The organism is Lysobacter sp. A378, assembly GCF_054052125.1.
The window spans coordinates 1-56,098 of record NZ_JBSVRK010000004.1 but is presented as its reverse complement, the minus strand read 5'-3'; the positions used below and the strand labels follow the sequence as shown (position 1 = coordinate 56,098).

53 protein-coding genes, 2 pseudogenes and 1 riboswitch (1 of these 56 cut by a window edge) are annotated in these 56,098 nt (G+C 64.5%); of the genes and pseudogenes, 19 read left to right on the top strand and 36 right to left on the bottom strand.

Annotation, left to right across the window (positions count from 1 at the left end):
- Positions 1-188, top strand: the 3' portion of a protein-coding gene (locus ACW7G1_RS13080) for an HDOD domain-containing protein (RefSeq protein WP_456980202.1). The gene continues 934 nt to the left of window position 1, outside the view; only the last 188 of its 1,122 coding nucleotides appear in the window; the start codon falls outside the window, past its left edge; the stop codon is at positions 186-188.
- Positions 189-201: 13 nt separating this feature from the next.
- Here ACW7G1_RS13080 and ACW7G1_RS13075 read toward each other — a convergent pair whose 3' ends face one another.
- Entirely contained in the window at positions 202-1,149 is a 948-nt protein-coding gene (locus tag ACW7G1_RS13075) for a peptidoglycan DD-metalloendopeptidase family protein (protein ID WP_456980201.1), read from the bottom strand.
- Entirely contained in the window at positions 1,146-2,267 is a 1,122-nt protein-coding gene (locus ACW7G1_RS13070; protein WP_456980200.1) for a phytase, read from the bottom strand. The genes ACW7G1_RS13075 and ACW7G1_RS13070 overlap by 4 nt, the downstream gene beginning before the upstream one ends.
- Before the next feature lie 152 nt (positions 2,268-2,419).
- Positions 2,420-2,544, top strand: a riboswitch (SAM riboswitch).
- 65 nt (positions 2,545-2,609) lie between these two features.
- On the opposite strand from ACW7G1_RS13070, the gene metX reads away from it, so the two are divergent.
- The 3 genes from metX to ACW7G1_RS13055 are packed head-to-tail and all read left to right on the top strand — an operon-like array spanning position 2,610 to position 6,063.
- Positions 2,610-3,680, top strand: a complete 1,071-nt coding sequence (gene metX, locus ACW7G1_RS13065; protein ID WP_456980199.1) for a homoserine O-succinyltransferase MetX — start codon at positions 2,610-2,612, stop codon at positions 3,678-3,680.
- Positions 3,677-4,915, top strand: coding sequence for a cystathionine gamma-synthase (gene metB / locus ACW7G1_RS13060; RefSeq protein WP_456980198.1), 1,239 nt, complete (start codon positions 3,677-3,679; stop codon positions 4,913-4,915). Before metX ends, metB begins: the two co-directional genes overlap by 4 nt.
- Entirely contained in the window at positions 4,912-6,063 is a 1,152-nt protein-coding gene (locus tag ACW7G1_RS13055; protein ID WP_456980197.1) for a homoserine dehydrogenase, read from the top strand. Before metB ends, ACW7G1_RS13055 begins: the two co-directional genes overlap by 4 nt.
- A 25-nt stretch (positions 6,064-6,088) precedes the next feature.
- Here the strand turns inward: ACW7G1_RS13055 and ACW7G1_RS13050 are convergent, their stop codons facing one another.
- Positions 6,089-7,240, bottom strand: coding sequence for a phytase (locus ACW7G1_RS13050; RefSeq protein WP_456980196.1), 1,152 nt, complete (start codon positions 7,238-7,240; stop codon positions 6,089-6,091).
- 154 nt (positions 7,241-7,394) lie between these two features.
- Between ACW7G1_RS13050 and ACW7G1_RS13045 the strand changes: the two genes are divergently transcribed.
- On the top strand, positions 7,395-9,752 hold the full coding sequence (locus tag ACW7G1_RS13045; RefSeq protein ID WP_456980195.1) for a TonB-dependent receptor plug domain-containing protein: 2,358 nt from the start codon (positions 7,395-7,397) through the stop codon (positions 9,750-9,752).
- Positions 9,753-9,910: 158 nt separating this feature from the next.
- Positions 9,911-10,618, top strand: coding sequence for a response regulator transcription factor (locus ACW7G1_RS13040; protein WP_456980194.1), 708 nt, complete (start codon positions 9,911-9,913; stop codon positions 10,616-10,618).
- Here the strand turns inward: ACW7G1_RS13040 and ACW7G1_RS13035 are convergent.
- Complete coding sequence (locus ACW7G1_RS13035) at positions 10,594-11,973, bottom strand: sensor histidine kinase (RefSeq protein ID WP_456980193.1); 1,380 nt, start codon at positions 11,971-11,973, stop codon at positions 10,594-10,596. The genes ACW7G1_RS13040 and ACW7G1_RS13035 overlap by 25 nt on opposite strands.
- A 348-nt stretch (positions 11,974-12,321) precedes the next feature.
- Here ACW7G1_RS13035 and ACW7G1_RS13030 point away from each other — a divergent pair, with 348 nt between their 5' ends.
- Both ACW7G1_RS13030 and ACW7G1_RS13025 read left to right on the top strand, forming a co-directional pair.
- On the top strand, positions 12,322-19,788 hold the full coding sequence (locus ACW7G1_RS13030; RefSeq protein WP_456980192.1) for an ESPR-type extended signal peptide-containing protein: 7,467 nt from the start codon (positions 12,322-12,324) through the stop codon (positions 19,786-19,788).
- A 46-nt stretch (positions 19,789-19,834) separates the two neighbouring features.
- Entirely contained in the window at positions 19,835-21,718 is a 1,884-nt protein-coding gene (locus tag ACW7G1_RS13025) for a S8 family peptidase (RefSeq protein WP_456980191.1), read from the top strand.
- Between the two features lie 107 nt (positions 21,719-21,825).
- Here the strand turns inward: ACW7G1_RS13025 and ACW7G1_RS13020 are convergent, their stop codons facing one another.
- Positions 21,826-23,208, bottom strand: coding sequence for an L-serine ammonia-lyase (locus ACW7G1_RS13020; RefSeq protein WP_456980190.1), 1,383 nt, complete (start codon positions 23,206-23,208; stop codon positions 21,826-21,828).
- Between the two features lie 103 nt (positions 23,209-23,311).
- Between ACW7G1_RS13020 and ACW7G1_RS13015 the strand changes: the two genes are divergently transcribed.
- Positions 23,312-23,533, top strand: coding sequence for a glutaredoxin family protein (locus ACW7G1_RS13015; protein ID WP_456980379.1), 222 nt, complete (start codon positions 23,312-23,314; stop codon positions 23,531-23,533).
- 7 nt (positions 23,534-23,540) lie between these two features.
- Here the strand turns inward: ACW7G1_RS13015 and ACW7G1_RS13010 are convergent, their stop codons facing one another.
- The 3 genes from ACW7G1_RS13010 to ACW7G1_RS13000 are packed head-to-tail and all read right to left on the bottom strand — an operon-like array spanning position 23,541 to position 25,448.
- Positions 23,541-24,101, bottom strand: coding sequence for a YceI family protein (locus ACW7G1_RS13010; RefSeq protein WP_456980189.1), 561 nt, complete (start codon positions 24,099-24,101; stop codon positions 23,541-23,543).
- A complete protein-coding gene (locus tag ACW7G1_RS13005) occupies positions 24,091-24,672 on the bottom strand; it encodes a cytochrome b (RefSeq protein WP_456980188.1) in 582 nt (193 codons plus the stop codon). The genes ACW7G1_RS13010 and ACW7G1_RS13005 overlap by 11 nt, the downstream gene beginning before the upstream one ends.
- Complete coding sequence (locus tag ACW7G1_RS13000; RefSeq protein WP_456980187.1) at positions 24,669-25,448, bottom strand: YceI family protein; 780 nt, start codon at positions 25,446-25,448, stop codon at positions 24,669-24,671. The genes ACW7G1_RS13005 and ACW7G1_RS13000 overlap by 4 nt, the downstream gene beginning before the upstream one ends.
- 169 nt (positions 25,449-25,617) lie before the next feature.
- Here ACW7G1_RS13000 and ACW7G1_RS12995 point away from each other — a divergent pair, with 169 nt between their 5' ends.
- Entirely contained in the window at positions 25,618-29,154 is a 3,537-nt protein-coding gene (locus ACW7G1_RS12995) for a hybrid sensor histidine kinase/response regulator (RefSeq protein ID WP_456980186.1), read from the top strand.
- Positions 29,155-29,179: 25 nt separating this feature from the next.
- Here ACW7G1_RS12995 and hemE read toward each other — a convergent pair whose 3' ends face one another.
- From hemE to ACW7G1_RS12975, 4 genes are all read right to left on the bottom strand, one after another.
- Positions 29,180-30,268, bottom strand: a complete 1,089-nt coding sequence (gene hemE / locus ACW7G1_RS12990) for a uroporphyrinogen decarboxylase (RefSeq protein WP_456980378.1) — start codon at positions 30,266-30,268, stop codon at positions 29,180-29,182.
- A 71-nt stretch (positions 30,269-30,339) separates the two neighbouring features.
- Positions 30,340-30,594 (bottom strand): WGR domain-containing protein, encoded by a 255-nt coding sequence (locus ACW7G1_RS12985; RefSeq protein ID WP_456980185.1) that lies wholly within the window; start codon positions 30,592-30,594, stop codon positions 30,340-30,342.
- A gap of 46 nt (positions 30,595-30,640) precedes the next feature.
- Positions 30,641-31,786, bottom strand: a complete 1,146-nt coding sequence (gene aroB, locus ACW7G1_RS12980; protein WP_456980184.1) for a 3-dehydroquinate synthase — start codon at positions 31,784-31,786, stop codon at positions 30,641-30,643.
- Positions 31,783-32,322, bottom strand: a complete 540-nt coding sequence (locus tag ACW7G1_RS12975; RefSeq protein WP_456980183.1) for a shikimate kinase — start codon at positions 32,320-32,322, stop codon at positions 31,783-31,785. The genes aroB and ACW7G1_RS12975 overlap by 4 nt, the downstream gene beginning before the upstream one ends.
- A gap of 132 nt (positions 32,323-32,454) precedes the next feature.
- Here ACW7G1_RS12975 and ACW7G1_RS12970 point away from each other — a divergent pair, with 132 nt between their 5' ends.
- The 3 genes from ACW7G1_RS12970 to ACW7G1_RS12960 all read left to right on the top strand — a co-directional run bounded on the left by ACW7G1_RS12970 (position 32,455) and on the right by ACW7G1_RS12960 (position 34,223).
- Positions 32,455-32,658: a dodecin family protein gene (locus tag ACW7G1_RS12970; RefSeq protein ID WP_456980182.1), complete on the top strand. Its 204-nt coding sequence runs from the start codon at positions 32,455-32,457 to the stop codon at positions 32,656-32,658.
- A 111-nt stretch (positions 32,659-32,769) separates the two neighbouring features.
- Entirely contained in the window at positions 32,770-33,396 is a 627-nt protein-coding gene (pdxH, locus tag ACW7G1_RS12965; RefSeq protein ID WP_456980181.1) for a pyridoxamine 5'-phosphate oxidase, read from the top strand.
- Positions 33,393-34,223: a cobalamin-binding protein gene (locus ACW7G1_RS12960; RefSeq protein WP_456980180.1), complete on the top strand. Its 831-nt coding sequence runs from the start codon at positions 33,393-33,395 to the stop codon at positions 34,221-34,223. The genes pdxH and ACW7G1_RS12960 overlap by 4 nt, the downstream gene beginning before the upstream one ends.
- 6 nt (positions 34,224-34,229) lie before the next feature.
- Here the strand turns inward: ACW7G1_RS12960 and ACW7G1_RS12955 are convergent, their stop codons facing one another.
- A complete protein-coding gene (locus tag ACW7G1_RS12955) occupies positions 34,230-34,745 on the bottom strand; it encodes a DUF4426 domain-containing protein (RefSeq protein WP_456980179.1) in 516 nt (171 codons plus the stop codon).
- Between the two features lie 4 nt (positions 34,746-34,749).
- On the bottom strand, positions 34,750-35,601 hold the full coding sequence (gene proC, locus ACW7G1_RS12950; protein ID WP_456980178.1) for a pyrroline-5-carboxylate reductase: 852 nt from the start codon (positions 35,599-35,601) through the stop codon (positions 34,750-34,752).
- 236 nt (positions 35,602-35,837) lie between these two features.
- Between proC and ACW7G1_RS12945 the strand changes: the two genes are divergently transcribed.
- A complete protein-coding gene (locus ACW7G1_RS12945) occupies positions 35,838-36,875 on the top strand; it encodes a type IV pilus twitching motility protein PilT (RefSeq protein ID WP_456980177.1) in 1,038 nt (345 codons plus the stop codon).
- Positions 36,876-36,944: 69 nt separating this feature from the next.
- Positions 36,945-38,087 carry a PilT/PilU family type 4a pilus ATPase gene (locus ACW7G1_RS12940; RefSeq protein WP_456980176.1) on the top strand — a complete coding sequence of 381 codons (1,143 nt, stop codon included), beginning with the start codon at positions 36,945-36,947 and terminating at the stop codon, positions 38,085-38,087.
- Positions 38,088-38,134: 47 nt separating this feature from the next.
- On the opposite strand, the gene ACW7G1_RS12935 is transcribed toward ACW7G1_RS12940, so the two are convergent.
- From ACW7G1_RS12935 to ACW7G1_RS12925, 3 genes are read right to left on the bottom strand one after another with little or no spacing between them, the layout of a single operon-like run.
- Positions 38,135-38,956 carry a DUF4377 domain-containing protein gene (locus ACW7G1_RS12935; protein WP_456980175.1) on the bottom strand — a complete coding sequence of 274 codons (822 nt, stop codon included), beginning with the start codon at positions 38,954-38,956 and terminating at the stop codon, positions 38,135-38,137.
- Positions 38,957-38,982: 26 nt separating this feature from the next.
- Entirely contained in the window at positions 38,983-39,420 is a 438-nt protein-coding gene (locus ACW7G1_RS12930; protein ID WP_456960903.1) for a response regulator, read from the bottom strand.
- The gene (locus tag ACW7G1_RS12925; protein WP_456980174.1) at positions 39,417-41,270 is read right to left on the bottom strand and encodes an ATP-binding protein; all 1,854 of its coding nucleotides are present in this window, start codon (positions 41,268-41,270) and stop codon (positions 39,417-39,419) included. The genes ACW7G1_RS12930 and ACW7G1_RS12925 overlap by 4 nt, the downstream gene beginning before the upstream one ends.
- A gap of 175 nt (positions 41,271-41,445) precedes the next feature.
- Between ACW7G1_RS12925 and ACW7G1_RS12920 the strand changes: the two genes are divergently transcribed.
- Genes ACW7G1_RS12920 through ACW7G1_RS12910 form a run of 3 tightly spaced genes read left to right on the top strand, consistent with a single transcriptional unit; the run spans position 41,446 to position 43,474 of the window.
- Positions 41,446-42,012, top strand: a complete 567-nt coding sequence (locus ACW7G1_RS12920; RefSeq protein WP_456980173.1) for a YqgE/AlgH family protein — start codon at positions 41,446-41,448, stop codon at positions 42,010-42,012.
- Positions 42,009-42,521 carry a Holliday junction resolvase RuvX gene (ruvX, locus tag ACW7G1_RS12915; protein ID WP_456980172.1) on the top strand — a complete coding sequence of 171 codons (513 nt, stop codon included), beginning with the start codon at positions 42,009-42,011 and terminating at the stop codon, positions 42,519-42,521. Before ACW7G1_RS12920 ends, ruvX begins: the two co-directional genes overlap by 4 nt.
- Positions 42,518-43,474 (top strand): aspartate carbamoyltransferase catalytic subunit, encoded by a 957-nt coding sequence (locus ACW7G1_RS12910; RefSeq protein ID WP_456980171.1) that lies wholly within the window; start codon positions 42,518-42,520, stop codon positions 43,472-43,474. The genes ruvX and ACW7G1_RS12910 overlap by 4 nt, the downstream gene beginning before the upstream one ends.
- A 32-nt stretch (positions 43,475-43,506) precedes the next feature.
- Here ACW7G1_RS12910 and ACW7G1_RS12905 read toward each other — a convergent pair whose 3' ends face one another.
- The 15 genes and pseudogenes from ACW7G1_RS12905 to ACW7G1_RS12835 form a co-directional block, all read right to left on the bottom strand.
- Positions 43,507-44,370 (bottom strand): DNA ligase, encoded by an 864-nt coding sequence (locus ACW7G1_RS12905; protein ID WP_456980170.1) that lies wholly within the window; start codon positions 44,368-44,370, stop codon positions 43,507-43,509.
- Between the two features lie 328 nt (positions 44,371-44,698).
- Positions 44,699-45,199: a hypothetical protein gene (locus ACW7G1_RS12900; protein WP_456980169.1), complete on the bottom strand. Its 501-nt coding sequence runs from the start codon at positions 45,197-45,199 to the stop codon at positions 44,699-44,701.
- Between the two features lie 80 nt (positions 45,200-45,279).
- Entirely contained in the window at positions 45,280-45,663 is a 384-nt protein-coding gene (crcB, locus tag ACW7G1_RS12895; RefSeq protein WP_456980168.1) for a fluoride efflux transporter CrcB, read from the bottom strand.
- A gap of 186 nt (positions 45,664-45,849) precedes the next feature.
- Positions 45,850-46,245, bottom strand: a complete 396-nt coding sequence (locus tag ACW7G1_RS12890; RefSeq protein WP_456980167.1) for a VOC family protein — start codon at positions 46,243-46,245, stop codon at positions 45,850-45,852.
- A gap of 150 nt (positions 46,246-46,395) precedes the next feature.
- Positions 46,396-46,746 (bottom strand): VOC family protein, encoded by a 351-nt coding sequence (locus tag ACW7G1_RS12885; protein ID WP_456980166.1) that lies wholly within the window; start codon positions 46,744-46,746, stop codon positions 46,396-46,398.
- Between the two features lie 200 nt (positions 46,747-46,946).
- Entirely contained in the window at positions 46,947-47,267 is a 321-nt protein-coding gene (locus ACW7G1_RS12880) for a DUF1330 domain-containing protein (RefSeq protein WP_456980165.1), read from the bottom strand.
- Between the two features lie 296 nt (positions 47,268-47,563).
- A complete protein-coding gene (locus tag ACW7G1_RS12875) occupies positions 47,564-48,130 on the bottom strand; it encodes a DUF7010 family protein (protein ID WP_456980164.1) in 567 nt (188 codons plus the stop codon).
- 88 nt (positions 48,131-48,218) lie between these two features.
- Positions 48,219-49,103, bottom strand: coding sequence for an amidohydrolase family protein (locus ACW7G1_RS12870; RefSeq protein WP_456980163.1), 885 nt, complete (start codon positions 49,101-49,103; stop codon positions 48,219-48,221).
- 95 nt (positions 49,104-49,198) lie between these two features.
- Positions 49,199-49,654, bottom strand: coding sequence for an IS3 family transposase (locus ACW7G1_RS12865; RefSeq protein ID WP_456980162.1), 456 nt, complete (start codon positions 49,652-49,654; stop codon positions 49,199-49,201).
- Entirely contained in the window at positions 49,651-49,911 is a 261-nt protein-coding gene (locus tag ACW7G1_RS12860) for an IS3 family transposase (protein WP_456980161.1), read from the bottom strand. Before ACW7G1_RS12860 ends, ACW7G1_RS12865 begins: the two co-directional genes overlap by 4 nt.
- 92 nt (positions 49,912-50,003) lie before the next feature.
- Positions 50,004-50,360 (bottom strand): transposase, encoded by a 357-nt coding sequence (locus ACW7G1_RS12855; protein WP_456980160.1) that lies wholly within the window; start codon positions 50,358-50,360, stop codon positions 50,004-50,006.
- 636 nt (positions 50,361-50,996) lie between these two features.
- Positions 50,997-51,260: a Txe/YoeB family addiction module toxin gene (locus ACW7G1_RS12850; protein WP_456980159.1), complete on the bottom strand. Its 264-nt coding sequence runs from the start codon at positions 51,258-51,260 to the stop codon at positions 50,997-50,999.
- Entirely contained in the window at positions 51,257-51,505 is a 249-nt protein-coding gene (locus ACW7G1_RS12845; protein WP_456980158.1) for a type II toxin-antitoxin system Phd/YefM family antitoxin, read from the bottom strand. Before ACW7G1_RS12845 ends, ACW7G1_RS12850 begins: the two co-directional genes overlap by 4 nt.
- 184 nt (positions 51,506-51,689) lie before the next feature.
- A pseudogene (locus ACW7G1_RS12840) lies at positions 51,690-51,785 on the bottom strand (IS3 family transposase); the annotation flags it as partial.
- A 318-nt stretch (positions 51,786-52,103) separates the two neighbouring features.
- Entirely contained in the window at positions 52,104-52,595 is a 492-nt protein-coding gene (locus ACW7G1_RS12835; protein ID WP_456980157.1) for a GNAT family N-acetyltransferase, read from the bottom strand.
- A 219-nt stretch (positions 52,596-52,814) separates the two neighbouring features.
- On the opposite strand from ACW7G1_RS12835, the pseudogene ACW7G1_RS12830 reads away from it, so the two are divergent.
- Positions 52,815-53,806: pseudogene (locus ACW7G1_RS12830) on the top strand (IS30 family transposase).
- Position 53,807: 1 nt separating this feature from the next.
- Here the strand turns inward: ACW7G1_RS12830 and ACW7G1_RS12825 are convergent.
- The 4 genes from ACW7G1_RS12825 to ACW7G1_RS12810 form a co-directional block, all read right to left on the bottom strand.
- Positions 53,808-54,128 (bottom strand): type II toxin-antitoxin system RelE/ParE family toxin, encoded by a 321-nt coding sequence (locus ACW7G1_RS12825; RefSeq protein ID WP_456980156.1) that lies wholly within the window; start codon positions 54,126-54,128, stop codon positions 53,808-53,810.
- The gene (locus ACW7G1_RS12820; protein WP_456960923.1) at positions 54,116-54,373 is read right to left on the bottom strand and encodes a type II toxin-antitoxin system prevent-host-death family antitoxin; all 258 of its coding nucleotides are present in this window, start codon (positions 54,371-54,373) and stop codon (positions 54,116-54,118) included. Before ACW7G1_RS12820 ends, ACW7G1_RS12825 begins: the two co-directional genes overlap by 13 nt.
- Positions 54,374-54,437: 64 nt before the next feature.
- On the bottom strand, positions 54,438-54,911 hold the full coding sequence (locus ACW7G1_RS12815; protein WP_456980155.1) for a GNAT family N-acetyltransferase: 474 nt from the start codon (positions 54,909-54,911) through the stop codon (positions 54,438-54,440).
- 110 nt (positions 54,912-55,021) lie between these two features.
- Positions 55,022-55,522, bottom strand: coding sequence for an arsinothricin resistance N-acetyltransferase ArsN1 family B (locus ACW7G1_RS12810; RefSeq protein ID WP_456980154.1), 501 nt, complete (start codon positions 55,520-55,522; stop codon positions 55,022-55,024).
- Between the last annotated feature and the right edge of the window lie 576 nt (positions 55,523-56,098).

Genomic DNA, 56,098 nt, shown 5'->3' with positions numbered 1-56,098 from the left:
CCCATCAATCCCGGCCACGCCGCATGCGTTCCACCGGCTTCTGGGTCACCGGCGCGGTGCATGTCGCCGCCGCGCTGGTGCGCGACACGCCGGTGGACGAAGGCTACCTGCACGCGGTCGGCATGCTCGACAAACTTCCCAGGTGGCGGGCGATGTCCGAAGAGTTGGGCCAGGCGGAAGCGGCCTGATCCGGCATCGCGGTCACCCTCCGGCGACGTCGCTGCTCAACGCAGCGGCGGGACGCGATGGTTCAATCTCGACGCCCTGCATGCGAAATGGCAGTGAGACCAGCCGCATGCCACGGTTCACCTGCACGACGAAGTGCAGGTGTGGACCGGTGGTGAAGCCGGTGTTTCCCGACAGGCCGATTTGCTGGCCGGCGGTGACGCGTTGGCCGGCTTGGACCAGCACCCCATCGACCTGCAGGTGGGCGTACAGGCTCATCGCGCCGTCGTCGTGCAGCAGCCGGATGAAATTGGCGCGGCCGGCGTAGGCATCCCGGTCCAGGCTGGTGCGTTCGAAGCCCTCTTCCAGTTGCATCACCACGCCGCCACGTGCTGCCAGTACCGGTGTCCCGACCGGTACCGCGAAGTCGACCGCATAGCGATTTTCCGGGTCGTCGTGGCTGAAGGTTCCGCCATAGCCCTGGTCGATTTCCGCGGTGTCGCGCGCCACCGGCAGCAGGTAGGTGGTATCGCCAGGTGCCGCGCTCGGGTTGCCCGGCAGGCTGTCCATGCGCAGGTCGAAGTCCACCGGCTGGCCAGGATCGGTTGCTCGCAGTACCGACACCACGGTGCTGCCGCCGGTGTGAACCGTCGCTCGCGCCGGTAGTGCGGGATCGCTGGTGGTGTTGCGGTGGTGCCGGTAATGCAGCATCACCTCGATCGGACCGCTCAGCTGGTTGTCGGCCCAGACGTAGTACTCGCTGCCGCGTGCCTCGATCCGCAGCCGGGCGATCGCCGTGGGTTCGACGAACGCCGGAATCCTGCCGCTCTCCACCGGGGGAGCGGTGTCCCGGAGCTGGCGGTCGCCGTAATGGTTGACGCCGTTGGCATCGGTCCAGCGGTACAGGGTGCCGGCGAGCGCGATCGGAACGATGCCCATCAACGCGATCGCCAGGCCCGGAACCAGTCGCCGGGAGCGCGTCATCGGGCGCCAGTGCAATCCGCGGAAAGGCCAAGGGCATTGGCGATATCCACCAGATCGAATGTGGCCACCGCTTGATCGTCATGTACGGCGACCAGCACGCCATCAGGAAATGCCGGCGTGCTGGCGGCGTGCAAGGCGATGCCGTCGGTACCGGAGGTCAACTGGCCCTGGAAGCTGCCCACCGGACGCAGATTGTTGTGTTCGAACAGGTGGAAGCTCGTCAATGGGTCGTGTTGGTCGACCGCAACCCAGTAACCGGCGCCATTGCGGCACTGCCACAAGGCAATGCCCTCGGCATCGGCCGCGAACGTGCCCGATGGCAGGCTGACGCCGGTGTAGCGGCCGTCGAGGGTGTACTCGCGCAAGGTGGACATGCGGCGACTTTGGTTGCCGGAGGGATACGGGGCTGCGCCGGCTGCGGCAGCGCCATGCTCGTCGGCAATCAGCAGACGGTCGTGGGCGGCATCGCCGGCGATCGACTCGACCACCTGCAACGCCCCGGGCTCCGTGGTCTCGCCAAACGACCCGAGGTAATTAATCTGCAATTCACCGGTTGCATCGGTGTGCGCGTGGAAGCGGCGTACGCGCTGGTCGAGCTCGGGCAGCGGCGGCACGATGTCGTAACGCTCGCCGTACATGAAGCTGTCGGTGACGTAGATATCCATCTCGCCCGGTGCGGTGTCGTTGATCCACAGGCCGTAGGGGCTGCGCAGCACGTCCTCGCCGAAGCTTGCGAGGGGCTGCAGCCCCGGCAGGTCGAACACCTGCAGTCGGTGGTTGTCGCGTTCCACGACAAACAGGCGGTCGCCATGCACGGCCACGCCGTTGGGCCGGTTGAATTGTCCGGAGTTCTTGCCCTTGCCGCCGATGGTGCGCAACAAGGCGCCGCTGTCGACATCGAACACCATCAGCTCGTGGGTGGATTTGGCGCTGGCGATCAACCAGGTGCTGCCGTCGTGTGCGTGCCAGGTCGCCAGCGAATCCAGCTCGGCTTCCGGATACGGCTCGGAGATGTAGCGCTCTGCGACGGTGTGAAGCCCGGTTGTCGGGACGGAGACCGTGGCGCACGCGCTTAGCAGGAGCGCGGTGCAGGCGATGGCAAGCAGGCGACGGATCATGCGGCGGTATCTTCAATGAGGCGGGCGGCGATGGGGCGGCAGTGTAGTGGTTTGTCGGCAGCGCCGAGATCTCAGTAGCTGGAAGATCTTATCAATCGCTCAATCCGGATAAAGCGATTGACACTTCGAAAATACGCTGGCAGACTCTTTCGCATCCATCGAGACCGGCAGAGGGACAGGCCCTTTGAAGCCGGGGCAACCTAGCGCAGCGCAAGCGGCGCGAAGGTGCCAATTCCTGCGGTAACCGGTCCTCTGGCCGGTCACCGGAAGATGGTTGTCCGGCTCGCCCTCGGGGTGGACCGGCCATCCTGCTCGATGGCTCCCGCCACTCCGGAAGCCGCCATGAGCCTGCAACTTGCCCCGTCTGCCACCCCGTTTGCCATCCCGTCGTCCCTGAACGTCTCAGCCGATACCGCTGCGGCTGGCCATGCCCGACGTGGCGAGATCCGGGTCGAGCTTGATTTTCGCCATGCCGGCCGGCGCGCGCTGGTGGTGCGCTATGAGTGGATCGGAGATCCCGGGTTGCCGGTGGTGCTGGTGGCCGGTGGCATCTCCGCCGACCGTCACGTCGCTGCCAGTGCGGCCTTCGGCGATGCCGGCTGGTGGGACGCGCAGTGCGGTTCAGGCCGTGCGCTGGATCCCGGGCAACACGCCGTTTTGTCACTCGACTGGGTCGGCAGCGACGGTGCGCTGGACGCACCGATCGATCCGGCCGACCAGGCCGATGCGATTGCCGCGCTACTGGATGGCTTGGGCGTGGAGCGGCTGGCCGCCTTCATCGGCTGCTCGTACGGCGCCATGGTCGGCCTGCAGTTCGCCGCCTTGTACCCGAGCCGGCTGCACCGGCTGGTGGCGATCAGCGGCTGCCATCGTTCCCATCCCTATGCCAGCGCGTGGCGCGCGTTGCAGCGACGTGCGGTCACGCTGGGTGCGTTGCAATGCGACGATACCCACGGGCTGGTCCTGGCGCGCCAGTTGGCGATCCTGAGTTACCGCACGCCGGAGGAGTTCGACGGCCGTTTCGGCGCCGCCAAGGTGGTCAATGGCCAGGTGCGCGTGGCAGCCGAGGACTATCTGGAGCACTGCGGAAACCACTACGCCAACCGCACCGCCGCGACCGCATTCGTGCGTTTGTCCGAGTCGATCGACCTGCAGGCGCTGTCACCGGAAACGGTGCGGGTGCCGGTGACCGTGGTCGCGGTGGCCGAGGACCGGTTGGTGCCGGTGGCCGACGCTTATGAGCTGGTCGAACGCCTGCGTGGCGAGACCCGCCTGCAGGTGTTGAAATCGCTGTACGGCCACGATGCCTTCCTCAAGGAACCCGAAGCGATCGACCGCATCCTGCGCGAGGCGTTGCTGGATGTCGCCGATGCACAGGCATCCGTCGAAGCCGACGCGCGGGCATCGGCATGAGCCTGCATTCGCTGGACTGTCGTCAAGGTCATCGTTCCACCACCGCGGTGCGTGCCGGCATCGACCGCGACCTCGCGTTTGGTGCGGTGACACCGCCGTTGGTGTTGTCGTCCAATTTCAGTTTTGCCGGCTTCAACGACAAGCGCACCTACGACTACACCCGCAGTGGCAACCCGACCCGCGATCTGCTCGGCGAGGCACTGGCCGAGCTGGAGGGTGGCGCAGGCGGTGTGATCACCGCGACCGGCATGGCCGCGATCACCCTGGTGCTGAACGCATTGCTCAAGCCAGGTGACCGGCTGGTGGTACCGCACGATGCCTATGGCGGCAGCTGGCGCTTGTTCGATGCGCTGGCCACCAAGGGTGCGTTCCAGTTGATCACGGTCGACCTGACCGATGCGCGCGCGCTGAGCGAGGCATTGGCGCAAAGCCCGGCATTGGTATGGATCGAAACGCCATCCAATCCGTTGCTGCGCATCACCGACCTGCGCTTCGTGATCGAGGCCTCGCATGCGGCCGGCGCGCGGGTGGTGGTTGACAACACCTTCCTGTCACCCGCGTTGCAGCAGCCCATCTCGTTTGGCGCCGACGTGGTGGTGCATTCGACCACCAAGTACATCAACGGCCACAGCGACGTGGTGGGCGGGGCGGTGATCGCCAAAGATGCCGAGGTGCACCAGACATTGGCGTGGTGGGCCAATTGCCTGGGTATCACCGGGTCGCCGTTCGACAGTTTCCTGACCTTGCGCGGCCTGCGCACGCTGGATGCGCGCCTGCGCGTGCATCAGGAAAATACCCTCGCCCTGGTCGAGTTGCTGGATGCGCACCCGGCCGTGCGCGTGGTGCATTACCCGGGGTTGGAGAGCCATCCGGGCCATGCCGTTGCCGCGCGCCAGCAAAGCGGATTCGGCGCGATGCTGAGTGTCGAGCTGGAACATGGTGAGACGGAGCATGGCGAGCTGGATGCAGAAACAGCGGTACGCGCATTCCTGGATGGGCTGGAGTACTTCACCCTGGCCGAGTCATTGGGCGGCGTGGAAAGCCTGGTTGCGCACGCGGCGACGATGACCCATGCGGCCATGTCGGCCGAAGCGCGGACGAAAGCGGGCATCGGTGACGGGCTGCTGCGGTTGTCGGTCGGCATCGAGCATGTCGATGACCTGGTCGCCGACATCACCGCCGCGTTGGAGCGCGTGCAGGCGACGCGCGTCGACAACAAACGCGTGGCGAAATGAGCGCCGCGGCGGCGGTGCTCGCGCGGTCACCGGAGGCTGTCGCGGCCTACCGACCGGGACCCGCGCGGCTGGCGTTGCTCGGCACCGGCAATGTCGGCAGCGCCGTGCTGGCCCGGCTGTCGGGTTGGGCCGGCACGCCGCTGGGTGATCGCGTGTCGCTGGTTGTGGTGGCCAACTCACGCATGGGGTTGCATGACGACGGGGGGCTTTGTCCCTGTCCCGATGGATCATTCGGCGCTGCGGCCGTGCAGTCACCGCACACGCCTGCGTCCATGGCGAATGCGTTTGATCTCGACCACGTCGCGCCCGGTCTGGGTAACAGCGGCCCGCGCATCCTGGTTGACGCCACTGCCAGCGAAGCGGTGGCAGAGCGCCATGCCGAATGGCTTACCCGCGGCATCCACGTAGTCACCGCCTGCAAGCTCGGCCAGGGCGGCTCGTTGTCACGCTGGCGCAGGATTCGCACGGCTGCCGCGCACGGTGGTGCCTGCTACGGCGATAGCGCCACGGTGGGCGCGGGCTTGCCGCTACTGCGTTCGATCCGCGAGCTCCAAGCCGGCGGTGACCGTATTCATGCGATCGCCGGGGTGCTGTCGGGTTCGTTGGCATGGCTGTTCAATCATTACGACGGCGAGCGTCCGTTTTCCGGCTTCGTCCGCCAGGCACGACAGGCGGGTTACACCGAGCCCGACCCGCGCGAGGACCTGTCGGGTGACGACGTACGGCGCAAGATCCTGATCCTTGCCCGCAGCGCCGGGGTAGCGCTGGACAGCAATGAGGTGGAGGTCGAGTCGCTGGTGCCTGCAGCGCTTGCCGCGCTGCCCCGCGACCAGGTCGATGCGGCATTGCCCGCACTCGATGCCGCGTTGCGTGAGCGATTCGCTGCCGCACGCAAGGACGGGCGCAAACTGCGTTTCATCGCGCGCCTGGAACATATCCAGAATGGTCGGGGCGAGGCGCGCGTCAGCCTGGAGTCGTTGCCCGAGGATCATCCGCTGGCCGCCGGCACCGGCACCGACAACAAGGTCGCGATCTGGTCCGACCGTTACCGCGAACAGCCGTTGGTAATCCAGGGCCCCGGCGCCGGGGCCGAAGTCACCGCCGCCGCCTTGTTGGACGACGTACTGCGGATCGCGGCCAGCGCGTGACCGGCGCCGGTCGCCGCCGTGCAACTCACTGCGTGCAGCCGGCCTTGAGCTCTAGTGCACGGGCGATATCGCGCCAGTCAAACGCGCCCACGCCCTGGTCGTCGTTGACCGCATAGAACACCCCGGCAGGAAAGCGCGTGGTCGGTGCCTGCTGCAGCCACACGCCATCGGTGTTGGCCACGGTGTTGCCGGCAAACGCGCCCAGGTGCGCCAGGCTGATACGGTCGAACACATGGAACACGCTGCGGTCGGCGAACTGATCGGTGGCGATCCAGTAACCGCTGCCGTCGTCGCATTGCCACAGTGCGATGCCCTCGGCCTGGGCCTGGAACACGTCGCCGCCGATGTTGCGGCCACGGAACCTGCCGTCCAGCCCGTACTCGCGCAACAGGGTGCCGCCGGCCTGGTCCTCTTCCGAAATCAGCAGGCGGTCGTGCGCCGGGTCGCCCACCAGCGACTCGGTGATCCGGATCGCACCCGCGGCGGTGGTGTCGCCGAACATGCCGGCCAGTCGCGCCTGTACCCGGCCATCGGCCAGCGCCGCGGTATCGAGGCGGTAGCGCTTGATCCGCTCGTCCAGCTCGTCCAGTGGCGGCGGCAGGTCCTCGTTGGTTGGCGACATGTAGTTGTCGCTGACCAGCACTTCGATACCGCCGTCAGCCAGGCGGTTGACCCAAAGGCCGTAAGGTTGGCGCAGTTGCTGCTGGCCGAACGCACCCAGCGGCTCGAAACCGGGCAGCGCCAGCACCTGCACGCGGCGGTTGTCGCGCTCGACCACGAACAGCAGAGCCTGCCCCGCCCCAGATGCGGCGTCGTCAAGTACGGCGATGCCGTTGGGCCGGCGAAACTCCCCCAACGCCGCGCCTTCGCCGCCGATATCGCGGACATGCGCGCCGCTGTCGCCGTCGTATACGGCAAGGCGGTGGGTGTCCTTGGCGGTCGCGATCAACCAGGTCTTGCCAGCGTCGTCGGTCCAGCTGGCCGGCGAGTCGATGTTCTCGGCCGGGGTGTTGGCGGTGAGGAAGGCTTCGGCGACCGTGGTGTAGCCGGTGGTGGGTGCAAGGATGTCGTCGCCCTCGTCGGGCTCGCGTTCGCTGCCGCCGGGCACGCTGGCGCAGGCGGCCAGAAGCAGGGTCGAGGCGAGGACGGCGGCGAGCGGGGAGTAACGCAGTTGCATCGGGAAGCTCCGGTAAATGCGGGCGTCGAAATCGCGCGCGCTGGCGGAGGTTTGTATCGCGCCAATGCGTCACGGCGATGACAACCCGCTCGTCATATCGGTGCCATGAAGGGGCCGTAGAACTTACGGTTTCAACCGGCGCAGGCACCCCTGAATGCAGCAGTCTCCCCTTACGGTTGCGCTCTCGCGCGGCATCGCGGTCATGGCGATGGCGGCCGCAAGTGGTGCGTTCGCTCAGGCTGTCCCCGTTGCCGTCCCGGTTGCAGCCATGGCGCCGGCATCCACGCCGGCTGGCGACGCAATCAAGGAACTCGACGCCGTGGTGGTGCAGGGCGAGATCACCTACCGCAACCGCACCCCGGACATCGCGCCGGTGCTGAGTTACGACCTGGAGTACTTCCAGCGCTTCGAGCCGTCCACGGTTGGCGACATGCTCAAGCGCGTGCCCAGCGCGGTGTTCGTCTCCGACGTGCTCGAGTACGACGGCGTGCAGTTGCGCGGACTGGATCCGGGTTACACCCAGATACTGGTCAACGGCAAGAAGGTGCCGGGCGCCGGCGACGACCGCTCGTTCTGGGTCGACCGCATCCCCGCGGAGATGGTCGAGCGCGTGGAGATCCTGCGCAGCAACAGCGCCAACCGCTCCGGCGACGCCGTGGCCGGAGCGATCAACATCGTGCTGCGCGACGCCTACGAGTTCGACGGCAGCTACATCCGTGTCGGCGCGATGCGCTACGACGACGGCGAGATCCAGCCGACCTTTGGCGCGGTGACCTCCGGCGAAGCGCTCGGCGGCCGCCTGCTGGTCGGCATCAACGTCCAGGACCGCTACAACCCGAAGATCAAGCGCAGTGACCGCTACGACAATCCCCAGGACCGCGGGCTGGTCTCGTGGGAAGACCAGACCGACACCCGCGACGGGCAGGACTATTCGGGCAACGTCTCCTACACCGCCGACCTCGGAGAAACCGGCCGCCTGTCGATCGACGGTTTCTACGTCAAGACCGACCGCGAACAGGTCGAGGTCTCGCACGAGGTCGAGTTCGATGGCGATGAAACCATCGTCGCCGACGTCCCCGGGCTGGGCCTCAACGACCAGGAGAACTGGGGTGTCGGACTCGAATACCGGTTCGACATGGCCGGCGGCACGACCGAATTCGACGTCGACCATGCCCGCTTCGAGGACGGCAGCGTCGAAACCGAGGAGTCGCACGCCTACGTCGATGGCGAATGGGACGAGTCCGAAGGCGAGCGGCTGGACATCGACGCCAGCGACACCGAAACCAGCTTCAAGATCGCGCACAAGCGCCCGGTCGGCGCGACCGAGATGGAGTTCGGTGTCGATTACCGCGCCAAGGAGCGCGACATCAACCACAGCTACTACGAGTTCGCCGCCGAAGCGGAAGGCGACCCCGTCGTGTACGGGCCCGATACGGTCATCGGCAGCCTGATCGAGGAAACCCGCGTCGACCCGTACCTGATGTTCTCCGGCGATGCCGGTGCACTGGCATGGGAGGCCGGCCTGCGCTACGAGGACACCCGTTCGGACATCGAATCCAGCCAGGACGGAGAGTCGGTGCGCGTCTCCAGGGACTACGGCGAGCTGTTGCCGTCACTGCACCTGAAGTGGGACATCGGCGAGGCCAACCGTATCAGCTTCTCAGCCGCGCGCAGCCTGCGTCGCCCGAACTTCAACCACGTCATCCCCGCGCTGCTGAGCGAGGAGTACGGCGATAACGACTTCCTCGGCAATCCCGAGCTGGAACCGGAAGCAGCTACCGGCTTCGACCTCGGGTTCGAGCGCCGCCTGGGCAAGCGCGGCGTGGTCGGCGTGAACCTGTTCTACCGCGACATCACCGACCTGATCGAACTGGTCAACACCGGCGAGCCGAACGAGACGGCCTTTGATGACTGGGCCGATGACATCGAGGGGTATATGGACGACAACGGTGTTGGCGAGGCAGAGGCCACCGCCGCCGTGCCGTTCGAGCCCAACAGCTTCGTCTACACCATGGCGAATGTCGGCGACGGCAAGGTCTGGGGCGTCGAACTCGACCTGTCCACGCCGCTGACTGCATTCGGCATGCCCGACACCGGCGTGTTCATGAACTACTCGTGGCTCGACAGCGAGGTCGAGGATTTCCTCGGCGAGCGCCGCTTCAACAACCAGGCCGAGAACGTCTACAACGTCGGTTTCATCCAGGACCTGCCGTCGTGGGCCGCCTCGTTCGGCGCCAGCTATCGCAAGCAGGGCGACGCTTACAGCCGCGTACTCGCAGAGGAGGTTCTGACCACCTATGACGGCGACCTGGAGCTGTTCGTCGAGAAGCGCTTCGGCGACAGCATCTCGGTGCGACTGAGCGGCACCAACCTGCTGGATGCTGACAAGACCGAGGTCTTCGACAAATTCGACAACCTGGCCGACCAGATCGATCGCGATCACGACGAGTACGAGATCGAGGCCGAACACGCGGGTCCACGCTACCAGTTGGTCATGCGTTACGCGTTCTAGGTCGCGCACCGGTCCGGGAGCGCGAGCGCGCCGGCCCGGACCGCTTGTTCCATTTTTTCGTGCTCGCGTTGGTGGAACCGGGATCCACGCATTCATCGACCGCGCCCATTCGCTACTATCGGCAGAGGTTTTGGTTCCGATAGCTGGTGATTGTCCCGATGACCCTGATGACCCCGGATACCAGTGGATTGCACATCGCGCTGCTGGAAGATGACGAGATGCTCCGCGAGCGGATCCTGTTGCCCGGGCTGGCCAATTTCGGATTCGCGGTGCATGGCCTGGCGACGGCGGCCAGCTTGCGCGAACAGATGCAATCGACCGTCTTCGACATCGTCGTGCTTGACGTCGGCCTGCCCGATGCCGATGGCTTCAGCCTTGCCGGTGAGATCCGCGTCGGGCACCCGGACATCGGCATCGTGATGCTCACCGGTCGTGGCGACACCCCCGACCGTGTCCGCGGCCTGAGTCAGGGGGCGGATGCCTATCTGTCCAAGCCCGTCGAGATCGAACTGATGGCCGCCACCCTGCACAGCCTGGCGCGCCGCTTGCGGGGCACGGCGGTGGCTATGGACAAGCGTTGGTGCTTGGGCGCCAACGGCTGGTGCCTGGTCTCGCCCGCGGGGCGCTCGGTGGCGCTTACCCGCGCGGAGCGTCGCGTGGCGGAGCGCCTGCTGGTCGCGCCGGGGCAACTGGTCACCCGCGATGCATTGATTGCGGTGCTGACCGAAAACGTCCACGACTTCGATCCGCACCGACTGGATTCACTGATCCATCGCTTGCGCCGCAAGGTGGTCGACGGCTGCGGCGCAGCCCTGCCGCTGATTGCGGTACATGGCGAAGGTTACGTGCTGAACGACGGGGCCTGATCCGCCCGGTGTCCTTCATGGGCCACCAGCGGCAGCCGGATGCGGAATACAGAGCCTTCGCCGACCACGCTGGCGACATCGATCTCTCCGCCGGCCACCTTCACCAGGTCACGGATCACCGCCAACCCAAGGCCGGTCCCGTCCGCGGCGGCCTTGGTGCTGAAGAATGGTTCGAAAATGCGCTGGCGGACATGCTCGTCCATGCCGTGGCCATTGTCGGCAAGCGTGATCTCGACGGTGTCGTGGGTCAGTCGTGCCGCGCGGACGTGGAAGTGGCCGCCATCGGGCATCGCGTCGCGGGCATTGGCCGCGATGTTGAGGACCATCAGTTCGAACTCGCTGCGGTCCAGTCGGACCGGCGCCGGTTCCGGGCAGGCATGCAGGTCGAAGCGCACCGACGGCGGAAACAGTTGTCGCAGCATCGGCCGCAACTCCGCCAGGGCCTGGCCTGCATTGAATACCTCGATCTTGAGCACGTCGGCGCGGCTGAAGTTGAGTAGCTTGCGGGTGATCGCTGTTCCGCGATGTGCTGCAATCTCGACGCCTTCGAGCGCACCGTCGAGTGCGGCGGCTTGTTCGGCGGCGCGGCCACCATCGCGCAGCGCATGGCGCTGGCGGGCGAAGCCGAGGATCACGTCGAGGATATTGTTGAAGTCATGGGCGACGCCGCTGGCGAGGCGACCGCTGACCTCCATCTTCTGCGAGTGGATCAGCTGCGATTGCGCGCGCTCGCGTTCGGCCATCTCGCGTTGCAGTTCGCGGCCACGCGAATTGGATTTGGCGAGGCTTTCGCGCAATGCATTGATCGAGCGATCGAGGACGATCGTGACGAGTGTGTAACTGATCAGGACCGCGGGGAGGTCGCGTAATGCCAGGCCTACCGGAATGCCGGCTTCGGTGGCGATCCTCACGTTGGTGGCGAAGCCGGTCGCGAATGCAGCCATCAACAAGCCCCAGACGATCCACAAGGCGCGCCGCCCCAGCACCAGGCCACTGATGGCCAAGGTCAGCATCGTGGGCGCCGGATCGATCAGCTGCGGCATCACGCCGACCATGGAAAAGGTGATCTCCAGCGAAATAAGCTGCGGTGCGAGGAACAGCATGATCGCCAGCCTGAACCGGCCATGCCGGATCAGGGCGATGCTGACCAAGGCCAGAGCGGCGATCAGCATGTCAACCGTGAAGACGATCGTCGACGTCCTGGAAATTTCACCAGTCGCGATACGCCACGCCCAGTTTGCGGGCAACAGCAATCCATAGAACAGCAGCAGCAGTTGCATGACCGGCGCGTTGCGACGGTCCACTTCGTCGGTCACCGGTACGTCGCGTAGCCAGTTGAGAACGCCATTCCACATTTCGATGCTCGTGCCTCGTTGATGCACAGAGGCGTCCATGCGGTTCGACCCGTTGAAAACCCCCGTTTTGCGTGCCCGCCTCATTGCCTGGAAGCGTCTGGTGGGCCGCGGTGAGATTTCCGTGAGTATTAAGTGAGAAAGCGAGCGTGACAAGGTCGACGCTGCCCTATTAGGTTCGCAAGTGGCCCGAGGTTGTCATTAGCTGACGTAGTTGGTCAAAAACCAGCGCTCAGACCGAAGTCCAAACCCCGCTGGGTGGGTGGACTCACACGTTGCAATCGGTCAATCCGGCGTGCCTGAACGGGGACGGGAAAGCCAGTTGCGCTTAGAACTGAACACGGGAGATTTATGAACAAGGTCTTTGGTCTGGTATGGAATTCGTCGTTGCAGGCGATGGTGGTGGTGTCCGAGTTGGCGTCGTCGCACGGCGGCAAGGCGGCGCGTCCACGTCGTCTTGGCCATGCCTCGTTGGCGGCGGGGGTCCTGTCGGCGACTCTGATGTTGGCGCCACCGGTGGCGGCCGCCGAAACCGCGTCCACGGCGGTGACCAAGGACTGCCTGGTGGTCTTGCAGGACCAAAGCCGCGTGGCGGTCGACTGCGCGCAACTGCAGGAGCTACCTGCATTGGCCCGCTCCACGTCCCAGCGGCGTCGCGCGACCGAGAACAAGTTCGATCGGGACTACTTCAAGGCCAACGGCGCTGGCGACGGCACCGATGACGCCAGCGCGGAGGGCACGGGTGCGGTTGCGATCGGCAGTGGCGCACAGACCAAGGCGTGGAACAGCGAGGAGTTGGGCGAAACTTTCGAGGCCGTTGGCGCAGTCGCCGTCGGCAACAACGCCATCGCCGAAGGTTGGGAGTCGATGGCGATGGGCGTCAACGCGCACGCCTGGATGAACTCCTCCACCGCGGTCGGCGGCGACAGCAACGCCTTCGGCATCGGCGCCAGCGCCTTCGGCCAGGGCAGCCTGGCGATGGGCGATGCCAGCGTGGCGGTGGGCCAGACGGCCATGAGCCTGGGCTTCGGCAATACCGCGGTCGGCGCGCACGCCTCGGCCAGCGCCGAGCAGGCCGCGACCGCGCTCGGCGCGCTCAGCGAGGCCTGGGCCAACGGCTCCACCGCGATCGGCGGACAGGCGATCGCCGCCGGCGAAGGCAGCCTGGCGGCGGGCTTCGATGCGCAAGCCGGCGGCTACGAGTCGGTCGCGATCGGCGGCCATGCGCGCGTGGGCAACGGAGAGTCCGGCGTCGGTATCGGCGCCAACGCCGCGGCGCTGGGCGATGGCGCCGTCGGCGTCGGCAACAACAGCCTGGCCAACGGAGCCAACACCGTGGCCGCCGGCCGCAATGCCGCGGCCAACAGTGAAGGCGCGATCGCCATCGGCGGCAGCGAGTGGACCGACCTCGACGGCGATGGCATGCCCGACGTGGGCGAGGCGACGCTGGCCGAAGGCCAGAACGCGGTCGCGATCGGCAGCCTGGCTGGTGCCAGCGGCGACAACGCGCAGGCAGTCGGCCATCAGGCGAATGCGCTGGCCGAAAACGCCACGGCCACCGGCACGATGAGCCTGGCCGCGGCCGAAAACAGCACCGCGAATGGCGCCAGCAGCGTCGCCAACGGCGTCGACAGCAGCGCATACGGCGCGCAGAGCCAGGCCGATGCCGATCATTCGACGGCCATCGGCAGTGGCAGCCTGGCCTTGGGCGTGGGCAGTTCGGCGGTCGGCAGTGGCGCCAATGCGTTCGGCGACTACAGCATCGCCAACGGCTACGGCAGCGCGGCCGACGGCGCCGATGCGGTGGCGGTCGGCTCGAACAGCGCGGCCAGCGGCCTCGGCGCGAGTGCCTTGGGAGCAGGCGCCCAGGCAGTCGGTACGCAGTCCACGGCGATGGGCTTCAACAGCCAGGCGCTGGAAATGGCCAGCACGGCGGTGGGCGGTCAGACCGTGGCCAACCAGTGGTTCGCGACGGCGATCGGCTACGGATCGCAGGCCACCGGCTACAGCAGCGTGGCGCTGGGCGAAAACGTCCTGGCCACCGGCGAGATGAGCATCGCCATCGGCAACAGCTGGGCGGGGATGATGCAGACCCAGTCCAACGGCAACATGTCGGTCGCGATCGGCTCGGCGGCCGCGACCTGGGACAACTACGGCGTGGCCGTGGGCTCGCTGGCCGGTGCGAACACCGAGTACGCGACTTCGGTGGGCGCGATGTCGGCCGCGATCGGCCTGCAATCGACGGCGCTGGGCGCCGCAGCGATGAGCGAGGGCGACGAAAGCGTTGCCATCGGCTACTACTCCCATGCAGCGGGAGCGAACAGCGTGGCGCTGGGCAATGAATCGGTGGCCAGTCGTGACAACACGGTGTCGGTGGGCAAGGCCGGCAGCGAGCGCCAGATCACCAATGTCGCCGCCGGTACCGAGGCGACCGACGCGGTCAACAAGGCGCAGCTCGACGAAGTCGCCACGGGCGTCGCCGACGCCAACCACTACTTCGCCGCCAACGGTGCGGGCGACGGCAGTGACGATGCCGTTGCAGCGGGTGAACATGCCGTCGCCATCGGTGCGAACAGTATCGCCAATGGTGCGGAAAGCAGCGCTTACGGATACCAGAGCCAAGCTGACGGCGATTATTCGCAGGCCATCGGCAGCGGCAGCTACGCCGGCGCGATGGGCGCCAATGCGATCGGCACGGGCGCGACTGCGCTGGGTGAAACGTCCAACGCGATCGGCTATGGCAGCGTGGCGACGGGCTTGGACGCGGTGGCCGTAGGCACCTCGTCGAACGCGTCGGGCGTCAACGCCCTGGCCATGGGGGCCGCTTCCAGTGCCACCGCCGACGTGTCGGTCGCGATCAACACCGGATCGGTAGCCGGGCTCTGGGGCGCGACTCCGGGCGTCAGCGCCGCGGGTGGCGTGGGGATAGGCGCTGCCGCCGCCGTCGGCGCCAATGCCGACGCCGGTGTGGCGCTGGGCTTGAGCGCCACGGTCGCCGCCGATGCCTATCAAGGCGTTGCGATCGGCATGGCCAGCTATGTCGGCGACGCGCAGGGCATTGCGATCGGCGGGTTCGGCGCGAGGGTCATCGATGGCGCAATCGAGTTGCGTCCAACGGTCGCCATCGGCACCGCCGCAGTCGCCATCGGCCTGGGCTCTGAAACCTTCAACGACTACGCCACGGCACTGGGCGCCTTCAGCACGGTCATGGCGGAAAACGCCGTCGCGATCGGCGCCAATTCGCTGGCTGACCGCGACAACACGCTGTCGGTCGGTTCGGCCGGTGATGAGCGCCAGATCACCCACGTCGCCGCCGGTACCGAAGCGACCGATGCGGTGAACAAGGACCAGCTCGACAACGCCACGCGTTACCTGGCTGCCGACGGTGCCGGCGACGGCAGCGATGATGCCGTCGCGGCCGGTGAACATGCCACCGCCACCGGCGCCAGCAGCGTCGCCAATGGCGTCGAGAGCAGCGCCTACGGTTCGCAAAGCTACGCCGACGCCGACTACTCGACCGCGCTCGGTAGCAACAGCTTGGCGGTGGGCATCGGTTCGTCCGCGATTGGCTCCGGCGCCAATGCGCTGGGCGACTACAGCGTCGCCAACGGCTACGGTAGCGTCGCCAGCGGCCAATGGGCCATTGCGCAGGGCAACGACAGCTCGGCGACTGGCGAGGCATCGATCGCCATCGGCGCGCAAAGCAACGCCTATGGCACCGACAGCGCCAGCGTCGGCGCAGGCAGCTACGCGAGCGATTTCGGCACCGCCACTGGCGCGCTGAGCAACGCGTCCGGCACCGGCGCCAGCGCGTACGGTCACGGCGCGCAGGCACAGGGCAGCTATGCCTTGGCACTGGGCGCCAATGCCTGGTCGCTTGCGACGGGCTCCATTGCGATGGGTACCGACAGCTACGCCAATGCCGACCATGCCATCGCCATTGGCAGCATCGCGACGGCCTCGGGCAAGAACTCGATCGCAATGGGCTCGTTGTGGACCACCGCAGGCGCCGACAGTGCGATCGCGATCGGAGGCACCATGGCCTGCACCGGCTTCATGTGCATCGAGCAGAACACCGGCGCCTGGGGCATCAACAGCGTCGCGCTCGGTGCGGGTGCGCAGACCCAGGCGGATGGCGCAACCGCGGTAGGTGGTGGTGCCTTGGCCGGGGGTATCGATTCGATCGCGGTGGGCCAGTATGCGCAGGCGTGGACCGACGACTCGGTCGCCATTGGCTCGAACACCTTGGCGATGAGCAACAACTCGGTCGCGCTCGGCGCCGAATCGATCACCACGCGCGACAACACGGTATCGGTGGGCAACGAGTGGACGGGTAGCACACGTCAGATCACCAACGTTGCCGCCGGCACCGAGGCCACCGATGCGGTCAACAAGGGCCAGCTCGACGAACTTTCCGATAGCGTTGGCGATGCCAACCATTACTTCGCGGCCGATGGGGCCGGCGACGGCAGCGACGATGCCGTTGCATCGGGTGTCGGCAGCGTCGCCGCCGGTGCGAACAGCGTGGCCAGCGGTGTTGGCGCCGTCGTGTACGGCCGCGGTGCGCATGCGTCGGGTGAGCAGGCGATGGCGCTGGGCGATGGCGCGCAGGCGGACTACTACTACGCGATGGCGATCGGTGCCGGCGCCGTCTCCAGCAGTTGGGCCTCGATGGCCATCGGCCGGAACGCGATCGCGAGCGGCCCCCGCGCCGTGGCGATCGGCGAGAACGCGCAGGCCGCGGACAATGGCAACGTTGCCCTGGGCTGGGGCAGCCAGTCCCTCGGCATGTTCTCCGCCGCGCTCGGCGGCGCGGCGTCGGCGTTCGGCTGGAATACGCTGGCCGCAGGCTTTGGTGCATACGTGCTCGGCGACAATTCCACCGCGGTGGGCGCGGGCGCGGGTAGCTACTATGAAGCCGACGAGATCACGGCGGTCGGCTCCAATGCGCAGGCCAACAGTTTCCGCGGCACGGTGGTCGGCGCGGGTTCTGTTGCGGCCGAATGGGCGCCCAAGAGCACGATCGTCGGCGCCAATGCCTTCAGCTTCGACAGCAACGGCACCGCGATCGGTGAAAGCAGCGAGGTCGCTTATGGCGCGACCAACTCGGTCGCGCTGGGCTCGGGCTCGTATGCCGATCGTGCCGGTACCGTCTCGGTGGGTGCTTCGGGCCCATGGACTGACGGCTTCGGCGTCGAACATCCGGGATTGCAGCGCCAGATCACCAACGTGGCAGCCGGCACGGAAGCCACCGACGCGGTGAACCTGGCACAGCTCAATGCCGTCGACGACTACGTCGACGTCAACGGCCTCGGTGATGGCAGCGATGCCGCGTTGGCGATTGGTGACAATGCGAGTGCGATCGGGCCGAACGCGGTGGCGGGCGGCATCGAAAGCAGTGCATTCGGCTTCCAGAGCGATGCCGAAGGCGATTATTCGATCGCCGTGGGCAGCAGCAGCCTGGCGCTGGGCACCGGCAGTTCGGCCGTCGGCAATGGTGCCACTGCCCTCGGTGACTACAGTTCCGCCAATGGTTACGGTGCGGTCGCCACGGGCGAGAACAGCATCGCGCAGGGCAGCAGCAGTAATGCCGTGGGGATGAATTCGATCGCCATCGGCCAGGACAGCGGCACGCAGCACGGCGGTGGCATCGCGATTGGTGCGGGCAGTTTGTCGCAAGGCATCGGCGCCACTGCCATCGGTCTGCAAGCGCAGGCTTCCGGTCTTGCAGCGACGGCTGTCGGTTACGGCGCATGGGCCATCGGCCGCGAAACCACTGCGCTCGGTACGTTTGCGACTGCCGAAGGCTGGCAGGCGACCGCACTTGGCATCCGGTCGATCGCTGGTTCGTTTTCAACCGCCGTCGGCAGTTCCAGCCAGGCCGCCGAGGTTGCCACTGCCGTGGGCCAGGGTGCTATCGCCGATAGCGCCGGCGCTGCCTTGGGTGTGCAGGCACGGGCGGCGATGTACGGCGTCTCGCTGGGCAACAACGCAAACACCAGCGAAGGCGGCACTGCGGTCGGCTTCAACGCCATGGCGGGTATCGACGCTTACAGCGAGACCGAGGGCAAGTACGCCACCGCTGTCGGCAACGAGGCCTGGGCCACTGAGGATGGTGCCAGCGTGCTGGGCTACAACAGCTACGCGCAGGCGGTGAACTCGACCGTGCTTGGTTCCAACGCCTGGACCACCAAGGACGCCACCAACAGTGTGTCGCTGGGTGCGGGTTCGCTGGCCGACCGCGCCGACAGCGTCTCGGTGGGTGCCGCGCAGGAATGGACCGACGCGGCGGGCGTCGTGCACGCGGCGATCGATCGCCAAGTCACCAACGTCGCTGCCGGCACCGAGGCGACCGATGCGGTGAACAAGTCGCAGCTGGACGAAGTGGCGGCCGGGGCCGGCGAGGCCAGCCACTACTTCGCCGCCAGCGGCGCGCAGGATGGTAGTGACGATGCGGCGGTCAATGGGCAGGGCGCACTGGCCACTGGCAGCAAGGCGGTTGCGGGCGCCAACGGCACCACGGCCGTGGGCGCCAACAGCCAGGCGGCGAAGGTCAGCGGTTCGGCCTTCGGCAGCAATGCGAAGGCCGCCGACAGCAACGCCACCGCTCTGGGGGCCAACAGCCAGGCGCTGGCGGTGACATCGTCGGCGATCGGCTCCAACGCGCAGGCCCGTGCGGCGGGGTCGAGTGCGTTTGGCTACGACGCCCGCGTGCTGGATGCCGCGAGCGACGGTACCGCGATCGGCGCGCGTGCTCAGGTCATGACCGCCAACAGCGTCGCGCTGGGTGCCGGATCGGTGGCTGATCGCGCCGACAGTGTCTCGGTAGGTACGGCGGGGGCCGAACGGCAGATCACCAACGTGGCCGCTGGCAGCCTGTCCGCGACCAGCACCGATGCGGTCAACGGCTCGCAGGTGTTCGGCATGGGCGATGCAATGGCGCAATCGCTCGGCGGCGGCGCGTCGATGGGGCCGGGTGGCTTTGTCGGTCCGATGTTCTCGATCCAGGGCGGCAGCTACTACAACGTCGGCGATGCGTTCAGCGCGGTCGACGGTGCCATCAGCGGGCTCGACGATCGTCTCTCGGTGGTCGAGGGCGGAACGGCCGCGTCAACCTCCTCAACCGCTTCGGCAGTCTCGACCACCGGCGTCGATGGCGACGTCACGCCCCTGGAAAATGGCGAGGCCGTTGCCAGCCAGTCCGCGAAGGAGGCCTCGGCCGCGACGGCGTCGGTGGAAGCAGGGATTGCCGGTGAGGAAGAGACCGCGCTTGCGGAGGTTCCGGATGCCGGGGAGAGCCAGGGCAGCATTACTGCGGCCGCCGTCGATGCTCCCCGTCAGGTCGCCAATGTAGCCGCCGATACCAACGCCAACGGGGCTGGCGCCGCCAATGCCAAAGCCAACGCTCCGGTACAGCCGGCCGATGCGGCAACGTTGGCGTCGGCCAACGCCTACACCGATACCACTGCGACCAAGACGCTGAGTTCGGCCAAGACCTACACCGACAGCCAGATAACGCTGATGGACGACAAGTTCACCCAGCTGAGCGACGACGTCGGCCTGCGCCTGGGCCAGCAGGACGAGCGCATCGACCGTCAGGGTGCGATGAACGCGGCAATGATGAACATGGCGATCAATGCGGCGAACAGCCGCAGTCCGCGCGGCCGCCTGGGTGTCGGTGCCGGCTGGCAGAACGGTGAGAGTGCGCTGTCGGTGGGCTACTCCAAGCAGGTCGGCGAAAGCGCGTCGTTCAGCATCGGCGGTGCCTTCAGCAGCGATGACCAGTCCGCCGGTATCGGCTTCGGCTTCGACCTGTAAGTCAGGCAACCAACCCCTTCGCACCTTTTCCCTGGAGAGAGAAAGAATGAAAAAGAGCACTCGCATTATCTGTAGCGGCACTTTGGCCGCTGCCGTTTCAGTTGCCTTGGCGGCATTTGCATCCGGCGTACCGGCAAGTGGGGTTGGACACGGCGGCCCATCGTCGTCGAACAAGATGATGCCCACCAGCGCGCCCCCACCGCAGGCCAGTTTCGACCGCTTCATCGTCAAGTATCGCGATGGTGCCGCCACGCGCAGCACGGCGGCGATCTTGAGTGCGGTGAATGCCGCGGCCAGCCACGCCGGGGTCGCGGGTATGAAGACCACCACCAATGGCAGCCGCGCCGTGCTGACCGCACAACACCTGCGCACGTTGGCGGTGGGCGGCGAGGTGATCAAGCTGTCGCGTGCCCTGGCTCGCACCGAAGCCGATACGCTACTGGCACAACTGCGCGCCGACCCGGCGGTCGAGTACGCGCAGCCCGACTACATCAAGCACCGTTTCGACGTCACCCCCGACGATCCGAACTTCAACCTGCAGTGGCATTACACCCATCCCACCGCCGGCATCCATGCGCCGGCAGCTTGGGACACCACCGCTGGCGAAGGTGTGGTGGTAGCGGTGCTCGATACCGGCTATCTGGACCACAGTGACCTCAACGACAACATCATCGACGGTTACGACTTCATCAGCGCCTACGGACAGGACCCGCAGAACCCGGATATTGCCGGTGACGGCGATGGTCGCGACGCCGACGCGCACGATACCGGTGACTGGACCGACGAGAGCATGATGGCGTGGTGCGGCCGGATCACCGACAGCTCGTTCCACGGCACCCACGTCGCCGGCACGGTCGCGGCGGTCACCAACAACGGCATCGGCCTTGCGGGCGTCGCCTACAACGCCAAGGTGCAACCGGTACGCGTGCTTGGCCACTGCGGCGGCTTCACCTCAGACATCGCCGACGCCATCGTCTGGGCCTCCGGCGGCACGGTCGACGGCGTGCCGGACAACACCACACCAGCCGAGGTGCTGAACCTGAGTCTGGGTGGCACCGGCAGTTGCAGCAGCGACCCGGTGACCCAGGCGGCAGTCGACGGCGCGATCGGGCGTGGCACCACCGTGGTGGTGGCCGCCGGCAACGACAACGCCAACGCCGCAAACTATTCGCCGGCCAGTTGCGAAGGCGTGATCACGGTTGGCGCCACGGGAATCGACGGTGCCAAGTCATGGTTCTCCAACTATGGCCCGGCCGTCAGTATCAGCGCTCCCGGCGGCAGCGCCACCAGCGGCTCGGACCCGGACGATGCCTGGATCTGGTCGCTCGGCAACAAGGGCACCACCACGCCGATTACCGGGCCTGATGGCGAAGCCCTGATGGGCATGATCGGCACTTCGATGGCCAGCCCGCACGTGGCCGCGGTGGTCGCCTTGATGCAGAGCGCGGCGGTGGCCGCGGGCAATCCGGTGCTGACTCCGGGCAAGGTGCGTACCTTGCTGCGCAATACCGCGCAACCGTTCGTGGTGGCGCCGCCGATGAGCACGCCGATCGGCGCCGGCATCCTCGACGCCGCTGCAGCGGTGGCCGCCGCGACCCAGCCGATTGGCGACGAGTTGGCCACCGTGCTGGTCAACCTGCAGCCGCTGAAAGCACAAACCGGCGTCGCCGGCGAAGGCCTGCTGTACGAGATCAGTGTCCCGGCGGGCACGCGCAGCCTCAACCTGCGCAGCTACGGTGGCAACGGTGACGTGTCGTTGTACGTCTCGTTTGACTCGATCCCGACGGTCGAACTGTACGACCGCAAGTCGGCCAAGCCCGGCAACAGCGAGGCGGTGGTGATCACCAACCCGGCCGCGGGCACTTACTACGTGCGTATGGTTGGCGAGAAGGCGTTCGCCAATGTCACGGTGCTGGGGTTGTATCGCTGAAGCGACATGCCTTGGTGCTGAAAGTGGGCATGCCGGTGTGAACATGTTGATGTGAACCAGGAGGCGGGGAAACCCGCCTCCTTCCATTTCAGCTCAGCACTTTCAGCTCAGCACTCGATGACGTTCACTGCCAGCCCGCCGCGGCTGGTCTCCTTGTACTTGTCCTGCATGTCGCGGCCGGTGTCGCGCATGGTTTTGATGACCTTGTCCAGGCTGACCTTGTGCTGGCCGTCGCCGCGCATCGCCAGGCGCGAGGCGTTGATCGCTTTCACCGAGCCCATCGCGTTGCGCTCGATGCAGGGGATCTGCACCAGCCCGCCAATCGGGTCGCATGTCAGGCCGAGGTTATGCTCCATGCCAATCTCGGCAGCGTTCTCGATCTGGCTGGAGTTGCCACCGATCGCCGCGGTCAATCCGGCAGCGGCCATCGAGCAGGCCACGCCCACCTCGCCCTGGCAGCCGACTTCGGCACCGGAGATGCTGGCGTTTTCCTTGTACAAAATACCCACCGCAGCGGCGGTCAACAGGAAGGTGCGCACGCCTTCGATGTTGGCGCCGGGAATGAAACGCTCGTAGTAATGCAACACCGCCGGGATGATGCCCGCCGCGCCATTGGTCGGTGCGGTTACCACGCGGCCGCCGGCGGCGTTTTCCTCGTTGACCGCCAGTGCGAACAGGTTGACCCAGTCGAGCATGGTCAGCGGATCGTCGTGTTCGGACGGCGGACGCTCGGTCAGGTCGGCATGCAGTCGCGGTGCGCGGCGGCCCACGCGCAGGCCGCCGGGCAGGGTGCCGGGTGAGCGGATGCCGCGCTCGACGCAGGACTGCATCGCCGCCCACAACTCGTCCAGCCCGGCGTCGATCTCGGCCGGCGTGCGCCAGACCTGCTCGTTGGCGTACATCATCTGGGCGATGGTCAGGCCGGTTTCTTCCGCCCGCGCCAGCAGCTCGTCGCCGGAGGAAAACGGGTAGGGCACGGCGCTGGTGTCGGCGACGATACGGTCTTCGGCCGCCTCGTCCTGATTGACCACGAAACCGCCCCCGACCGAGTAGTAATCGCGCGTGGCGATGACCTCGCCGTCCGCATCGAAGGCGGTGAAGCGCATGCCGTTGGTGTGGAACGGCAGCTTCTGCCGCTTGTTCATGATCAGGTCGTGCTTCTCGTCAAAGCCGATCTCGTGGCGGCCGGACAGGCGCAGGCGCTTCTCGCTGCGGATGCGTTCCAGCGTGGCGGGAATGATGTCCGGGTCGATCTGGTTCGGCCAATGGCCTTCCAGCCCCATCATCAGTGCCTTGTCGGTGCCATGGCCGCGGCCGGTCATCGCCAGCGAGCCGAACACCTCGGCCCGCACGCGCGCGGTGCGCTCAAGATCGCCGTTGTCGACGATCCAACGCTCGATGAAGCGGGCGGCCGCTCGCATCGGCCCAACGGTATGGGAGGAGCTCGGCCCGATGCCGATCTTGAACAGGTCGAAACAGCTGACGGACATGGCGTATCCAGTGGAATGGGCGGGGCGCGTGGTACGGCCTATCATAGCCCGCAGCGTCACCCGCCTCTTGCCCTCCGCCGCCGTGGTTCATGCCTTGATCCCAGTGCTCACCTTGTTCCAACGCGACGATTGCCACCTGTGCGACCTGGCGTTGGCGGTGCTGGCCGGCGCGGGTACGCCGGATTTCGAGAGCGTGTTCATCGACGGCGACGAGGCACTGGAAGGTCGCTATGGCGCACGCGTGCCGGTATTGCGCGACGAGGCGCGATGCCTGGAGCTGAACTGGCCGTTTGATGAGGCTCGGCTGGCGGGGTTTCTGCGTTGAGCCCGGCTCAGGGCGCGGGCTGCAGATTGACGCGGGTGCTTACGGCGACGGCGTTGGGAATCATCGACACGTCGGCCCAATCGCCGCCGCCTATGCCAAACGCCAGGCGCTGGATGCCCGTCTTGCCCGTCAATACCGGGTTGGCACCCTCGGTCCAGGTGAACTCCAGCGTGACCGGCAGGGTGATCTGACGCAGGGTCAGCTCGCCCTCGGCGGCATACCGGTTGCCACCCAGGTGACGGAACTGACTGGCGTGGTAACGGGCCTGCGGGAATGCCGCGGCATTGAAGAACTGGCTGCCCAGCAAGGTCTCGTCGCGCTCGGGGTTGGCGGTGGTCGCGCTGTCCAGTGGAATCACCACGTCCAGCTCGGCATCTTCCAGTTGCTGTGGATCGAAGCGCAGCGTGGTCGTGAATTGCTGGAAGTGACCGCTGAAAACCTCGCCCTGGAATCCTGACGCGAAGGTCAGGGTCGAGCCGGGTGCCTGCACGTAGTTGGCGGCCAGCACCGGTGCACTGGCCACCGCCAGCGCGACGGCGAGCAGGCTGACGCGGCAATCAAATGTCATCAGAGGACTCCCGGTGGGTAGTGCGTGGTTTGGGCAACATGCGTCGCAGGGTCGCATCGCCTTCGAAAAAATGATGATAGAAGGCCGCGCCCGCGTGCACGGCGACCAACGCCACCAATACCCAGAACAGCCATTCGTGGGCGCCGTGGGCAAACTCGCGCAGCGCCGGGTTGGGGCCGGTGAGCTTGGGCACTTCGAACAGGGTGTACCAGTGCAACGGACGCAAGCCACTGGCGGAGTCGTATAACCAGCCCGACAGCGGCATCGCGAAGATCAACGCATACAGCAGGCCGTGGGTGACCGAGGCAATGCGCGATTGCCAGCTTGGCAGGCCCGGGAGCCGGTCCGGGGCTCCCGCGTACACGCGCCAGGCCAGCCGCAGCACGGTCAGGGCGAGCACGGTCAGGCCGGTGGATTTGTGCAGGTCGTAGACCCAGAAATACTTCGGGGATCTGGGCAGGCTGTCCAATGAAAGGCCGATCACCGCCAGACACAGCAACAAGGCCACGATGACCCAGTGCAGCCACTGGCTGACGGCACCCCAGCGGTCCACGGGATTCTTGAGGCTCATGGTTGCAACTCGACTTGGGTCCGGGTCGGCTCGCCCAGCTCGGTGACCGGCGGGATGGTGGGCAGTATGGGCATCGGTGTCTCGGGCATCAGTGTCTCGGGGATGGTTTCTGGCGGTGGTGGTTGCAACAGCTCGGCGGCTGTCGAGCGACGCGCGTGGACCGCTTCGGCTTCGATTCGCAAACCTACTTCATCGCCGATCATCGACGGCCATGCGTCGATGCCGAAGTCGCTACGGCTCAGGGTGGCGGTCGCGGAGAAGCCCACGGTGCGTCGGAACGGAGGCATCGGGTGGCGCTTGATGGCATTGAGGACGACGTCCAGGCACAGCGGCCTGGTCACCGCGTGCAACGTCAGCTCACCACAAACCCGGGCGTGCGTGGCGTCATGACCGGTGACCGTGGTTGAGCGGAAATATGCGCTTGGGTAAGTCCTGGCATCCAGCAGTCCGGAGGCCAGCACCGCCTCGTTCCAGTCGGCGTCGCCAAGCTCCAGCTGCGCCAGCGGTACGGTGACCTGCAGCTGCGCGCTGCTCCAGTCGTCAGGGTCGAACAACAACACACCCTCGCTGCCCGATACCGTTCCCAGCGCCTTGGAAAAGCCGGCGTGGGAAACGGCGAACATCACCCGGGTATGCACCGGATCCAGCGACCACGCATCGGGCTCGGCGGCACCGGCTACCGCGCAGGGCAACGCCAGTACTGCCAGCAACACGACCTCGCGGCAGCGAGCGAGCTTCGACGCGGGACAGGGCAACGGCGCGTGGGGAGTCGGCATCCATTGGATTCTAGGCGGTACCGGCCGTTTTTGCCGACGCTGACGCGTACGCCGATCCAGCGCAGCAGTACTCGTCGATCCCCGCCGACTTGCCTGCCGGAGCGCAATCAACCACTCTGGGCCGGCCCGAGGGGAAGGCTGGAACGCAATGAGCACCAAGGAAGGATCAATGCGCGCAACGATCGCGGCGATGGCGTTAGCGCTATCAATGCTCCTGACCAGCATGGCAGCGACGGCCGCGGTCCCGGAAACGCCCAACTTGCGTCATGTCGACGTCGCCGACGGACTGCCTTCCAGCAATATCAACAGCCTGGCGTTGGATGCCGATGGCTATTTGTGGCTGGCCACCACCGACGGATTGGCGCGCTACGACGGGGTCGGAATGCGGGTCTGGCGGCACGTCCCGGGCGACCCGAAATCATTGCCGGTGAACTATCTCACGGCGGTCCATGTTGATCCGCAGGGGCACATCTGGGTCGCGCCGGAGGGCAGTGGACTGAGCGTCCTGGAGGCCGGTCACGCCGGCTTCCGTCATTACCGCACAACCACTCACCCTTGGATGGGCAGTGATGACATCTGGGCGATTACCAGTCACCACGATGCCCTGTGGTTTGGCGGTTTTGGCGGTGGGCTGCATCGCCTCGCTGCCGACGGCACGATCACCCGTTATCAGCACAGCGAGGGCGACCCGCGCAGCTTGCCGTCAGGCATCGTGTTGTCGTTGGCAGTGGACGCGATGGACCGGCTGTGGGTGGGCACGACCAAAGGACTCGCGCGCTGGACGGGAACCGATTTCGAGCGGGTCGCGCTCCCGGGTGCCGATCAGGCGCCAATGATTTTCTCGGTGACGCCGGTTGGCAGCGGCCTGTGGGTTGGTGCCGGTAGTGGCGCGTTCCGGCTTTCCGGCGATGGCAGCTGGCAGCAGCCGGCGTGGTCGGCCATGTTCGAGTACCCCAATGCGGTGTTCAGCGTGCTCGCCGATCCGGGCGGCGAGTTGTGGCTGGGCAGCCATCGACAGTTGTGGCGGGTTCCGGTCGGCGGCGTGCCGGTGCCGGTGCCGATCGGCGCGAAGGGCCCGGTATCGCCGATCTATCAGATGATCAAGCAGGCCGATGGAGCGATGTGGTTTCCGGTGCCGGGTGTCGGCCTGGGTTACCTGCCGTCGGACTGGCGTCGGATTGCCCAGTTCAACCGTGAGCCCGACGGACTCACCGCAGAATTGTATCCAGGGGTCGCAGCAGCACGCGACGGTGGACTTTGGCTGGCCGGTGAGCGTGCCGAACTGGAGCGGCTGGACCCGCAAGGTCGCGTGTTGCCGGTCGACGAAGCGATACAGGCGCAGCTGGAGGGCGCGCGGGCGATGTCGGTAGTGGAAGATCCGGCCGGCCGGCTGTGGGTGGGGCAGACCCGCGGGCTGGTGCGCATCGACACCGATGATGGTGAGGTGCGTCGTTGGAGTCGTCACACGGCTGAGGATGCAACTCTTGGCGGCCCGCTGGACCTGCTCGCGTTCGCACCCGATGGCAGCTTGTGGTTGTCGTTTGCCGGCGCCGGCCTGCAGCAACGCGATCCGGCGTCCGGCCGGGTTTTGGCGACGGTACTGGCAGGTCCCGAACAGGGGCTCGGGGTGGGGGATACCCAGTCGCTGGGCTTCGACGCACAAGGGCAGTTATGGATTGCCGGTGGCCGTGGACTGCAACGCTGGGACCCGGCTACCGCGAAACTGGAACCGGTGGCCGGCATCGATGGCGACACAAAAACGGTATTCGCGTTCCAGTTTGATGGTGACAACGCACTGTGGTTGCAACGCCTGTCCGGCCTGGAACAGTACCGGCGCGACGGCGACCGCTGGCGCCGTGTTGCCACGGTCGGCCCGGAACAGGGCATTCCCGCCGTCGAGGCGGCCGGGCTGCGCATCGACCCGCGTGGCCGGGTCTGGATGTCGAGCTTGCGCGGCCTGTTCCGCTGGGATCCGGACACCGGCCATGCCCGCAGTTTCGGTGTTGCAGATGGCCTGGGCAGCCAGGAATTCGTCGACCGTACCCTGGTGTTGACCGATGCCGGGGTGCTGGCCTCGGCGCTTGCCGACGGTGGTGTGGTCCTTGTCGACACGCTTGCTCCCGATCCTGCACCGATCCGGCCAGCGCTGCGCTGGAGCCAGGTGGAGGTACGTCGTGACGGACGCTGGGTGGCGCTGGATGACAATCAGCCACTGGTGCTGTCACCACACGAGCGGGAGTTGCGGGTGCAGTTGCGGTTGCTGGCCTATGACAATCCGGCCGCAAACCGCTATTACACGCGGCTGGAGGGCTATGACACGGACTGGATCCAACATGGTTCCCAGGGCGAGCGGGTACTGGCGGGATTGCCGGCGGGCAGCTACCGCTTGCGCGCGCGCGCGGTGGATGCTGCCGGCAACGCCGCCGTGGAGCAGGTACTGGCCTTCCAGGTGCAGCCGCCGTGGTGGCGCACGTCGTGGGCGATGGCCGGGTTTGCCGGCTTGCTGGTGTTGTTGCTGTGGTCGGTCGCAGACCAGTATCGAGCGCGATTGAAGCGGCGCCACGACTGGCAACGCGCGGAGCACGAGCGTGAGGTCACGCACCAGGCGTCGCTGGCCAAGACGCGATTCCTGGCCACCTTGGGACACGAGGTGCGTACCCCGATGACCGGCGTGTTGGGGATGAGCGAGTTGTTGCTGGGCACCGCGCTGGATCCACAGCAACGCAGCTATACCCGGTCAATCCATGGGGCCGGCGAACATCTGCTGCGACTGGTCAACGACGCCCTGGACCTGGCCAGGATCGAGGCCGGGAAACTCCATCTGGGTGACGAGCCGTTTGACCTGCATGTGCTGTTCAAAGAGGTCGTTGACATGACCGCGCCGCTGGCGCGGGCCGATGCCCTGGAGTTTGTCGACTGCTGTGATGACAGCGCGCCGGTTGGTGTTCGTGGTGACCCGGTGCGGGTGCGGCAGATCCTGCTGAACCTGCTGGGTAACGCGATCAAGTTCACCGAATCGGGCACGATCCGGTTTGGGGTTTCCGGCCATGATGGTGGCGTCGAGTTCCACGTCGTCGACACAGGTCCGGGCCTCGACGAGGAGCAGTTGTCCCGGCTGTTCCAGCGCTTTGAACAGGCCGATGGCGTCCGCACTGCCGCACGGTACGGGGGCAGCGGACTGGGCCTGGCCATTTGCCAGGAGCTGGCGATCGCGATGGGAGGTGTGATCACCGCCCACAGCGTGCTGGGCGAAGGCGCGCGTTTCGACGTGCGATTGCCGCTGCGCGAAACCGGCATCCCGGTGGCGACCGAAGTGGTCGCGCTGGCGCCGGCGTCAGCCGGTTGCGACCTGATGGTGTTGCTGGTGGAGGATGACCCCACCATCGCGGAGGTCATTACCGGTTTGCTGCGTACCCAGGGCCATCAGGTCGTTCACGCCAGCCATGGCCTGGCAGCGTTGGTGGCGACCAGCGTCACCCGTTTCGATGCGGCGTTGCTGGACCTGGACCTGCCTGGCCTGGGCGGGTTGTCGCTGGCACGGCAACTTCGCGCCCAGGGGTTCGACCGGCCTTTGATCGCCATCACCGCGCAAGGCGACGTGGATGCGGAGTCGCAGGCGCTGGCGGCCGGCTTCGATCGCTTTGTGCGCAAGCCGGTTACCGGGACGATCCTGCGTGAATTGTTCCAGGCCGAAGAGGCGCGATGAGCCCGGTTGTCCGGGCCTTCCCTGATCAGCGTGCGCTGAGCTGGTGCACCGCATCCACCATGACCGCCACATGCTCGGGCTTCATGTCGGGCGACATCCCATGGCCTAGGTTGAATACGTGGCCTTCGCGGGAGCCGTCGTTGCCATCGCGGTAGCTGTCCAGCGCGCGGCCGACGTGGGCGCGGATGGTGTCCGGCTCGGCATACAAGGTGACCGGGTCCAGGTTGCCCTGCAACGCGACCTTGCCACCGGTTCGCCGGGCCGCGTCGGCCAGGTCGATGGTCCAGTCCACGCCGATACCCTCGGCGCCGGTGTCGGCCAGTTCGCCGACATAGGCGCCATTGCCCTTGCCGAAGAGGATAAGCGGGGTGCGCTCGGCGCCTTCGCCGCGCGGAAGTTCAGCGGCGATGCGCTGCATGTAGCGCAGCGAGAACTCGCGGTACATCGACGGCGACAGCACGCCGCCCCAGGTATCGAACAACTGCAGCGCCTGTGCGCCGGCCGCCCGCTGCGCCGAGAGGTAGGCGATCACCGCGTCGGTGGTCACGTCCAGCAACCGGTGCATCGCGGCGGGGTCGTTCATCGCCAATGCCTTCACCCGCGCGAAGTCCTTGCTGCCGCTGCCCTCGACCATGTAGCAGGCCAGCGTCCACGGACTGCCGGAGAAGCCGATCAGCGGCACGCGGCTTCGACCGGTGCCGTCGTCCAGCTCGCGGCGGATGGTGCTGACCGCGTCCATCACGTAGCGCAGGTCGGTCGCCATATCGGGCACGCCGAGCTTGGCGATGTCGGCGGCGGTGCGCACCGGGCGCTCGAACTTTGGACCTTCGCCATCGACGAAATACAGCCCCAACCCCATTGCATCGGGGATGGTCAGGATGTCGGAGAACAGGATTGCCGCGTCCAGCGGGAACCGCCGCAACGGTTGCAAGGTGACCTCGCAAGCCAGTTCGGGGTTCTTCGCCAGCGCCAGGAAGCTGCCGGCGGCGGCCCGGGTCGCGCGATACTCGGGCAGGTAACGCCCGGCCTGACGCATCAGCCAGACCGGCGTGCAATCCACGGGTTCGCGGCGCAGGGCACGCAGGAAACGGTCGTTGCGGGGCGGGGTGGACAAGGCCTGGTCGGACAAGGCGGGACTCCTGGTAAGTGGATGTGGTTCATCGGCGCACGGGCGTCGCCGTCGATCTATCGTGGTGCGTTGGCGCCTTGGCTGAACATCAGCTGGAAGCCGCGCTTGAGCTGATGGTCGCGTGCCTGTTCCAGCGCGGCAATCGCGCTGGCATGGTCCAGGAACTGCTCGCGACGCACCTGGCTGCGACCGCCGATCAGGCCAGACTCGCGCACCAGTGTCCAGCCACCCAGCAGGTCGGGCTGGAGCATCAGCTGGACGAAGCGGGGCGCTTCAGCGTGGTCGGGGCGTTGTTGCAGTAGCAGGCGCATGGCTGGATTGTACGGGGTTCCCAAGCGCGGCTATCGGAAGCTGGCGTCACCGGCCAGCGGGGACGGGCGTGGCGTCGGCGAGCACCGCCAATACCGCTGGATCGTCCACCCCGGCGACCAGCCGTCCATGGCCGATGCCGTCCCACAGCACGAAGCGGATACCGTCGGCGTTGGCCTTCTTGTCCAGCCGCATGCGCGCCAGCAGTGCGGTGGGATCGAGCCCGGAGGGCAGCCCGGTCGGCAGGCCAAAACGATGCAGCAGGGCGCACAGACGCTCGGCATCGGCCGTCGGCGCCAGCCCCAGCCGGGCCGACAGGCGCGTTGCCAGCACCATGCCGACCGCGACCGCTTCGCCATGGTTGAGACCATCGGCGGTGGTGCCGGCATAGCCCTGCTGGGTCTCGATGGCATGGCCAAAGGTATGGCCGAAGTTGAGCAGCGCGCGCTGGCCACGCTCGAACGGGTCGCGCGCGACCACCGCGGCCTTGAGCGCGCAGCAGCGGGCGATGGTTTCGGTCAATACCGCATCGTCGCGGGCCAGCAGGGCATCGACATGGCTTTCCAGCCAGCCCAGGAAGCCGGCATCGTCGGAGTCCAGGGACGAGGCGATCGCGCCGTACTTGACCACTTCGGCCAGCCCGGCGCGCAATTCGCGGTCGGGCAGGGTGCGCAACGTCGTGGTGTCGGCGATCACCGCGCGGGGGGAATGGAATGCGCCGACCAGGTTCTTGCCCGAGGGCAGGTCGACAGCGGTTTTGCCGCCTACCGAGGAGTCGACCATCGCCAGCAACGTGGTGGGCAGCTGGATCACGTCGATGCCACGCATCCAGCAGGCAGCGGCGAACCCGGCCAGGTCACCGATGACGCCACCTCCCAGTGCAAGCACGACGGCATCCCGGGTCGCGCCCAGGGCGGCCAGTGCATCCAGTGCCCCGGTGAACCGGGTCATGGTCTTTTCGTGTTCGCCGGCGGGGATCACGAACCGCGCGCAGGCCAGGCCCGGCAGCACCACGCGCAGGCTGTCCTCTACACCGTCGGCATACAACGGCGCGACGTTGGCATCGCTTGCCAGCAGTGCGTGGCGTCCCCGGATCGCAGCGGCGATGCAGGCACCGTCGGCCAGCAAGCCCGGGCCGATGCTGATGGTGTAGGGCGCGGCTGCGTCTACCTTGACGGTGCGGATGGCACTCATGGAGAGGCGGCGCGTCGCCAGTGTTGTTCCAGCTGTTCCACCAGCGCGGTGGTCGCCTGATCGATCGACAAACTGCCGGTGTCGAAGCGCAGGTCCGCGACCTGCGCGTACAGCGGTGTGCGCAGCAGGGCGAGCTGGTGCAACGCGACGTCGCGGTCCTCACGTTGCAGCAATGGGCGGGTCTTGTCGTCGGCCAGGCGGGCCAGTTGCTGGGCGACGCTGACGTGCAAATGCACCACGAAGCCCCGCTCACGCAACAGTTGGCGATTGCCGCTGTCCAGTACCGTGCCGCCACCGGTGGCCAGCACGATGCCGTCGCCGTTCAATACCTCCGCCAGCGTCGTGCGCTCGCGACTGCGGAAGCCGGGCTCGCCTTCGGAGCGGAAGATCGCATCGACACTGGCACCCGCGCGTTGTTCGACTTGCTGGTCGTTGTCGACCAGCGGCAGCCGGAAATGGGTCGCCAGGCGTGCGCCGATGCAGGATTTGCCGGCACCCATTGGGCCGACCAGGATTAAGTTTGCAGCAGGATTCATGCGGCGATTGTAGAGGTTGCCAGCGGTCGATGGCGGCGCTGCCGGACCGTTTGCGCGTCTTTAACACGGTCCCGGCTAGGTTCATTGCTCCGGGTCGCATATCGCGACGCGCAGATTCTTCTGGAGATCATCATGGCAGTTGCAAAAATCATTGAACTCAATGCCTCGTCTACGAAAGGCCTGGAAGACGCGATCCAGGTCGGCCTGCACAAGGCCGCCACCTCGGTAAAGGGCCTGCAGGGTGCCTGGATCAAGGAGATCAAGGTGGTTACCGATGCAGAGGGCAACATCACCGAGTGGCGGGCGGACATGAAAGTGAGCTTCATGGTCCAGTAGCGTTGGTCAAGTACCGTTGACCCAGTAGCGTCGGCCCGGCCGGCGGGCTGTCACGGCGTGCTGTCGTCGGCAACGGGTGCAGCCAGCGCCGCGCCGGCCCACAATGGCCGCATGACCATTGACGCGACCGCGCTGGAACCAGCGCTTCCCGAGCTGCTGCGCGAGGCGCTCGTGACCTTTGACGAGCTGTTTGCGCAAGCAGGCATTGCCGGTGAACCGGACCCGACGGCGATGGCGGTAGCGACCGCCAGCCGCGATGCCTGCCCGTCGCTGCGAACCGTGTTGTTGAAGGCGCACGACGGGCGTGGGTTTGTTTTCTACACCCATCTGGATGGCCGCAAGGGTCGCGAGTTGCAGGACAACCCGCGCGCGGCGTTGATGTTCCATTGGCCGCGGGTACGCGAGGGCGTGCAGATACGGATCGCCGGGCCGGTGGAGATGGTCAGCGACGAGGAGGCGGACGCCTATTTTGCCACGCGTGCGCGCGGCAGCCAGGTCGGCGCCTGGGCATCCAAGCAGTCCGAGACCCTGGACCGCGAGCGCTTCCATGAGCGGATAGCCCAGGTCGAGCAGGAGTTCGAGGGCCGCGACATTCCGCGTCCGCCGCGCTGGACCGGGCTGCGTGTGCGACCGATGGCGATCGAGTTCTGGTACGGCGCACAGTTTCGCCTGCACGAGCGACAGATGTACGAGTGCGATGCGGCCGGCGAATGGTCGAAGCGGAATCTGTACCCGTGAGCGTGCCGGCGGCGGCGGGGACGGCGACCACGAAGGGCCCGAGGCGGATCGTCTGCCTGACCGAAGAGCCCACCGAGACCTTGTACGCGCTTGGCGAGCAGGACCGCATCGTCGGCATCAGCGGGTTTACCGTGCGGCCGCCGATCGCGCGCAAGACCAAACCCAAGGTCAGCGCGTTCACCAGTGCGAAGATCGGCGAGATCCTGAAACTCAAGCCCGACTTCGTGGTGGGCTTTTCCGATATCCAGGCGGATATTGCCGCCGAGTTGATCCGCAGCGGGGTCGAGGTGTGGATCAGCAACCATCGCAGTGTCGACGGCATCGTGGACTATGTCCGTCGTTTGGGGGCGCTGGTGGGCGCGTCCGACAAGGCCAATGCTTACGCCGATGAACTGCAGCGCGGGCTGGACCGCATTGCCGAGACCGCCGCGCGTTTGCCACGACGGCCGAGGGTGTATTTCGAAGAGTGGGATGAGCCACTGATCAGCGGGATCCAGTGGGTTGCCGAACTGGTACGCATCGCCGGCGGCGACGACATCTTCCCGGAACGCGCCGCCGAGTCGCTGGCCAGGCAGCGCATCCTGGAAGATCCCGACGAGGTGATCCGGCGTGCGCCGGACATCATCCTGGGGTCGTGGTGCGGCAAGAAGTTCCGCCCGGAAAAGGTCGCCGCCCGCGATGGCTGGGATGCCATCGCGGCGGTGCGTGACGGCGAGCTGCACGAGATCAAGTCGGTGATGATCCTGCAGCCCGGCCCGGCCGCGTTGACCGATGGCGTCAACGCGATTGCCGCGATCATCAACGATTGGGCCGCGCGCCACGGCTGAGCGGGCTCAGTGCGGGGCGAACTGGCGACTGAAGCGCATGGTCGAGCGCGCGCCGTCGTCCAACTGGATGTCGACCTGGAACCTCAGCGTGTCGGGCAAGGTGACCTGGACGAAACCCACGTAATCGACCAGCTCGCCGCTGACCAGCGGGCGCAACTCGATGCTCTCGCGTTGTCCACGCAGGTCGGTTGTGGTGGCACTGACCTGCGCCGGGACCGACGCCGCCTGTCCGGACTCGCCCCGGCGCAAACCGACCAGCAGCATGACGCGGTTGTCGCTGCGTTCGATGCCGTACTTGCTGGCGACCAACTCACCCAGCGTCGAGGTCTGCAGCACCGTGGCGCGCACCGTGGTGTCGCCGATCCGGATCGTGGTGTCCTGGGACGCCGCGGCGGTCGCGGCCGGCGCGGTGCCGGCGGTGTCGGTCGAGGGCGCGTCGGCCGAGCACCCCGACAACAAGGCGGTGCACAGCAGTCCGGCCAGGGCCATGCGCATGGCCGTGCGCGTAATGGAGGGAGTCATCGTCTCAATCCTCGTTCGCTGCTGACAGCTGGCGCCCGCGCACGGTGGCGGCGGTGATTGCGCGGTCGACCAGCTCACGCAAGCCGCCGGTCTCGAAGGCCTGGATCGCGGCGTGGGTGGTCCCGCCGGGTGAGGTGACTTTCTTGCGCAGGCCGTCGGCGGACTCGTCCAGCTCCGTCAGCATGCGGGCGGCACCGAGCAGGGTCTGGTTGGCGAGCACGCGCGCCGTATCGGCGGACAGGCCCTGCTTCACGCCGGCGGCCTGCATCGCCTCCGAGAGCAGGAAGACATAGGCGGGACCGCTGCCCGATACGGCGGTGACCGCGTCCATTTGGCGCTCATCATCGATCCAGGCCGTGGTGCCGACCGCATCCAGCAACCGGGTTGCCTGCTCGCGCTGTATGGCATCCACATGGGGGTTGGCAAACAGCCCGGTCATGCCCGCCCCGAGCAGTGCCGGCGTGTTGGGCATCGCACGCACCACCGGAACGTCGCCGCCCAGCCAGCCCGACAGCTGGCCGGAGGTGATGCCAGCCGCAACCGAGATGGCCACCGGTCGGGTGGACTGCGCGATGGCGGCGACCTCGTTGCAGACCGCCCGCATGGCCTGCGGCTTGACCGCCAGCAACCAGACCGCCGCGCCCTGGACGGCCTCGCTGGCCGTGGCGAAGGCCGACACGCCAAAATCGGCCTGCAGCGACTGTCGCAATGCTTCGACCGGCTCGGCCACGCGCACGCGGCCGGGCTCGGCACCGCGCGCAATCATGCCGCCGATCAGGCTGCGGGCCATGTTGCCGCCACCGATGAAGGCAACGACCGGGAACTGCACGGAGGCAGGGCTGGATGCGGAACTCATGTGGGAAACCTTGTTGCGGACAGGCGGCCAGTGTAAGAGGGCCGGCGCCGGCTTGCCTGGCTGGGCGATGACAGTCGCCGATCCTGTGATGAAAGACAGGGTTGACGACGCGGGTCCGGGGCTATACTGCTGGCCAAGGGGCTTTCAAGTGCCAGCCAACAAACGACTGCCGGCGTTCCGGGCGGGGGTCGTTGATATGCGGCGGGACAAACCATCCACGGTGTTGGGGAACATATATGGATATCGCCGAACTATTGGCATTTTCGGTCAAGAACAAGGCATCCGACCTGCATCTGTCCGCGGGCATGCCGCCGATGATCCGGGTTGACGGTGACGTCCGCCGGATCAATATCCCGGCGCTGGACCACAAGTCTGTGCACGCGTTGATCTACGACATCATGTCGGACAAGCAGCGGCGCGACTTCGAGGAGTTCCTCGAGGTCGATTTCTCGTTCGAGATTCCCGGCCTTGCCCGCTTCCGTGTCAATGCGTTCAACCAGAACCGCGGCGCCGGTGCCGTGTTCCGCACGATTCCCTCCGAAGTTTTGACGCTGGAGGACCTCGGGACCCCGCGCATCTTCAAGGAGCTGATCGACCAGCCGCAGGGCCTGATCCTGGTCACCGGCCCGACCGGCTCGGGCAAGTCGACCACGCTGGCGGCGATGATCGACCACATCAACAAGAACGAGTACGCGCACATATTGTCGGTTGAAGACCCGATCGAGTTCGTGCACACCTCGCAGAAATGCCTGATCAACCAGCGCGAAGTCCACCGCGATACCCATGGCTTCAGCGAAGCATTGCGCTCGGCGCTGCGTGAGGATCCCGACTACATCCTGGTGGGCGAGTTGCGCGACCTGGAGACGATCCGCCTGGCGCTGACGGCCGCGGAAACCGGCCATCTGGTATTTGGCACCTTGCATACCAGCTCGGCGGCCAAGACGGTCGACCGCATCATCGATGTGTTTCCCGCCGGCGAGAAGCCGATGGTGCGCTCGATGCTGTCGGAATCCCTGCGTGCGGTGATCAGCCAGGCGCTGCTGAAGAAGGTGGGCGGCGGGCGTACCGCCGCATGGGAAATCATGGTCGGCACCCCGGCCATCCGCAACCTGATCCGCGAGGACAAGGTCGCGCAGATGTACTCGTCGATCCAGACCGGCCAGAACGCCGGAATGATGACCCTCGACCAGCACCTGCAAGACCTGGTGAAGCGTGGCCTGATCCTGCGTCCGCAAGCCCGCGAGTACGCCAAGGACAAGCGCCTGTTCGACTGATCGAGTGATTGACCGACCTACCGAAATACGTCGCCGGGCATTGAGCCTTGCGACCCAGGGGATACCGCAATGAGCAGCACCGCCGAAAGCATCGACTTCACCTCGTTCCTCAAGTTGATGGCGCACGAGAAAGCGTCCGACTTGTTCATCACTGCCGGCATGGCGCCGCAGATGAAGGTCAACGGCACCCTGCAGCCGATCACCCAGAATCCGTTGACGCCACAGCAGAGTCGCGACCTGGTGCTCAACGTGATGAACCCGATGCAACGCGAGGAGTTCGAGAAGACCCACGAGGCCAACTTCGCGATCGGCCTGGCCAACGTCGGCCGCTTCCGGGTGAGCTGCTTCTACCAGCGCAACCAGGTCGGCATGGTGTTGCGGCGGATCGAGACCAAGATCCCGACCATCGAGGAACTCGGCCTGCCGCCGGTGATCAAGACCCTGGCGATGACCAAGCGCGGCATCATCCTGTTCGTCGGCGCGACCGGCACCGGCAAGTCGACGTCACTGGCGGCGATGATCGGCTATCGCAACCAGAACTCGACCGGCCACATCATCACCATCGAAGACCCAATCGAATTCGTGCACAAGCACGAGGGCTGCATCATCACCCAGCGCGAAGTCGGCATCGACACCGACAGCTGGGAGAACGCGCTCAAGAACACCCTGCGCCAGGCACCGGACGTGATCATGATCGGTGAGGTGCGCACCCGGGAGGGCATGGACCACGCGATCGCCTTCGCCGAGACCGGCCACCTGGTGCTGTGCACGTTACACGCCAACAACGCCAACCAGGCGATGGACCGGATGATCAACTTCTTCCCTGAGGATCGTCGCAACCAGTTGTTGATGGATCTGTCGCTGAACCTCAAGGGTGTCGTGGCGCAGCAGCTGATCCCTACCCCGGACGGCAAATCGCGTCGCGTCGCGATGGAGATCTTGCTCGGCACTCCGCTGGTCCAGGACTACATCCGCGACGGCGAGATCCACAAGCTCAAGGAAGTGATGAAGGAGTCCATCCAGTTGGGCATGCGCACCTTCGACCAGGCCTTGTTCGAGCTCTACCAGGCCGGCGAGATCAGCTACGACGATGCGCTGCGGTATGCCGACTCGCAGAACGAGGTGCGGCTGCGCATCAAGCTGGCCCAGAGTGGCGATGCCCGAACCCTGTCAGCGGGCATGGAAGGCGTTGAGATCGCCGAGACGCGCTGAGAGTTGCGGCGTGGTCTGGCCGGCGTTGAATGCCGGTCACTCATTTATCAGGGCGTGACGCGTTCGGACTCGACCACCATGTCCAGCACGTACGCGATTGACGAGCCATCGGCAGGTGGATTGGCGATGGTGAACTGCTTCAACCGCAGCACATTGCGGATGCCCGGCTCGTGCGTGTAGCCCTCGATATCCTGGTATAGCGGCTCCCATTCTCCGGGCGTACCGACGACCAGCCCGTTCTCGTCATACGTCCGCTCGCGCACCTGCAGGCAGGACTTGTCGGGAATCAGGGGGTGGTTGCAAGGTTTGGTCTGCGCAGCGACTTCCAGAAACACCTGCTCGCCTTCGCTGCCGTAGCGCGTTTCCGCCGTGGGCTTGCCGACGAATACCAGGACGTCGCCGCTGGTGGTGGTCAGGGTCAGTTGGGCGCTGTCGCCATCTTGTTGCGATGCAATGGTTGCCGGATCGGCCAGGCGGTCACCGACGGCATCGTCAAGTGCGGCCAGTGCGGGGTCGGCGCACGCCATCATGGTTTGCGCCAATCGGTCGACCTGCAGCTGTCCGCCGTCAATGCTGAAACCGCCGCTCATCGAGTTGCAGGTGTTGCTGATCTGGATGCGGCTGTCCGCGAAGTCCAGTTGCACCGGATGCTCAGGACGGACGAGCAGCGCATCGATACGCTGGCCGTCGGCGTCGGTGGCTTGATCAAGCTGCCAGTGGTAACGCCCAAGCAACGCGGAATCCACGGCTTGCCCGGCCGTGGCGTCCGCGATTGCCGCGTTGGTGACCGGTGGCGGGGCGGCGTCGGGTGGGGTTGGCGCGGAACACGCAGCGAGCATCAGCGGGAACAGCAACACCAATGGTTTCATGGTCACTCCTTTCGGGCAGAACGCGGTTATTCCGACGGTACTTCGTTGAATATCGCCCAGAACTGACCAAGCGTCTTCACCGCCGTGAAAAACTGATCGATATCCACCGGCTTGACCACGTACGCGTTGACGCCCAGGTCCCAACTGCGCGCCAGGTCACTCTCCTCGCTGGAGGAGGTCAGCATCACCACCGGTATACGCCGTAGCGACTCGTCGTCGCGCATCTTCTGCAGCACTTCCAGACCATCCATCCGCGGCATCTTGATATCGAGCAGCAGCACGGCCGGGTCGCCGTCCTTGCGGTCGGCCCAGCGGCCGCGGCGCAGGAGGTAGTCCAGCGTCTCGACGCCGTCCTCTACATGGACGACGTGGTTGATGAGGTTGGCCTCGCGCAGGGCGTCCATCGCCATTTCGGCATCGGCGGGACTGTCTTCTGCCAACAAGATGGTGCGGATCGGATTCATGCGTTGCGCTCTCGGTCAGGGGTGTTGTCAAGGGTGGAAGGAAGCACGAAATGGAAGACCGCGCCAACGTCTGGCGTGGCGTCCGCCCAGACCCGGCCAGTATGGCGCGTTATCACCCGGCGAACGCTCGCCAGGCCGATGCCGGTGCCGGGGAATTCGGAGGCCTTGTGCATGCGCTGGAATACCCCGAACAGCTTCCCTGCATATTGCATGTCGAAGCCGGTGCCATTGTCGCGCACGCTGAAGTGATGACTGCCATCTTGCAGGCGTTCGTGGTCGACTTCGATCACGGAAGGTTCGCGTCCGGAGCTGTACTTGACCGCGTTGCCCAGCAGGTTGAGCCAGACTTGGCGGAGCATGTTCTCGTCCCCGATGAGGATGGGCAGCGGGGCGATGCGCCAGGTGATCTGGCGATCGGGCGCGTCGATGGCCGTGTTGGCTTCGAGCATTGCCCGGGTTTCGGACACCATGGACTGCATGTCCACCGCCTGCAGTCGCAAAGCACTGCGCCCCAGGCGGGAGTAAACCAGCAGGTCGTCAATCAGCGAAGCCATGCGCTTGGCCGAGCTGCCGATGACATCGAGGTAGTGGCGACCCTTGTCGTCGAGTTCATCACCCAGGTGCTGGCCGAGCTTGTCGGCAAAGCCGGCGACATGCCGCAACGGGGCGCGCAAGTCATGCGATACCGAATAGCTGAATGCCTCCAGCTCCCGGTTGACTTCCGATACCTGCTCGATCTTGCCTTCCAGCTGACTGTTGAGTTCGCGGATGTGGTTCTCGGTGGCCTTCCGCGCGGTGATGTCACTGACGGTGATCAACACCACCCGGTCCTCGCTGTCCGGTAGCGGCATGCGCCGGGCGTTGATGAGCATCACCCGGTCGCTGCCATCGCTGGTGCGCTGGCGCTGCTCGTAATCCCACAACTCCCGGTTGCGCTTGAGTACGTCGGTCAGGCGTTGCAGGAATACCGGGTCTTGCCAGGCGCCTCCGCCAATCTCTGCCAATGGGCGGCCGTGGAAAACCTCCGCATTCGCCAACGCGGGGTCAGCGTCCTTACGGCCCTCGGTTTCGGGATGGCCATACAGCTCGGTGAACGCCGTGTTGTGCATCACCACGCGTTGGCCGGCGTCAATCGCCACGATCGGTTCACGCACCGTCTGCAAAGCCGATTCTGCACGGGCGTTGGCACCTTGCAACGCACGCTCGGTGTGCAGACTGCGAACGCTCTGGGCTTGCGACAAGTACGTCAGCAGGCCCAGCAGCGCGAGCTGCGCGATCATGGCCACCCAGATCAGGCCGTAGCCTTGGCCACGCAGGCGTTGCGCAATGTCGATGTGGTGGTCGAGACGTTCCTGTTCCCGGTCCAGGATCTGCGCGGTAATCGACTGGATCGGATAGCGGGTGATGATCTCCTCGGCCCTGGTGAACTGCTCATCCCGGCCGGTACTGCGCGTGGTCTCATCGGCCAGACGGCGACGTTGCTCCAGGATGCTTTTCAGCTGGCCCATGGCCAGTTGCTGCTGCGGATCTTCGCGCGTGAGTTGAACCAGCTTGGCGAACTTCTCGGGGATCTGCGCGGTACTGTCCTGCAGGCGGCTGCGGACCAGCGGCGTGTCGATACCGGCGGCGAGTGCCAGTGTGGCGGCCTCGGTATTGCGCACGTCATACGTCAACGAGTGGATCATCGACTCCACGTTGCGGATGTGGTTGACCCGGTCGGCGGCTTCGAAGTTTCCACGCATCACCGAGTACAGCAGGATCATGGGCAGCACGACAATCAGCAGGATGGCAGCCGCCAGCGCCGGCAGTCGCCACCGCTTCCATCGTTCGCTGCGCGCGGTCATCGGCATGTTGTTGTTGCTCCCCTGTCGGTGTGGTCGTCCCCGTCACCGCCATTGCGTGGGCCGGGCCCAAGACCCGGGCATCATCGCGTCTGGTTTCGAGCAAATCAACAATGGGTGATCGCGGATCAGTCCCGTGTGAATACCCGTTGGCTTGGTGGATGCGCAGGCTAGAATGCTGGCCATGAGTTCTGTCGCCACCCTACTTGCCAATCAGCTGCTGATCGCCTTGCCGTCCCTGGGCGACAGTCCGTTCTCGCGCAGCGTCGCCTTGATCTGCCAGCACGACGCTGATGGGGCGATGGGCATCGTGGTCAACCGTACCTCCGAGTATTGCCTGGGCGACGTGCTGGGGCAGATGGATGTTGACGGTGGTGATGACGGCATGCGCGCCCAGCCCGTGCTGGCAGGCGGCCCGGTCCACCCCGAGCGCGGCTTCGTCCTGCACGATGGCGGTGGCCAATGGGACTCGACGCTGGCAATCAGCCCGTCATTGTTCCTGAGCACCTCGCGCGACATCCTGGAAGCGATGGCGCGCGGTGAGGGGCCGGCCAACGCGCTGGTCGCGCTGGGTTGCGCTGGATGGGGGGCCGGTCAGCTTGAGCAGGAGTTGGCCGAAAATGACTGGTTGACCGCTCCCGCCGACACCGAGTTGCTGTTTTCCCTGCCATTGGACGTCCGCTGGGAAGCCGCCGCCGGCCGCATCGGTGTGGATTTTGCCCACCTGGCTTCCTATTCCGGGCGCGCATGAGTGCCGGCACGCCGACGCCGGTTGCGGAAGCGGCGGAGATCCGCCGCGACGGCACCGTGTTTGGTTTCGATGTGGGCTCCCGCCGGATCGGCGTCGCCGTGGGCAACAGCTTCGGTCACCACGCCCGTCCGTTGGCGGTTATCGGCGTACATGATCACGGCCCGGACTGGGTCACACTGGACCGGTTGCGCAGTCAATGGCTCCCCGACGGCATGGTCGTTGGTGACCCGCTGACCCTGGACGGTGGCAGCCAGCCGGCCAGGGTCCGGGCGCACGCCTTTGCGCGTCAGCTGCAGGCGCGTTACCGGCTGCCCGTGGTGCTGGTCGACGAGCGCTCCAGCTCGATCGAGGCAGCACAACGTTTTGCCGATGATCGGGCCCAGGGCCGCAAGCGGCGCAAGGATGCGCAAACGCTGGATGCGGTTGCCGCCGCGGTCATTGTCGAGCGCTGGTTGGCAGCACCCGATGACGCCATATCCATCTGCCGGGTTAGCGAAGAGAACACATGACTGTCACCACGCATTATCCAGAGGTCTCCGGGCCGGCCAGTCGGCATTTGCTGACCTTGGAGGACATGCCGCGCAAGCAGCTTGTCGCGCTGCTCGACCACGCCCAGCGTTATGCCGATGGCCAGGACAACCGCCATTCACTTGCCGGTGTTGCTGTTTGCACCTTGTTTTTCGAGGCGTCCACCCGCACCCGGCTGAGCTTCCAGCTCGCGGCCCAAAGGCTCGGCGCCGACGTACTCAATTTCGATGTGTCCACGTCCTCCACCCGCAAAGGTGAAACGGCCAGTGACACCCTCAGGACCATCGAGGCGATGGGCGTGCGCGGGTTCGTGGTGCGTCATCAGGACAATGGCGCGGTGGCGGCGCTTGCCGCCCACGCGGGCGCACAGACCTCGCTGGTGAACGCTGGCGATGGCCGCAACGCCCATCCCACCCAGGGTTTGCTCGACATGCTGACGCTGCGGCAAGCCAAGGGTGGGGACTTTTCCGGGCTCAATGTACTGATCGTCGGTGACGTCAAGCACTCGCGCGTGGCCCGTTCCGATCTGGATGCCTTGCGCACTCTCGGAACCGGCGAGATCCGCGTCTGTGGGCCCGAGGGGTTGTTGCCGGATCCATCCAGCCTCCCGGGCTGCCGCGTCCTCCACGACCTGGACGCCGCTCTGGATGGCGTCGACGTCGTGATGATGCTGCGCCTGCAGCGCGAACGGATGGCGGATGGCCTGGTCAACTCGCTGGATGATTACCACCGCGATTACGGACTCACTGCCGCGCGTCTGCGCCGGGCCGCGCCGGACGCGGTGGTGACGCACCCGGGCCCGATCAATCGTGGCGTCGAGATTACCGACGAGGTAGCCGATGGAGCGCAGTCCCTGGTCCTGCAACAAGTCCGCAACGGGGTCGCCGTGCGGATGGCGGTATTGGAAAGCCTGTTGAAGGCGTCAGCGGCGTAGTGCCCGCACGAGACGCGGTTACCGGGTGATCATCACTCGGGGTCGGGAGGCGGCAGCAAATGGCGGATGTGCAGGAACCGCGCAAAACGCGGCACGCCGTTGGATGTCAATCCGTTGTATCTATAGGTGACATGGCTCCCCACCGGTGGCGGTTCCGCCCGCTGCACATCGGTGAAGCCGCTGCCGATGCGGAACCGGAGCCCGTCGGGTCGCTCCACGATCAGCGCGCCAAGCAGGCCCGTGTATTTTCCGCGCCCGTCCGTATGGCCGACCACTCGTGCCTCGGCATCCTGGTATGGCTTGTACTTGAGCAGGTCATCACTTCGACCAAATGCATATTTCGCCAGCCGATGATGCAGCATCAGCCCTTCGCCACCGGCCGCGACTACCGCATCAAACCGCTCGTCGAGGTCCCCGGCATTGGCGACCCGGACCTGGGCCACCGGTTGCAGCCAGTCGATATCCGCCTGGGCAAGCACGGAGCGCATCTGCATCACTCGCGTTCCGAACGGCTCGGTGGAGGCGGGCAGGTCGAACACCATGAACTTCACCTGCCGCCAAGCCTGCTCATCCGGATCGACGGAGCGCACCACACCGCTGACGTCGGAGAACCGCCCGCGCCCCATCCACAATTCGCCATCCATCGCCACCGCCGGCCAGTCAGCGGTGAACCAGTCCGGGGGTTCAACCCGGTATCCCCCCCGGGTACGCAGCACCGTGCCATCCCAACGGCCGCGCACCCCATCCAGCTTTTCGCTGACCCAATAGTCGGACACATCAATGCCGACCTCGTAGGTCGTCGCGAGCATCAAGGCGGGGGGCGTGGGCTCGGCTGCGAAAGACGATGGGCAGCACGGAAAAAACAGCAGGCATGACAGCAGGGCGCGCAAAAGCATGGTCTCATCCTTGAGTTGATGGCTGGATATCGGATCCTTGATCCCCGAGCGGAGCTCGACGTCAGTGTGACGCATCCGCCGGACTTGCGTTGGGAGGGGTCAATCAGTACGGGCTTGCCGTCGGCCGCACGATTCTGGTCGCACAGTACCAAGTACGCCTTCCTCACCGATGGCGTTCGCGTTGGCTGGGGCAGCATGCCTCGTCACATGGTGGAGTCCGACACCGCCGCGGGGAGCCTGGTACTCCTTGATACACGCGAGGACTCCGCATTGATCATGTCTGCTTGTCACCGGGCGTCGGCGCCGCCCCGGCCCGCAGGACGATGGTTCATCGACCACTTGAAGGGTTTGGTCGAGCGGCGTCAGGCCGTCGAGCCCTGATTGCACGGCTGACGATCAGGGCGATGGGGATGCCGAACAAGAGCATATGTGAGAGCAGATCCAAGACCGTGGACAGCGGCTTGAAAGTGACGGGGTGAGGATAGGCCGACAGCGGCAAAACAAGCAGCCGCATGCATAGAAAGACAATCAGCCCGAAGGCCAGCCCAGCCACGAAGGGCCGACGTGCCAGGACCGGTAGTTGCCGGGCAGCGATTGCAAACACAACCGCCCAAAGGACGGATAACGCGAAATGGCAACCGACGCCCAGGACGGCAACGCTGCTACCACCTGCAAAGGCAGCGTCACCTAGGAGGCCGCTGGCGATGGTTTGGAAGACACGGCTCGGCGCCGCACCGTTATAGCCGGCGAACGAGATTGCGAAGAGAAGATCAAGAGCGCCACCGATGAGACCAGCGCCCAAGATCGCCTTTAGCAGTGGTCGCTGCATCATGATTCCTCTCCCGAGGCTTACACGCCTGAATCAATCCGACACGCCAAGCGGGTTCGGCTTGAATGAATTGTCCGGCCTCATCGCGGGAACATCGAGATGACCTTGAGCCCCAGCCAGACTGCGGCGATGCCAAGGACCACGCTGGCAACAGCATACAAGGCAGCCACCAACAGCTCCCCGCGGCGCAAGAGCAACATTGCGTCAAGGCCGAACGCGGAAAAGGTTGTGAACCCTCCGAGCAGACCGGTGAAGAGAAACAGCCTCGTGCCGGGGCCGAACAACTCATACCGCTCGGCCAGACCGGCAAGAACACCGATGACCAGACAGCCCAGAATATTGACCGCGAACGTACTGTAAGGAAGACGTTCCTGCGCTGTCATGTGCAGTACCAGACCGCCAAGCTTGTAGCGTGCGACAGAGCCGATGAATCCTCCGAGGCCGACTAGCAGGATGCTTTTCATGTTTGAGACTGATCGTGGTTGGGACTGAGGCCTGATGCGATGGGGGGCAAAGCCGATGATTTGTGTCGCACTGGGCGATGTGAGTTGGCCTTGACCAGTTGGGTCATTGGATGTCAACCGCCTAACGCAGAAAATCAGCGGCGCGGGAACCGCGTCCGCTGCGGCGATATGTTGGAGGCCGCCTGTTCATGCTGAGTACGGGGCCTGAACCAAACGCTGAGAAACCCACCAGATATTACCGTGCGGGTCTTTGACGCCACCTTGCCGATCGCCGTAGGGCATGTCGCTGACCTCCATTTCCTGCGTAGCACCTGCCGCAAGCGCCTGTGCCATAGTCTTATCAGCGTTCTCCACATAGATGTAACAGGCGGTTGGCATTGGCGTGTAACGATCAGTGGCCTCGCTTGCCATGACGGTGGTAGTGCCGATACGAACCTGCGCATTGGCGATACGGCCGTCTGGGCGCAGACTGCGAAGCACCTCTATACCACCGAGTCCTTTGACCAGGAATGAAACAAACGACTCCGCTTCCTTGACGAAGAAATATGGTGTAACAGTGCCAAAGCCGGACGGGATGTACATGAATACTCTCAGTTTCGCGCGGGCGTTAACGCCTGAGTTAAGCCGACCTGCGTAGCCGACAACGTGGCAAGCTTAACCTGCCAGCTCGTTGGTGTAACCAAGCGGTTTCGGCCTGAATGAATTTTTGGGCCGCAGCTTACCGGCAGCCCGTCATAGATGCTCAAGAATATTGAGGAGTCTGCCAAATGGGTCGCGCACATAGAAGCGACGAACACCCCACGGCTCCTCCACAGGTCCGTACTCGATCGCGATATCAGCTTGCCTGGCCCTACTCAATGCACTATTTAGATCATCAACTTCTATCGACAAATCAGGAACCGGCGTGCCGGAGCCACCCTGCGACGCAACACTGACTTGCACAGTCATCTTGTGGCTTGACCCGAAAGTCTTGATCCAGCCGTGATCCATCAAAAGTTCAAGGCCTAGTAGATCCTGATAGAAGGCCTGAGCCTCAGCTGGGTCTGGAGCTTCAATGTTGGCGACGATGCGGAGGACTTTCATGAACTCTCCGTTTGCGACTGCGGCTTAACTAAGACGTTAGGCGCTTGCTGACTGCCCAAAAAGTACCTTGCCGAACCGATCCAACCCTTTGTTGTGGCCTGGTGGGTCAAGAAATGACTCATCCGGCGGCAGGGGCAGATGCCAGGAACTCAACCTCAAACTGAGGCTTGGGGTGAGGGCCGACACCCCACCCTGGGCTGCTAGCCAAGGATGTCTGCGCCTCTGTGGCCCCCTGGTACGCCTTGAACCAAAAGCACGTCACCCTCTGTGTGCTCGGTACGCAGGGGGCGAATTGCCTTGTAAGCATCGGACTCGTACCAACCTTGGGCTTGCTCCATGGAGGGGAACTCAATGACAACCAAGTCACCGGACCATGCACCCTCAAGCGGTTGATAGGGACCGCCATGTACACGGTACTCGCCAGAGAAGGGAGCCAGTGTGTCGTCGATGCGTTGCAAGTACTCCTTGATCTCGTCACCAAACCGGGTTTCGCGTATCACGGCAACAGCATAAGCAGTCATAGATTGCTCCAAAATGTCGTAAATGTATCAGTACGCGCCCGCGAAGTAGCCGAAGCCGGCCGTCCGAAGCCGATGACAACTGACCGACGCAAGAGGCTGTGCCCCATCCGTGCCTGCTGGACGAAGCGAAGCGTCCCCTGGAGCCCCTCGCCGTGTGATCAGTGCTCATTTATGCAGTTGGGACAACCTGTATTCAACCATCCGGATGACCAGCGCCTTGGGAATTGCCTTGCCCAACGGAAACTGGATCGAACCCTTGGCGAATTTGTACTCGGCAAGCTGATCAGCGAAGGCTTTTACCACGTCCGGATGAGGATAGAAGCCAGCACCCAGCGATGGTGCTGTACGAGGAAGATGACCGCGAAGACCGCCTCGAGTGCTGCGCCAGTGAGGGCGGCGGCAAGCGCAGGAGCCGCCAGATAGCCCAGCGCGGAGCCTGCGGCGGCAAGGGCCAGGCCCAGCGCCCAGTACAGGCGCATACCGTACAGAGTTGCGAACACCAAGTAGCGACCGCCGATGATCAGCAGCATGGCCGGGAAGAACCAGTCCAGCTCTTGCAGGCTCAGCGCATAGGCAAGTGGCAGGCAGAAGATGAGCCAAAAAGTGCTGGCCCCTGCCAGTTGGCCCAATGGATTGCCCTTGGCGTGGCTTCCGCGAGAACCCAACACCTTGCAGATGAGCACCGCCACCGGATGGATCAACATGCCCCCGATGAGGAGTGCCCAGACCGCGTTCTGAGCGGAGCCGAAAACAGCAACGCCCGTGGCCACTGACCAGGCGAGTGCCGAAGCTAGAATGCCGGCGCCACCACTGCAATAGCCCTGCCGCATGTCCACCTGTGCTTCCGAAATCACCATATCCATGTTTCCGGATCTCCTTGTAGTGGCTGTGCGGCGTAGCGCCTGAGTTAAGCCGACATGCGTAGCGGAGCCAACAACATGATCTCAGTCCCTATGGACCAAACAGGGTGCGGGCGTTCTCGTAACGTATCTTCGCCTTCTCGCTCTCGCTGAGATCTAAGCGGCTAAGCGCACTCACGTTCTGCTCTAGCGAATATTGAGGATAGTCCGAGCCCAGTAAGATGTGATCAATCCCGACATTACGCATTGTCCAAACGAATTCTTCCTCTATGGGCGAATCGGCGACAAGCACGACGGTGGCAGAGATGTCGAAATAGATGTTGTCGCCAAACAGACCTTCGGCTGTCCGTGCAGCTTTAAGGATATTCCAGAAGCGAAAGTTCATTCCGCCCATATGTGCAAAGATGAACTTTGTTCTGGGAGCTTGGAGCGCAAGGTTGAACAGATCCTGGTTGTCGCCAGGCAGAATATTTGCATTGTCGATCAGCACGATCACGTCGAGCTCGCCGGCGCGCTTGACGAGTGTCAGCACACGCGGATCATCGGACTCGAACTTCTGGGTGTGCGGGTGGAGCTTGAGGACCTTGACGCCCCTAGCCGCCACGCGCTCCAGCTCTGCCACCGCGGTCGGGCTGTCATAGGGATGGACGGTAACGATCGGTATCATCTTAGGGTGATTGGCCGCCAACGCGATGATGTCGTCGTTGCGCACCTGAATCTGCTCAGGGTGCCCGACGAGTGCTTGGTTCGGGCCGCCGAACCACATGGCACCGATGCCCGCCACCTCCGGCCGCCTCTCTTTCAGCTGCTCCTCATAGGCTTGAAGCGACTTCTCGCCGTTCGAAAGATGGACGTGCGAGTCGAAGAGCGGCGATTGAGCGGCTGCAGCCTGCGCGACCAAAGCCAACGCAACGGCAACGATAACGCGACCGCCCACTGGCAGAACTAGTCGACCAAATTCGTAGCTGAACGTCATAGCGTTTCCCCGAAATTGTGTGGTGCGCCTAACGCCTGAGTTAAGCCGAGCCGCGAAGCGGCTGAGAGTTCCTACGAAAAAGTGGACACCTTCGATCAGACACATAGTGCCTCAAACTCGTTTGGTGAGCGATAGCCCAGCGCCGAATGCAAGCGGTGCTGGTTGTAGAAATCGATGTAACTGCGCAGGGCAGAACGTAACGTCTGGTCGTCGGTGAAAATCTGGCGGTGGTACATGTCCGACTTCATGGATTTGTTCCACGACTCCATGTGCGCGTTGTCGGTCATCCGGCGAGGGCGGTTTACGCTCTGCACCAAACCGGCCTTGGCCAAGGCGCGCTTGAAGGTGCCCGCAAGAAATTCAACGCCGCGATCGCTGTGCACCAGGGTGCCGGGCTGTAGTTGCCGGTGCCGCACGGCCGCTACCAGCGCTCGACGGGTCAACTCGGCTGACTTCTCCCGACCCAGCGACCAGCCCAGCAGGCGGCGTGAATACCGATCCATTACCGTCGCCAGGTAACGCCATGTGCCGGCGACTTTCAGGTAAGTCACATCGGTAACCCATACCGGTCGGTGCGTTCAACTGAAATGGCGTGAATTTCATTGCCGACACTGGCGAAGAATCGGCCCATTCCCGGCAGGCGCCTATAGAGCGTGGCCGAACAGGCTTTGATCGCGTGATCACGCATCAGCCGCTCAACCCGGCGACGCCCGACGGGCTCGCCTTGCTTGCGCAGCTCGGCATGCACGCGCGGGCTGCCATAGGTTTCCCGGCTTGCTTGATGCACCCGCCGCACGTGATCGATCAACCGAGCATCGTCCAAGGCGCGTGCGCTGGCCGGTCGACCCCGCCAAGCGTAGAAGCCGCTGGGACTGACGCCGAACAGACGACACATCCGCTTCACGGGGTAGTTTTCTTGCTGCTGCTCGATGAAGGCAAAACGTTCGCTTTTCGAGCGGAAGTGAACGCGATCGCTTTTTTTAAAAGGTCATGCTCGACCTTCAGCTGTTCGTACGCCTTCTTCACCCGGCGCAGCTCCTTAAGCTCGGCCGACACCGCCTGATCCACGGCAACTCCTTTGGTCATGATCTTGCCCTCACGCGCCCATTTGCGCCAACAAGACAGCATGAAGGGGTGGATGTAAAGCGATGCGGCGACGTCCTGCACGAGCACGCCGGGAAGCTCACTGAGGCGCACGGCAGTGGATTTGAATTCGTCGCTGTAGCGGGTAATGGTTCGTGGGCCTGGCTTAGGCATGGAGCACTCCTGAAAGTTAGTTCAAGGTGTCCACTAAACCGTAGGAACTATCGCTTCGGCTTGAATGAATTGTTAGCTGCCTCAGCGCGACCCTGCAGGACATACACAAGAGCCGCAAGGGGTACAGCCACCGCTGCCGATGTGGAGGCGATGTCTGCAACTGTGTGGTACTGCTGATAGAGCATGAGAAGGAAGTACGCCAGTAAAGTCGCAGCCACAGGAAGCCGCAGTCTAGGGGAGCTGGTGCCAATAGCCGCTGCTAGAGCGAGTGCAACCGCAGAGTGAGTGCTGTAATCGAGTCCGACGGAGGGCCACCACAGGAACGCGTTGTCAGCCCACATGAAGGAATAGGCGATAACAAGCGCGAACAAGCCGAGGACAAGTCGCCAGAACGCCTGACGCCATTGCCGAAAAAATGCCGACTGGCTAACGAGCGCGAGCCAGATGACACCGAGCAACGGTGTGTATGAATCAGCCACTTTGTCTAGAAGTTCAAATGAAGTCACAGGGAACTCTCGAGGCAGCTAACGCCTGAGTTAAGCCGACTTGCGTAGCGTAGCCGACTAACGTGGCAAGCTTTACCTGCCACGTTGTTGGTGTAGTGAAGCAAGTTCGGCTTGAACGAATTGTTAGCTGCTACTCGTAGTGCGACCACATCCGCAAGACTTTGACTGTGTGCTCAGTCGCCAGGACTTGGTATACGAGCCGATGCTGGATGTTGATACGCCGAGAGTACGCGCCGGCCAGATCTCCAACCAGCTTCTCGTAGGGTGGAGGTGTCTGAAAAGGGTTCTCCGCGAGCACGGCTAAGAGCGACTGAGCCTTGGCCTTGAGGCCGGCAGAACTGAGATTGCGTGCGTCTTTCTGGGCTTGTTTGGTAAAGACGAGGCGCCAACTCACCAGTCAAGCTTCTCAGAGCAAGACTCAATGGGCTCGGCCATGCCGGTCTTGATGGACTCGCGCATGCCGGGAACAGACAGCAGGAACAGGGTTTCCTGGATGGCAGTCCAGTCTTCCGCCGCGAGAAGCACGGAATTGTGGCGTTTGCCGGAGATGAGGATAGGCTGATGGGACTCGGCCGCCTCATCCATCAAACGATAGAGGTTGGCGCGGGCTTCGCTGGCGGTAAGGGTAGTGGCAGTCATGGCAGGCTCCGATTTGAAGCTGATCGTACGTTAAAGCGTACGCAAACGCAAGTGGCCTGTAGCGGCTAACGCTTGAGTTAAGCCGACTTGCGTAGTGGAGCCAACAGCATGGCAAGCTTTATCTGCCATGTTGTTGGTGTAGCGAAGCAGGTGAGAGTTCCTACGAAAAAGTGGACACCTTCGGTCAGACACACAGTGCCTCAAACTCGTTTGGTGAGCGATAGCCCAACGCCGAGTGCAAGCGGTGCTGGTTGTAGAAATCGATGTAACTGCGCAGGGCAGAACGTAACGTCTGGTCGTCGGTGAAAGTCTGGCGGTGGCACATGTCCGACTTCATGCTGCACCAAACCGGCCTTGGCCAAAGCGCGCTTGAAGGTGCCCGCAAGAAATTCAACGCCGCGATCGCTGTGCACCAGGGTGCCGGGCTGCGGTTGCCGGTGCCGCACGGCGACGTCCTGCACGAGCACGCCGGGAAGCTCACTGAGGCGCACGGCTGTGGCTTTGAATTTGTCGCTGTAACGGGTAACGGTTCGCGGGCCTGGCTTAGGCATGGAGCACTCCTGAAAGTTAGTTCAGGGTGTCCACTAAACCGTAGGAACTATCGGTTCGGCTTGAATGAATTGTTAGGCAGCAGCTCCTTGACCATGTGTGCGTTGGACAGCGCTACGCCCATTACTGCTACGGACTGACGAGTGTTCACCACGAAGCCATGCCAAGTGAAAAATTCTTCTGCAGCAAGGCTGACGTCCGCAATAAGCTTGGGCAAGCCACGCTCTTCCGCAACGTCATGGATATGCCGCATAAGCCCAGATCCGACGCCACGATGAGAAAACTCCCCTGACACAAAGAAGTGGTCTATGTAGCCGGAGGCTTGGAGGTCAGCGTAACCAGCAACCCGACTGCCAACAACCGCTACAAATGGGCGAATCGTGGCAATCTTCTCGCGCCATTTATTCCTGTCGTAGGTGGCGGGCGCCCATGCGTTGATCTGCTCGGGTGTGTAGTAGGTCCGGGCCAGTTGATGTACAGATGACAGGAATACCTCTCGAAGAATTGCTTCTTCTCCCGGTATGTACTCGCGGATGAGCATGTTTGCTGCCTAACGCCTGAGTTAAGCCGACCTGCGCAGTGGAGGCAACGGCGTGGCGAGCTTTTTCTGCCACGCCGGTGCTGTAACGAAGCAGTTTCGGCTTGAACGAATTGTTAGGCATCGCAGGTTAACAAAGTAAGTGCAACACCCGCGCCGCCCGGAAAAGAAGAGGTGAGCTGGCAGACTGGAAGGGATTTCTCCGGCAAGAGACGATCCCGCATGTACCACCAACTCACCGAGCCAGAACGATACACCCTGTCTGTGTTGAGGCGGGAAGGGCGAACGTTCCGCGCCATTGCCCAAGCACTGGGGCGCAGCCCCAGCACCATCAGTCGCGAGGTTCGTCGTAACGCGACGCTGAATGCTGCGAAGGGACGCTCGTTCTATGTGCCGAGCAACGCCCAGGAGCATGCGAACGGTCGGCGCAGCCGCAGTCGACGGGTGAAGACCACGGCCCTGAGGTGTATGCGCACATCGAGGCTCGGCTGATCGAAGTGCAATGGAGCCCGGAACAGATCGCCAGGGAATTGCCCCAAGGGCTGGGCGTGACGCTCAGTCATATGACGATCTACCGGCACGTTCGGCGGGATCAGCGCGCTGGCGGCCGCTTGTTCAAGCAGCTCCGGCAGGGCGGTAAACGCCGACGCAAGCGCACCTATGGTGTTGAAAAACGGGGGAAATTAAGCGGTAAGGCGATGATCGACAGCCGCCCTGGTGTGATCGAGCTTCGGCAGGAAGTCGGGCATTGGGAAGGCGACACGGTGATGGGTGCCAGCGGCGAGCGCACCTGCCTTTTGACCCTGGTCGAGCGTGCGACAGGCCTGGCGTTGGTGATTCGGCTACCGCACCGCACGGTGCGCGCGGTGAACCGAGCGGTGATCGGCGCGATCAAGAACAGCGGTCTGCCGTTCAAGACGATCACCTGGGACAACGGCACGGAATTCCACGGCTATCGCCAGATCGAGGAAGCCACCGGCGTCCGCAGCTACTTCGCCTACCCGCACCGCCCGTGGGAGCGGGGCAGCAACGAAAACTTCAACGGCTTGCTCCGGCAATACTTTCGGAAAGGGCGAAGCCTGTCCGGGAAACGACAGGCCGACTGCGACCAAGCGGTCGTTAAACTGAACACACGACCGAGGAAACGCTATGGCTTCCAGACCCCCGCCGACCGCATGCACAAACTCTCAGGAGTGTTGCACTTGGAGTGTTAATTCACCCCTTTGTCTGCTTTGCACGAGATGCAAGCCGTCCTTTACGGAGTAGACGCTCTGACCGCATGACGTGCAGGATAAAAACCTTGTGTCCGTCATAGCGATAGAAGATGCGGCAGGGCGGTTCAACAACTTGGCGATACCGTGACCGCTTGAGTTCCGGTGGGCGGCTGCCACTCTCCGGATGATCCGCAAGATGCTCAACGTGGGCGACTACGCGCTTGACTAGCACTGCAGCTGCAGCCGTATTCTCCAGGGCGATGTAGTCGGCAATAGCGTCCAAGTCGCTCAACGCCGGCTCCGACCAGATTATTTCAACCATCGGGCCAAGCGCTTCTTGGCTTGGGCGTGGGTGGCCACGCGTCCTTCAGCGACTGCCTGCTCCCCGCGGGCGATGCCCTCCAGCACGGTCATGCGCTGTTGCATGAGTTGGTAGGTCTCAACGTCCACGAGATAGGCGCTGGGCAGTCCATGCTGGGTGATGAGGATGGGCTCTTTGTCTCGCTCGATGTCCGAGAGTAGGTCAGTAGCTTGGCGCTTAAGGGTGGTGACGAGTTCTGTACGCATGAAGTGACACTACAGTGCTACTTTGAGACGCGCAAGTGCTTGGTGCAAAGGTCTAACACTTGAATTAAGCCGACCCGCGAAGCGGGTTTGGCTTGAATGAATTGTTAGGCGGCACCGCCCACGCCATGTGGACCGTGCCACCAGCGACCGACTCTGTCTTGAACCCCAAACGATCATACAACGCTCTAGCTGGGTTCTCCTCGTACACCCGAAGCTGCAGCCGAAGGATGTTACGGCTGACCGCAATAGCCTGCGCTTGCTGCACCGCCCACGTGCCGATGCTCTGGCCTTGACGCTGTGGAAGCACCTGAAGGTCTCTAAGACCCAGTGCATCTTGTTCCGGCACGAGCCTTAACAGACCGACGACGTCGGAGTCCGCCAGGATCACCAAGTTCTCGAACTCCAACCAGCTAGCGAGGAAGCGATCTGGATCCCACGCGATGCCTCTCGTGACGAGGTAGCCACCCATGTTGCGGCGATTGAGCGACATACAGAAGGCACGCTCTTCATCAACTGCGGGTCGGAGCGAAAGTTTCATTGCCGCCTAACGCCAGAGTTAAGCCGACCTGCGCAGTGGAGGCAACGGCGTGGCAAGCTTTTTCTGCCACGACGGTGCTGTAACGAAGCAGGTTCGGCTTGAACGACTTGTTAGGCCTCAAGCAATAGCTGCCAGTAGCCCACGTCTACCCAACGGTCTTGCTTGTAGCCCACTTGCTTAAAGTGAGCAACCTTTATGAAGCCTAGGCGCTCGTGAAGGCCGATGCTTGAATCGTTGGGAAGGGCTATGCCTCCTATTACTGCGTGCATCGAACATGCGCGAATTGCGTCGATGAGCGCGGCATAAAGACGTAGCCCAAAGCCCTTGCCGGTATGGACTGGATCCAGGTACACAGTGGACTCGACCGAGTAGCGGTACGCGCAGCGGCCCTTCCATCTTGAGGTATACGCGTAGCCGATGACTTGGCCTGAAGCCTCAGCCACTAACCAAGGGAGAGATGATGCCAATGCTTCCGCGATCCTATGCGCCATCTCCGGCGCATGGACTGGGTCAGTCTCGAAGGTGATGCATGTTTCAGACACATAAGTGTTGTAGATGGCAGCGATGTCGGTGGCATCGCTTTCTCTTGCAGATCGAATTGATACGTCCATGAGGCCTAACACCGTAGTTAAGCCGGCCCGCAACGAGTAGGCCGGATGCTGATTGAAGCCGAACCACGACTTTGCCTGGAAATGGGGCTTCGCGGGCTCGGCTTGAACGACCAGTTAGGTTGCAACCGTAGCCGAGAAAAGTCAGTTGCGAAAGACCATGCTGGGAGCAGCGCGTTAGATGGAACTTGCGCCCGATGAGCTGGACTGCGTGAACTGGCCGATCACCGCGATTTAGCCGAGCGAGAACCCGGCGGCGAAGGCCTGCGGATGCTTACGCTGACCTTGGTGTAGCGGGATGAGTCACGTGTTGCGACACCAGAAACCATGGTGAAGCGACTCAAACAATCGTTACGACACCGCACTGCCACGCAAGATGCTTTTACTGCGACCTAACGTTTGACATGAGCGGCAGCCGAAGGGCGCAGCCCTTTGGATGTCCGCTCGATGGAACGGTTGGGCGTCACTGGCGATCCAAGCAGCCACATAACTTCTTCATGATTGATCTACCAAACACATGGAAGGCACGGCGTTGCCCTTGAAGCGGGGCAATTGCACGTCCGAAAACGGCGAGACAGT

Bases quoted from the DNA above. Each gene is read 5' to 3' on its own strand.
- ACW7G1_RS13070 (WP_456980200.1), bottom strand. From the start codon at position 2,267: ATGATCCGTCGCCTGCTTGCCATCGCCTGCACCGCGCTCCTGCTAAGC.
- ACW7G1_RS12925 (WP_456980174.1), bottom strand. From the start codon at position 41,270: ATGCCGATGACCGCGCGCAGCGAACGATGGAAGCGGTGGCGACTGCCG.
- ACW7G1_RS13000 (WP_456980187.1), bottom strand. From the start codon at position 25,448: ATGCCGACTCCCCACGCGCCGTTGCCCTGTCCCGCGTCGAAGCTCGCT.
- ACW7G1_RS12870 (WP_456980163.1), bottom strand. From the start codon at position 49,103: ATGACGTTCAGCTACGAATTTGGTCGACTAGTTCTGCCAGTGGGCGGT.
- ACW7G1_RS12945 (WP_456980177.1), top strand. From the start codon at position 35,838: ATGGATATCGCCGAACTATTGGCATTTTCGGTCAAGAACAAGGCATCC.
- ACW7G1_RS12815 (WP_456980155.1), bottom strand. From the start codon at position 54,911: ATGAAACTTTCGCTCCGACCCGCAGTTGATGAAGAGCGTGCCTTCTGT.
- ACW7G1_RS12820 (WP_456960923.1), bottom strand. From the start codon at position 54,373: ATGCGTACAGAACTCGTCACCACCCTTAAGCGCCAAGCTACTGACCTA.
- ACW7G1_RS13005 (WP_456980188.1), bottom strand. From the start codon at position 24,672: ATGAGCCTCAAGAATCCCGTGGACCGCTGGGGTGCCGTCAGCCAGTGG.
- ACW7G1_RS13055 (WP_456980197.1), top strand. From the start codon at position 4,912: ATGAGCGCCGCGGCGGCGGTGCTCGCGCGGTCACCGGAGGCTGTCGCG.
- ACW7G1_RS12940 (WP_456980176.1), top strand. From the start codon at position 36,945: ATGAGCAGCACCGCCGAAAGCATCGACTTCACCTCGTTCCTCAAGTTG.
- ACW7G1_RS13045 (WP_456980195.1), top strand. From the start codon at position 7,395: ATGCAGCAGTCTCCCCTTACGGTTGCGCTCTCGCGCGGCATCGCGGTC.
- pdxH (WP_456980181.1), top strand. From the start codon at position 32,770: ATGACCATTGACGCGACCGCGCTGGAACCAGCGCTTCCCGAGCTGCTG.
- ACW7G1_RS12935 (WP_456980175.1), bottom strand. From the start codon at position 38,956: ATGAAACCATTGGTGTTGCTGTTCCCGCTGATGCTCGCTGCGTGTTCC.
- ACW7G1_RS12975 (WP_456980183.1), bottom strand. From the start codon at position 32,322: ATGAATCCTGCTGCAAACTTAATCCTGGTCGGCCCAATGGGTGCCGGC.
- ACW7G1_RS12885 (WP_456980166.1), bottom strand. From the start codon at position 46,746: ATGAAAGTCCTCCGCATCGTCGCCAACATTGAAGCTCCAGACCCAGCT.
- ACW7G1_RS12810 (WP_456980154.1), bottom strand. From the start codon at position 55,522: ATGGACGTATCAATTCGATCTGCAAGAGAAAGCGATGCCACCGACATC.
- ACW7G1_RS13040 (WP_456980194.1), top strand. From the start codon at position 9,911: ATGACCCTGATGACCCCGGATACCAGTGGATTGCACATCGCGCTGCTG.
- ACW7G1_RS12995 (WP_456980186.1), top strand. From the start codon at position 25,618: ATGCGCGCAACGATCGCGGCGATGGCGTTAGCGCTATCAATGCTCCTG.
- ACW7G1_RS13025 (WP_456980191.1), top strand. From the start codon at position 19,835: ATGAAAAAGAGCACTCGCATTATCTGTAGCGGCACTTTGGCCGCTGCC.
- ACW7G1_RS12905 (WP_456980170.1), bottom strand. From the start codon at position 44,370: ATGCTTTTGCGCGCCCTGCTGTCATGCCTGCTGTTTTTTCCGTGCTGC.
- ACW7G1_RS12920 (WP_456980173.1), top strand. From the start codon at position 41,446: ATGAGTTCTGTCGCCACCCTACTTGCCAATCAGCTGCTGATCGCCTTG.
- ACW7G1_RS12900 (WP_456980169.1), bottom strand. From the start codon at position 45,199: ATGCAGCGACCACTGCTAAAGGCGATCTTGGGCGCTGGTCTCATCGGT.
- crcB (WP_456980168.1), bottom strand. From the start codon at position 45,663: ATGAAAAGCATCCTGCTAGTCGGCCTCGGAGGATTCATCGGCTCTGTC.
- ACW7G1_RS12835 (WP_456980157.1), bottom strand. From the start codon at position 52,595: ATGCTCATCCGCGAGTACATACCGGGAGAAGAAGCAATTCTTCGAGAG.
- ACW7G1_RS12845 (WP_456980158.1), bottom strand. From the start codon at position 51,505: ATGACTGCCACTACCCTTACCGCCAGCGAAGCCCGCGCCAACCTCTAT.
- ACW7G1_RS13050 (WP_456980196.1), bottom strand. From the start codon at position 7,240: ATGCAACTGCGTTACTCCCCGCTCGCCGCCGTCCTCGCCTCGACCCTG.
- ACW7G1_RS12955 (WP_456980179.1), bottom strand. From the start codon at position 34,745: ATGACTCCCTCCATTACGCGCACGGCCATGCGCATGGCCCTGGCCGGA.
- ruvX (WP_456980172.1), top strand. From the start codon at position 42,009: ATGAGTGCCGGCACGCCGACGCCGGTTGCGGAAGCGGCGGAGATCCGC.
- ACW7G1_RS12855 (WP_456980160.1), bottom strand. From the start codon at position 50,360: ATGCCTAAGCCAGGCCCACGAACCATTACCCGCTACAGCGACGAATTC.
- metX (WP_456980199.1), top strand. From the start codon at position 2,610: ATGAGCCTGCAACTTGCCCCGTCTGCCACCCCGTTTGCCATCCCGTCG.
- ACW7G1_RS12930 (WP_456960903.1), bottom strand. From the start codon at position 39,420: ATGAATCCGATCCGCACCATCTTGTTGGCAGAAGACAGTCCCGCCGAT.
- ACW7G1_RS12875 (WP_456980164.1), bottom strand. From the start codon at position 48,130: ATGGATATGGTGATTTCGGAAGCACAGGTGGACATGCGGCAGGGCTAT.
- ACW7G1_RS12880 (WP_456980165.1), bottom strand. From the start codon at position 47,267: ATGACTGCTTATGCTGTTGCCGTGATACGCGAAACCCGGTTTGGTGAC.
- proC (WP_456980178.1), bottom strand. From the start codon at position 35,601: ATGAGTTCCGCATCCAGCCCTGCCTCCGTGCAGTTCCCGGTCGTTGCC.
- ACW7G1_RS12985 (WP_456980185.1), bottom strand. From the start codon at position 30,594: ATGCGCCTGCTACTGCAACAACGCCCCGACCACGCTGAAGCGCCCCGC.
- metB (WP_456980198.1), top strand. From the start codon at position 3,677: ATGAGCCTGCATTCGCTGGACTGTCGTCAAGGTCATCGTTCCACCACC.
- ACW7G1_RS13075 (WP_456980201.1), bottom strand. From the start codon at position 1,149: ATGACGCGCTCCCGGCGACTGGTTCCGGGCCTGGCGATCGCGTTGATG.
- ACW7G1_RS12910 (WP_456980171.1), top strand. From the start codon at position 42,518: ATGACTGTCACCACGCATTATCCAGAGGTCTCCGGGCCGGCCAGTCGG.
- ACW7G1_RS13030 (WP_456980192.1), top strand. From the start codon at position 12,322: ATGAACAAGGTCTTTGGTCTGGTATGGAATTCGTCGTTGCAGGCGATG.
- ACW7G1_RS13020 (WP_456980190.1), bottom strand. From the start codon at position 23,208: ATGTCCGTCAGCTGTTTCGACCTGTTCAAGATCGGCATCGGGCCGAGC.
- ACW7G1_RS12970 (WP_456980182.1), top strand. From the start codon at position 32,455: ATGGCAGTTGCAAAAATCATTGAACTCAATGCCTCGTCTACGAAAGGC.
- ACW7G1_RS12890 (WP_456980167.1), bottom strand. From the start codon at position 46,245: ATGTACATCCCGTCCGGCTTTGGCACTGTTACACCATATTTCTTCGTC.
- ACW7G1_RS13035 (WP_456980193.1), bottom strand. From the start codon at position 11,973: ATGTGGAATGGCGTTCTCAACTGGCTACGCGACGTACCGGTGACCGAC.
- aroB (WP_456980184.1), bottom strand. From the start codon at position 31,786: ATGAGTGCCATCCGCACCGTCAAGGTAGACGCAGCCGCGCCCTACACC.
- ACW7G1_RS13010 (WP_456980189.1), bottom strand. From the start codon at position 24,101: ATGACATTTGATTGCCGCGTCAGCCTGCTCGCCGTCGCGCTGGCGGTG.
- ACW7G1_RS12825 (WP_456980156.1), bottom strand. From the start codon at position 54,128: ATGGTTGAAATAATCTGGTCGGAGCCGGCGTTGAGCGACTTGGACGCT.